Origin of the sequence: Arthrobacter crystallopoietes (assembly GCF_017603825.1) — a bacterium.
Lineage (GTDB): Bacteria > Actinomycetota > Actinomycetes > Actinomycetales > Micrococcaceae > Crystallibacter > Crystallibacter crystallopoietes_B.
In genome coordinates this window covers 221,091-278,761 of sequence record NZ_CP072014.1, presented here as the reverse complement: position 1 = coordinate 278,761, position 57,671 = coordinate 221,091, and the positions used below count along the sequence as shown (strand labels likewise).

Below are 57,671 nucleotides of genomic sequence, written 5' to 3'. Positions count from 1 at the left end.
TCGAAGTCGGGCGAGTAGAAACCGGTGGTGCTGGCCAGCGGGCCGCCGGCCTTGGTCACCGTTCCGAAGTAGACACTGTTGATACCGGCCTCCACGTACACGCTGTGCAGGAAAGCCTTGCGCACCTTGATGTCGTCGAATGGGGCGCGCGTGGTGTTGAGCATCAGGTTGGTCGGATTGCCCGGCCGGTCCTGCAGCACCAGCTGCACCTTCTTGTCCGCCTCCGCCTCGGCGAAGTACACCGACGGCATCAGATCCAGCGCGTCCACCTGGCCTGCACGCAGCAGTCCGTACCGGGTGGAATCCTCCGGCACGATCAGCCACTCCAGGTTCTTGATGTGCGCCGGGCCCTCATGCTGGGCGAACGGCGGAGCCGAGTTGTAATCCTCGTTGCGCACCAGTGAGACCTTGGACTGCGGAATGTAGTCCACAATCTTGTACGGGCCGGTGCCCACCGGCGAAATGCAGTTCTCCGCCTGCGGCCGCTTGAGCGCGGTAGGGGACTCGATGCCGAGGAACGGCTGGGCCAGCACTTCCAGGAAGGCCGCGTACGGACGGTTCAGGCTGACGCGCGCCGTGGTTTCGTTAATGACCTCGGTGCTCTCATAGGGCTTGAGGTATCCGCCAGCCGTGCCGGACTGCGTGTCCGGATCCACCATGTGGTCCAGGTTCGCCTTGACCGCCTCGGCCGTGAACTTGGTGCCGTCAGTGAAGTAGACGTCGTCACGGACCGTGAACGTGTAGGTCAGCCCGTCCGCGGAGACCTCCCAGGACTCGGCAAGCCACGGATGGATCTTGCCGTCCTTGTCTTGCGAGACCAGTGAATCGAGGTAGTTGGCGGCGAGTGATGCCTGCGGCATGTCCCCGTTGACGTGGGGATCCAGGCAGGAGATGTCCTTGCCGGTGGCGAAAACAAAGGTATTGGCCTCATCGGGCTGGGCGCTCGCGGCGCCGCCGCAACCGGCAAGGGCCAGGACAACGACGGCGGCAAGGGCCGTGGGTGCCCAGGGGGTTTGGCGTAATGTCATGTTCTCGGGTTCTTCCGTCCGGCCCGTTAAACGGCTCGCCGGAAGCACCCGAGAATTCGGGGACTGCACTCACCGGCTAGTGTTCAACGAAGCTTGCGTCGCCTCGTGGCAGTTACCGTCCTTTGGGGACGTACCGAGGAATCTACCGGCGCGTCCGAGGGCAGGAAATATTTCTGAACCGCAGTGACTTTGCGCGTCAGCAGCATGACGTCACATGACTTCGCATGACGGAGCTGGCGAAAAATGCCGCAGAAAGAGGCCGTGGGGACAGGGGATCAGGCCAGGATGATGAGGAGGTCTGCTTGGTCCTGAGTGGCACGAACCAACTCGGCATTCGGCTCGTCCACGTCGCGTACCCAGGCTTCGGCGGTTTCCGGCGATTTACCAAAAGCGATGTGCCGTTCAACCAGTTGCCGGATACGGACTTGGTCTTCCTGCTCGACGTACCAGACCTCTGTGCACTGCTCGCGGACTTGCCGCCAGCCGGGCTCCTCCAGCAGAAGGTAGTTGCCCTCGGTGAGTACTGTGTGTGCCGAGGGAAAGACGGGAACGCGGCCTGCCAAGGGTTGCTCGAGAGTCCGCTCGAAACCAGGAGCGTAAACGGTGTTGCGCCGATCACGTCGAAGCCGCCGGAGCAGTTCGGCATAGCCGTACACGTCAAAGGTCTCCGGCGCGCCCTTACGAGCTAACAACCCCAGCCGTTGCAGCTCGGCGTCGGCGAGGTGGAAGCCATCCATCGGGACGTGCGCGAACCGCTGCTGTTCGGGATCGGGAGCCCCCGCGTTCAGCAGGGCCAGCAGGTTTTCCGTGAGGGTGCTCTTGCCCGCGCCCGGCTCACCGACGATGCCAATAATGGTCCGCCCGCGAGGGGGTGGCCGGTCCTCGGCCGCGGCTCGTTCCTCGCTTGCCGCGGCTACAAGCCGCTCGATCCGGTCGGCCAGTTCCTGCAGCCTCATTCGCCGGCCTCGGACGCCCCGTTGGGTTCCCGGTTTCGGCGCTTCACCGCATACCCCATATAAGAGAGGGCTGTGCTCCTGACCGGTCCGAAGTCCAGCCTGCGGCTGAGCTCGCCGTATGTGATGCGGCCGAGCCGGGTTTGGATTAGACCACGCAGCATGACCAGCGGGTTCGCGCGCGGCGCCAGACCGGACATGCCGGCAGGCTCCAATCCGTTACCAATTAATAGGGAGGCCAGTTCATTTGGTTTGATGAACTTGTCCCAAACGTGGAGCTCCGTGTCGATAATCCGGGTGAACTGCCACTCCTGCATGAGCTTGATGGCCAGGAGCCTGCTCGTAGCCGTCCGGTTGATCGTGTCGAACAAGTACACGCCTCCCGGTTTCATCACCCGAGCGGTCTCCGCCAGCACCTGCGGCAGATCGGCAACATGCTCGAGCACATCGCAACAGTAAACGACGTCGAATGCCCTGTCCTCCAGCGGCAGCTGTTCGCCGGCGCCAAGCTGGTATCGGATCCGAAGCCCGCTGGTTTCCGCATGCGTCCTGGCCGCTTCAATCGCGACGGCGGACGGGTCCACACCGACGACGTCGAACCCCAGCCGGGCGAATTCCTCGGCCAGCAGACCGGCGCCGCAACCAACATCGAGCGCTTTCACGCCTGCGCCGATCTGTTGGGCAACGGCAGACCCGTCGGGCGGGAAAGTGGCTTTGGCCAAGCTGCCGCCCTCATGGCCTAGCTCGCGCTGCAGGACTTCACGGCAGTAGGCCATCCGTGCGGGAGTAAGACTGCCGTGCAGCAGGTTGAGCGGGTTCTCTTCATCCCACCAGGAAGAACCCAGCCTGTTGTAAACGTCGTTGTCGATCGGCCCGCTGCTCCCCGCCATAGCAGGAGCATAGCGGTCTCTGTCCGTTGTCAGGCTGGATCTACGGGATCGACGGGCCTTTTCCTTAGCCCCGGCTCGGTGGCCAACCGGCATGCCGCTTCCATAGAAGCCCTCCTGATGCTGGCCAAGGATGGGCAGAGCCCGGGCGATCCAAGGCCCGGGCTCCCACCCGGTCTCCGGTTGAGGAAACGGTCCCCAATTAGTGCTGCTTGGGCACCTTGAAGAACGGCGAGATCACCACGCCGAGGGTGGCCAGGATTGCACCAATGATGAACGAGGTGTGGGCGCCCGAGAACAATGCATGAGCCAGGTCCGAGCCTGAACAGAAGGGAAAACGACGGCGGCAGGTGGGCTGCCGCCGTCGTCCTCCCATTAATAGGGTGATTAGTAGATCAGGCGAGAACGAAGCCTTCGTAGGCCCTTGCGGCTACCTCATCGCATTTAGCGCGGTAGGCGCCCACGCCGCCGACATAGGGCATAAAAACGCGGGGTTTGCCCGGGACATTGGCACCCAGGTACCAAGAGTTCGCCTGTGGAAAGAGCGTCATCTCCGCCACCGCATTCACGTGCTCCACCCACTCGTCCTCTGCCTCGGGAACCGGTTCTGAGGAGGTCAGTCCATTGCTGTCCAAGTAGGCTATGTGGTCTGAAATCCAGTCCACATGCTGCTCGATGGACGTGATCATATTGCTCAGGACCGACGGGCTGCCCGGACCGGTCACCGTGAACAGATTCGGGAACCCGGCGACGGACAGGCCGAGGTAGGCTCGAGGTCCGGCCTCCCACTTTTCCCGCAGCGAGACACCGTCACGGCCCCGGATGTCGATGCCGAGCAGGGCGCCCGTCATAGCGTCGAAACCGGTGGCAAAGACGATGGCATCCAACTTGTACTCCTTGTCAGCCGTACGCAGCCCGTCCGGGGTCAACTCCTGGATGGGAGACTTGCGCACATCGATCAAGGAGACGTTGTCCCGGTTATAGGTGTCGTAGTAATCCGTGTCCACGCAGATGCGCTTGGTCCCCACCGGATGGTCATACGGCTTGAGGATGCGCGCGGTTTCGGGATCTTGAACGATCTCATCGATTTTGGTACGGATGTACTCGGCCACCGTGTCGTTGGCTTCCTTGCTGATCGCTAGATCGGAGAAACACTGTCCTAACCGGAAACCGCCGAGCGTCCAATGCTCGTCGAACACCCGCTGACGGTCCTCCGGTGGAGCTTCCAAAGCGGAGTCAGGCCCGGGAGGGAAGGGCAGACCAGTGGGAGTGTGCTTGGCGTCCTCGCGGATCTTGCGGTAGTTCGCCTTGACATCCTGCCAGAGCTTCTGGTCCAGCGGTCCGTTGTTGGCAGGCACGCTGAAGTTCGGGGTGCGCTGGAAGACGTTCAGGTGCTCAGCCTGCCGCGCAATTTCTGGAATGGACTGGATCCCCGAAGATCCCGTACCAATCACACCAACACGTTTGCCTGAGAAATCGACACCTTCGTGCGGCCAGTCACCGGTGTGGTAGACCTTCCCGGTGTAGGTGTTTAGCCCGGAGAAGTCCGGAATTCGGCTGGTCGATAGGCAGCCGGTGGCCATAATGCAGAATCGCGCCGTCGTCTCTTCCGCGCCACGCGGCCCGGCGGACGATACGCGCCAGAGCCCGGCACCGTCGTCATAATTTGCTGATGTGACGGTGGTGTCCAGCTCAATGTCACGGCGCAGATCGTAGCGGTCTGCCACGTGGTTGAGGTAACGGAGCAATTCCGGCTGGGCCGGATAACGCTCCGTCCACTCCCAATCCTGTTCCAGCTCCGGGTCAAAGGAAAAGGAATAGTAGGGGCTTTCCACATCGCAGCGGGCGCCCGGGTAACGGTTCCAATACCAGGTTCCGCCTACACCGTCCCCTTTTTCGAAGACGACGGCGGAAAGGCCTTGTCCGCGCAGCTTGTGCAGCATGTACAGGCCAGCGAATCCTGCTCCAACAATGACGGCGTCTACTCCGCGTGGGGTGCTCATCAGGCCTCCACCGACGCAGTTGTTTCCGCGGCGCTGACGGAGATATCCTTCACGCGGTCTGCCACCAAATCCATGACGGCAGCGCTGGCCGGCAGCACATTGACCATGGAGAAGAAACCGTGCATTTGGCCTGGCCACCGGTGGAACTGGACGTCGACGCCGGCTTCCTGAAGACGCTGGGAGTAGGCCTCGCCCTCGTCGCACAGGACATCGTGGGCGGCCGTGACCACCAGTGCCGGGGGCAGGCCCTGCAGGCTTTCGGCCCGCAAGGGGGAGGCGTGGGGATGGGCACGATCCTCCGGAGTGGGGGCGTAGTGGTCCCAGAACCAGACCATGAATTCCTTGGTCAGCAGGGTCTGGTTTTCCGGCTCGTCGTAGGAGAGGCGGGTGAAGTCTGCGTCAGTGACTGGATAAATGAGCATCTGGCCAGCGATTCTGGGGCCGTTTTCGTCCCGCGCACGCAGCGCCATCACGGCAGAAAGGTTGCCGCCGGCACTGTCGCCGCCGACAAACAGCGGCGCGCCGGCGTTGGCTAGCTCTTCACGATGCTCATCGGCCCACTTCAAGGCAATCCAAGAATCTTCGACGGCGGCAGGGAACCGCTTTTCGGGAGCCTTGCGGTAATTCACCAGGACGACCGTGTTTCGGGTTTTCTCTGCCAGCTGGCGACCCAACGTCTCATAGCCGTCGATGTCGCCGACAACCCAGCCGCCACCATGGAGATAGACGAATACTCCAGTCGGGGCGGAATTGGGGACATGGACTCGGATGGCGAATTCTTCGCCGTCGTAACTGACCAACTGATGGTCCTCGGTCCGGTGCATTTCCGGACCTTCCCCGAACATCGCATTCATGGCCGCGGACGTGGCACGGGCTTCAGCCGGTTCCATTTCCCACATGGGTTTGGCTTCCGGTCCAGCAGCTTCTGCTGCTGCGGCGAGGAACTTTACGGTTGCTTCATCAAGCGCCATTTTCAATCTCTCTTCGTTGAGTGGATTGCTGGTCCTGCATTTTTAGTGGTGCAGGTCACAACACTATAGAATGCATTGTTCTTGAATGGGAAGAGGTTCCATGCGGATATTTCCTGAAAGGCCGCACGCGGTACAGTGAATGCGCGCCGTGCTTCTGCTCTGGCGTCAGGTAGCGGACAGGAGACCGGACGGAGGCAGGCAGGTGGACTTTGAATTGCCGCTCTCGCGGAAGGATGCCGTGGTTCAGCAGCTCCGCGACGAGATACTCTCTGGTGCTTTGGCCCCGCGGGCTGCGATCAAGGACGCAGAGCTGGCGGCCCGGTTGGGGGTCAGCGTCACGCCCGTGAGGGAAGCCATCACACAGCTAATCAGCGAGGGCTTCATTGAGGCTCTGCCGAACAAGCGGCGTCGCGTTGCCGCATTGACGCAGAAGCAGGCAATTGACCTGATGGATGTCTTGGGAGCCGTGTTTGTTGCAGGTCTCGAGCGTGCCGATGGCAAGCTCTCCGACGAGTGGCTCGAGGACTTCAAGCGTTCGGTGGCCGACTTCGGCGCAGCTCTGGGCTCGGGCGACATGCAAACTTCGGGACCAGCCTTCGGGCGGATTGTGAAGTTGGTTTTTGACGCTGCCGGTAACGACGAACTGCACGCCGTTATGGATCAGGTCATGCTGCGCTCCCTGCGGCGGATCCAGCTTTACCCCTCCCAACATTTGTTGCCGCTGTGGAGCGAGGCATTTTCCGATGTGGCCGATCTCTTGACGATCGGAAAGCATGCTGCGGCCGTCGACCGAATGCGCCGCTTCTTTGCAGAGCTTGTGGCTGCAATGCATCGCGATCGCAACGATGAGGAACTGGTCGGCCCGTAGCTGGGCACGCCTGGGAATGCCACGTCTCTGCGTCGGAATCGCAGCTCGCGAGATGGCTCGTTGCAGCTTTTGAAGGCATCCGTCCGAGATGGTGGTGCCTTTGCCGTTTCAAGCGGTCACCTGGACGTGGTGCTGGTGCCGCTTACGCTCAGCCTGTGGCGGGACGCGCTTCGAGAATCGACTTGATCCGGGCCAGATCCTTCCCGTTGGCCTTTCTCATCATCATCCCCATGAAGGGTGCGGCCAGCCGGGAGAAGCCTGTCGGTTCGCCGCTGTTGCGCAGCGTCATCCGCGTGTTGGCCCTGCCCACCTCGGTCCAGGTGTAAGTGGTCTGCATCGGGAAGGGGCCCTGGGCTGTGCGCATCACCAGTTTTTCGAGCGGGCGGAACTCGACGATCTCGTAAGTGTAGGAGAGGTGGCGGCCGAGGAAGGCGGCGTTGAAGGCGATGCGGGATCCAACCGAGAGCGGACGGGGCGTTTCCCAACGGGCCGAGGCTATGTTCTGGTACCACTCCGGGGCGTTGTCCGGATCAGCCGCATATTCGGCAACCGTCTTGCGCGGGGCAGCAATGACTATTTCGGTGGTGACGTCGACCATGCTTCAGACTCCCATATCGGGACCGGGCAGGCCACCTGACAACCGCCGGACACTATGGTTGAGGAGTCAGAACAACGAACGCGGCGTGCTCACGGGAGTGGCTGGGCGCATTGCAACGGACGGGAGGACTTGAGGAATTTGGCCACAGACGCACAGGAAATCCAGGTCTTCATCGAAAAGCTTGCCCGGTTGCCCGTCGGGGCGAGCAGCTGCAACTTCTTCGACCACTCCAAGCCGGAGAACGCCGTCCGCCGGCGCAACCTACAGCTGTACCTGCAGGACATGTTGGAACGCCGGCCCAAGGTCCTGCTGGTGGGGGAGGCCCCCGGCTACCGGGGCATGCGGTTGACCGGAGTTCCGTTCACCAACCGCGATATTCTGCAGAGCCGCAATGGCTACTTCGGGCTTTTCGGGCCGGACAAGGGCTATGTCATGCCCGCCGAGGCAACATCGGTTGCAGCAGAACCGACGGCAACGGTGATGTGGGACGTGCTCGCCGGCCTGGATTTCCTGCCGCTGCTCTGGAGCGCCTACCCGCTGCATTCGCACCAGCCCGGCCGGCCGTTGTCGAACCGCGCGCCGTCGGCCGCCGAAGCGTTGGCAGGGCGTCCGTTCTGGCAGGAGCTGGCGAAGCTGTTCGCGGTGGAGTCCGTGGTGGCGGTGGGAAACGTGGGCTTCCGCAGCGTCAGCGCCAGCGGCCTATCCGTTCCCAAAGTGCGCCATCCGGCCCACGGCGGCAAGGTAAAGTTCCGGGACGGACTGCAGGAACTTCTTGCCGCCGGGATGGATGGCGGACGGGCGGATCCAGCGCCTAGGGGTCGGGAGCCGCTTTCGCGGATCACGTATACATAAGCGATCCCGGGGTGGTGAGCACTTCGCCGGTTTCCAGCCAGGTCTTCAGCCCGGAGAGGATCATCGGCCAGCCGCCGTACAGCTGATCGTTGGCGCCCTCGCGCAGCTGGTCGTGCGTGACGGTCAGCCGGCAGGAGTCTGCCACCTGCTCGATTTCCCACGTGATCCGGGAGGTCCCTTCGGCTTCGACGTCTTCGCCCCAGAGTGCGCGCATGCTCTGCACGAGACGGCGCGGCGGGTCAATCTCCAGGATTTCTCCTTCGCTCAGCGGTCCGTCGGCCTTCGGGTTTGTCATCCGGTAGGTCGAGCCAACCTGCCAGTCGGTTTCGATCCGGTTGCCGAAGATGTACTTGCTTCTGGTCTCGCTGTCCGTGATCGCTTCCCACAGCCGTGCCGGAGTGGTGCGGATGTAGATCTCGAAGATCTTTTCCATCGGAGTTTCCAATCGTGTCTTGAGCTCGCTGAGGCCAGCGGCCCACGGTTCTGCGTACTTGCCCACCCACCGGTCGTGGATGAGGCGGATCGGCACCGGATTCAGGAAATGGAGCTTTTCGCGGCCTCTGCGCCGCGTGACCAGCAGGCCTGCTTCTTCGAGCTGTTTCAGGTGCTTCATGACACCGAAGCGCGTGATGTCGAACTGCGCTTCAAGGGCGCTGAGTGTCTGCCCGTCCTCGCGGAAGAGTTCATCCAGCAGGGCTCTGCGGGTTGGATCTGCGAGGGCTTTAAATACCGCGTCCACGCGTTAATAATAGGTGACCTTTTGGTCACATGTCGAGAGCGTGCGCAGGATGCAGTCAGCGCGCACCTGCCCTCCGAAGCAGCGCAGCGACCTCCGTCTGGCCCAATGCCTGTGCATGCTGCAGTGCCGTCACCCCGTTGGCATCCGGAATGTTGAGGTCGGCTTCGGCGGCGATCACCTGCCGAACGGTGACCTGGTACGCCTCGCTGCCGGTGCCGAAAACCACGGCTTCGAGCAGGCACGTCCAGCCTGGAGTGTTCACATGGTCGATGTCGACCCCGGCGTCGATGAGGATCCGGACCGTCGAAGTGTGCGCGTGCTCGCAGGCCGGGATGAGTGCCGTTCCACCGAAGCGGTTGGTGCTGGACAGGTCCGCGCCGTGCTCCAGCGTCAGCTGCAGGATCTCGTCGAATCCCTCGGCTCCGGCGTACAGATAGGCGGAGTCGTCGATGTTGTCCTTCGCGTTCACGTCGGCACCGGCCTCGATGAGCGCGCGGGCGGCGTCGATGTTGTTCGCTTTGGTAGCCGTAACCAGCGGTGTGCGCCCTTCCGCGTTGCGGCGTTCCAGCTCCGCCCCGCGGTCCAGCAGCTTAGCAATCTGCCCGGCGTCGTTGTCGGCGGCGGCCCGCTGCAGTTGCTGGTTCAGGCGGTCCAATTCCTCGCCTTCGGGAGCCGGGGGAGAGGAGGGCGGGGACGCGCCGGGTGACGGCGAGACCTCCGTGGATGCGCCGGCCGGGCTGCTCGCAACAACGGACGGCGACGGCGGGGCACCGGACGTGCCATCGGTTTCCTGCTCGACGGCGCAGCCGGTGAGCAATGCGAGGCACAGCAGCGCGACGGCCGCGGCAGCAGGAGCGGTCGTATTGCAGGCGCGCATTGTGGACTCCCAGCTGTCGGGGCAGGCGGCGAAACGCCGGACCCGCCCAGTCTAAGTGGCGCAGCCGCGCCCCGGGGAGAGCCAGGCGCTACGCTGGGCAGCGTGAAGATCGTGATTCTGGATGACTACCAAGATGTGGCTCTGACCAGCGCCCCATGGGAACACCTCCCGCCGGATGCGAGTGTCGAGCGGTTCACCGACCACCTCGACAATCAGGACGCGCTCGCCGAAAGGTTGCGCGATGCCGACGTCGTTGTTGTCATGCGGGAACGGACGGCCATGACGGCGGAACTGCTGGAGCGGCTGCCGCGGCTGCGCCTGATCACCACCACAGGCATGGCCAACGCGTCGATCGATCTGGAGGCGGCCAAGCGGCTCGGCATTGCCGTCTGCGGCACCCGTCAATCCACCAATGCGACGGCCGAACTGGCCTGGGCGCTGATCATGGCCGTGGCCCGGGACATCCCGCAGAACGATCGCGACATCCGCACCGGCAAGTGGCAGGCCGGACTCGGGATCGACCTGGCCGGGGCCACCCTGGGCCTGCTGGGACTGGGCAAACTCGGCTCGCTGATGGCCCGCTACGCCGAAGTCTTCGGCATGAAGGTCATCGCGTGGAGCCCGCACCTGACCGAGGAACGGGCAGCCGAACACGGTGTCGAACTGGTGACCAAGTCGGAGCTGTTCCTCCGCGGCGACATTGTCAGCATCCATCTGCGGCTCTCGGACGCCGTGCGCGGGATTGTCGGCGGCGCCGAGCTGGAGCTGCTTGGCCCCGAGGGCCGGCTGGTGAACACCTCGCGCGGCCCGCTCGTGGACGAGGCGGCGCTGGTCCGTGCGCTTGGCGAGGGGCGGATTGCGGCGGCCGCGCTGGACGTGTTCGACGTGGAACCGCTGCCGGCGGACAGCCGGCTCAGGTCGGCGCCGAACCTGATCCTGAGTCCGCACATCGGCTTCGTGACCCAGCGCGCGCACCGGCTCGGCTACACCCAGATGCTCGACAACATCCTCACTTTCTCCAAGGGCGAGCCGAGCAACCTGCTGACTTAGACGACGACGACGGCGGCGGTGGGTCCGCCGTCGTTGCTTGGAGTGGTCGGAGCAATGTGCCGGGTTTGCTAAACCAGCGGGCTCCGCTTCAGCCGAGGTGCTCGACCAGTGAGTCGAACGCTTCGTCCCAGCCGTCGTAGACAAAGCCGTCGCCGGGCTTGCCTTCGATGCCGCGCAGATGGAACGTCATCTCGGTCCGATTGCCGTCAAGCTCCGCGAGGGTGACGGTGATGACGGGTACTTCAGTCCGATCGTCGCCCGGACTGCCCCAGGTGAAGACCAGTCGCTCGGGTTCGATGACTTCCAGGTACTCCCCGGCGGTCGGGTACTCGCTGTTGTCCGGGGCGACCATGTTGTACTCGTAGCTGCCGCCGACCCGCAGGTCTACGCGCACGGAATCGCGTGGCGTGCGGACGCCCCTCGGGTGCCACCAGTGGGCGGCTTCATCCGGGTCCGTCCACGCGCGCCAGATAACGTCGCGGGGAGCGTCAAAGACTCGGGTGATGGTGAACTGCTTTTCCTCGGTCGTGGTCTGGTCAACCATTGGATGACCTCTCCTTCAGGTCGCGGAGCCGCTCGTCGAGCAGATCGAAGCGCTCGTTCCAGAGACCGCGATGATGGTCGATCCAGGCCGATGCGTCGTCGAGGGGTTCGGTGCGCAGGGAACAGGTGCGCCACTGGGCGCTTGTGGTGCGTTCGATGAGTCCTGCGTTCTGCAGTACACGCAGATGCTGCGAGATCGCAGGCCGGCTCATGGCGAAGGGCTCGGCAAGCTCTCCCACTGTGGTTGGCCCCTGCCGCAGACGGGTCAGAATGGCCCTCCTCGTGGGGTCTGCGAGTGCCGCGAATACAACACTCAGCTCGTCCGATGCCGCCACGTAAGCAACTCCTTAATTAATAAGTTCCTTAACTATAAATCGAGCCCTTGGCGTGGTCAAGAGATGGGGCCGGGCATCCGTAGCCGGGACAGCAGCCAGACCGTCCGGGGGAGGGAACATACGAGGGCCAAAGTCAGTGCCGGTACAAGCGCGGCACCGACGTCGGGAAACTGATAAATAATGACGGCCAAGTAGGTTTCGAAATGGGCCGGCGCGTAAACGAAAGCCAACCAGATGAGAAAGGTATCGAGGGCCATGGCCCCGACAGTCCAGAGGATAAGAATCCCTCGGCACCGGGTCGTGTTGCTGGTGGAGCCGGTGTGTTTCTGCGCCACAAAGCGGAGTACCAGCGCAAGACTCGCCAGTTCAGCGAACAGCAGGACCAGGGCAGCAGCCCAACCGTACTGCTGCAGCCACTCCTCCTGTGCGGCGATCGGTTCAGACGGTTGGCCATGGAGGATCCGCAGGACATTGCTGTCGAGTGCCTGGAGACGTGACGGTGCCGATGTATCGTTGCCGTTGATCAGCAGGGCGACACCGAGTCCGGAGGACGGGACCATTGCCTGATAGGTGTGTGTATTTCCCCATTCGCCCTGATGCTCCAAGAGCAAGGGGAGATCCCGGTCCGCGGCGGTCGGTGCGCCGGAGTGTGTGGATTCCTCCAAGGGGCGGGCAAACCAAGCCATTGCGTATCTTTTGGAACCGTCCACGCGGACCTGCGGTGTCAGCAGCGTTTGCACACTTTCCGGCCGGAGGATGCGGCGGTCAAGATAGCGTCCGCCCTCGAGCAGGGCGACCAGTTCGTGGCCGAGATCCTGTGCGGACGAGTACAGGGTGGTCGAGGGCATCCCCGTGGTTGCTGCAGGCACATCCGTCTGCCGCCACCAGGTGCCGAACCACAACGAATACCCCGCGGCCAGGTTGTCCGCGCGGGCAGCCTCCCGCGTGGTGTGGCTGTCGGCCATGTCGAGCGGTGCGAACACCTGCTCCTGCATATAGTCCCCGAACGGCTGGCCGGAAACCGTCTGCACCAGCAGGCCGAGAATGTTGTAGTTGGCATTGGAATAGGTGAACCGCGCTCCGGGCTCGTTGACCAGCCTGGCATCTGCCAGGTCACGCACCCCTTGTTCGAGGGCGTCCGGATCCTGTGCATCCGAGGCTCCGAAAGCCGATCCGTCAGCCGTTGACAGCCCGCTGGTCTGATGCAGCAAATGCCGGACGGTGATGGCCGCCGCGCGCTTGTCACTCATGCTGAACCATGGCAGATACGTCCGCGCAGGTTCGTCCAGCTCCAGCAGTCCGGCCTCCACTTGCTGCATCACGGCGATGGCGGTCAGGGATTTGCTGGTCGAGGCCAGGAGTACCGGCGTCTGTGGGGTCATTGGTCGCCCGGAATCATCGGCGCTGCCGAACGCAGCCTGGTGTACGGCTTGGCCGTCTTTGATGATGGCGAGGGAGACTGACGGAATCCCCATGGCGTCGATCTGTTCCTGCAAATAGGCGTCTACCGCCGCAAAGGCGTGGTCCGCCGAACCGCGGTCCCGCCCAGGGATTGCCGGTTCCGTTTCCCCTGTCCCGAAGGCCGCCTCGATGGCGACATTGGTTGCAGGGCGGATTCCGAAGGCTGCCAAACACACTCCAAAGGCGAGGACACAAACGACAGCACAGGCGAGGGTGAAGGCGGCCGGCAACTGAAATGGCGTCCGCCCCCTCCGTTCGCGGATGTTGCCCATGCCCGCTCCTGCGGTTTGGAATGCGGTCCATTCAACGTAGAGCCTGGAACGTCAAAGCACAATGAACGGCGGCGGACGTCCAGCATCCAAGCCGGCCGTCCGCCGTCGTTGTTGGCAGTGCTTGTTCAGGGTTTGGCGGACTTACGGGAGCGGCATGACTCCCGCGTAGTCCGTCTGGTAGCCGTTGACCGGCTGGTGCGGAATGTCTTCCCAGCGTTCGGCGTCGGCCTGCTGCACTTCGCCCGTGGCCAGGCCCAGCAGCAGTTCCTTCATCGCCAGCACGTTCTGTCGGACGGACTTGCCGCGCGCCTTCTGGCCGAGGCTGCCGTCGGACGTGTTGCCGGAGGTCTCGAAGAACACCACCGGGTTGGAGTGGCCCTGCGGGTTGAGGTTCTGGTAATTGAGACCGAGCATCATGGCCGAAACCACGCCGCCCTTGATGTCGATTTCCAGGCCATCGCCCACCTGGTAGCGGTCCATGTTGATGGAGCCGTACTTGGTCAGCTGGTCGTAGACATAGACGTGCATCTGGCGGGTCAGTACGTCGTAGGCGCCGTTCTCTATCCCAGGCAGCGTGGGCCCGCCGGGAGCCAGCGAGATGCCCAGCGAAAGCGTGACATCGTCGCCGGTTCCCCACTCCTTCTTCAGGCCCTGGTGGTGGATGTCGATCCCGAAGTCCGGCTTGACCGTGGCCCAGTACTCATAGAACGCCAGCGACTCGTCGGCCACAAAACCATCCGCCGTCCAGTCCCGGTTCAAGTCGATCCGCTGCTGCTTGCCGTCCGCGCTTAGCTCAGGCGCGTCCGTCTCCTGATCCCAGAGGACCGTGTGGCGGATGTTCGCCTCCGACCCGTCCGGGTTGTACATCGGGATGAAATGGAAGGTGAACTTCTCGCGCAGCAGGGAGTAGTCTGCGGAACCGTTGCTGCCCAGGTCCTTGAGCAGCGTCAGGATGGAGTCCGTGCCGTAGGGCTCGTTGCCGTGGATCCGACCCTGCACCCACACATGTTTCTCGCCGCTGCCGACCGTGGCCACATACAGGTCGCGGCCCTGCTCCGACGTGCTGACCTGCATGCCGGCTTCTTCCAGCGTGAAGGCATCCATGTCGTAGCGGCTGGTCTGCTCAAGCTTCTGCAGCTCGGCCACCACGTCCGAGTAGGTGAGGATGCTCGAAATGTTGGTCTGCCCCTCGGGTGAGGGGAAGTTCGCGTCGGCCGCCGCCGGGGCCAGCGAACCGAAGGGGAGTACGACGGCGATGGATGCGGCGGCTGCGAGAGCGCGGTACCGCTTGGGCCGGGAGCCCGTCTGGGGCTGGGGGTAGTGCGTCACTGCATGTCCTCCAAAGGTTAGGCGAATGATCGCGCCGCCGGTTGGGGCCGGACACCGCGAGGCCATTGGTTGGGAAAAACCAATGGCCACATCCGAACCTAATCGACCGCCCGCAGATCCACCAGAGCCGACGTCTGTCAGCAGACGTTCTGCACGAAAAAAGCCGTTGCCGTGGGCAAATGTCTCACAGTCGGGCTCGCTGCCAGGCGCCGGCCGGAGTGAGCGCCAGCGCGTTGTCTTCCACATAGGTAAGGGCGAGCCGGACCGCACCCGTCGCGACGATCGCGTCGCCCAGCTCGGAGACGGCGACGCGCGGCGGGGTTCCGGTCAGCCGCGGAAGTTCCGCGCTGATGGTCGGCAGCAGGGCGGTGGCCGAGGCGGATACGGCGCCGCCGATGACCACCATTTCCGGGTTCAGGAAGGTGCCGAGCAGGGAGATGACTCGCGCCATACGGCGGCCGATGCGTTCGAGGATCTCCTGTGCGACGGGGTCATCTTTGGCCGCTGCCTCGAATACAAACCTTGCGGAGACACGCGTCGTGTGCGGGCCCACCAGGTCCCGGATCAGCGTGGGCTTGCCCTCGGCCAGTGCGGCGGTGCCCCAGTGCCGGGCGAGGCGGGCGATGCCGTCCTGGCTGCCGACGCCGTCGACCAGTTCCAGCGTGCCTACTTCGCCCGCCCCGCCGTTGCTGCCGTGGAGCAGCCGGCCCGACTCGATCAGTCCGGTACCGAGGCGTTCACCCGCCAACATAACGGCAAGATCATCGACTCCGGCGCCGACGCCGCGCCAGTGCTCGCCCAGGGCGGCCAGGTTCGCATCGTTCTCCAGCAGGACCGGCCAGCCGTGCTCTTGCCACAGCTCCGTCTGCAGGCCGATGTCAAAATGCTCACTCAGCTGCAGGCCCTTGGTGATGTTGCCGTGACGGTCCACTGCAGTGGACAGCCCGATCCCGACGGCGAGCACGGCCGAGTGCGGCAGGCCGGCTTCCGTTAGGGCGCGATCGGTGGTCCGGGCAATGGTGGCACGCCGTTCGGACTCATTGGCCGTCTTGCTGAAGCGCTCCGCCGCCCGGCCGAGCATCTGCCCGGTGAGCCCGGCGACCATGACGGTGACGGTGGCCATGCCGACATCAAGCCCCAGGACGCACCCTGCGGAAGCGTTGAACTCGAACCGGCGTGCGGGGCGGCCCTTCTGTGTGCCTGAGCTGCGGTCACCCTCCAGCTCGCGCACCCAGCCACGGCGGATCAGGTCGTCGCAGACCGCGATCACGGTGGCCCTGGTCAGCCCGGTTGCTTCGATCAGATCCGTTCCCGTCATCGCCCCGGCGTCGCGCATAACCTCCAGAACGGCCTTCAGATTGGTCCGCCGCAAGGCCTGCGGAGTGCTGGCTGTCTTGTCCACGAAAGTTCCTCTTGACGTCGGGCCGGTTGTTCAAGACAATAGTAATGGAGTTTAAATTTAGATACTAAATAAATGGCGCTCGCCGCGCTTGAAGGAGACCTCCCATGACCACTCGAATTGGAATCAACGGTTTTGGACGCATCGGCCGCAATTTCTTCCGCGCCGCTTTGCAGCAGGGCAAGCTGGGCGCCGACCTCGAGATCGTAGCGGTCAATGACCTCACCAGCCCCGAGACGCTGGCCCACCTGCTCAAGTACGACTCGGTCACCGGCCGGCTCGCTGCCGAGGTCCGCGTGGAGGACGGCAATCTGGTGGTGGACGGCAAAACCGTAAAGGTGCTGGCTGAGCGTGATCCGGGCAATCTGCCCTGGCGCGAACTGGGCGTGGACATCGTGGTTGAATCCACCGGCTTTTTCACCAATGCCGCGGATGCCGAGAAGCACCTGGTTGCGGGCGCCCGAAAGGTCTTGATCTCCGCCCCGGCCACCGGCGAGGACCTCACCGTGGTCATGGGCGTCAATGACGGGTTGTACGACGACGCCGCGCACAACATCATCTCCAACGCTTCCTGCACCACCAACTGCCTGGGTCCGCTGGCCAAGGTGCTGAACGACAACTTCGGCATCGAGCACGGCCTGATGACCACCATCCACGCCTACACCGCGGACCAGAACCTGCAGGACGGCCCGCACAAGGACCTGCGCCGGGCCCGCGCCGCCGCGCTGAACATGGTGCCCACCTCTACCGGTGCCGCCAAGGCCATCGGCCTGGTGCTGCCGGAGCTGAAGGGCAAGCTGGACGGCTTTGCCATCCGCGTCCCGGTCCCCACCGGTTCCGCCACGGACTTGACCGTCACCGTCAGCCGCGAGGTCACTGCCGAGGAAGTCAACGCCGCCTACCAGGCCGCCGCGGCCGAAGAGCAGTGGGCCGGGATCCTGTCCTACACGGATGAGCCGATCGTCTCCTCGGACATCGTCACCGATCCCGCCTCGACCATCTTCGACTCCGGTCTGACCAAGGTCATCGGTAACCAGGTCAAGGTTGTCGCGTGGTACGACAATGAGTGGGCCTACTCCAACCGCCTCGTCGACCTGACCTCGCTGGTGGCATCAAAGCTCTCCTAACCAATATTTCCGAACAACGACGGCGGGTGCCCGGCTCACAACGAGCCGGGCACCCGCCGTCGTAATCAGCCGATAATGGTGTTGAAGTTCTTGACAACAGTGGCGCCGGCAGCGCGACCCATGGTGGCGTCCTGGATGTCGTTACGCTGCTTGAGCAAACCTTGCGCCCATATAGGTACCACCCCGCCTGCCGACGGGGTCCAGCGCAAAAACGAGCAGGCCGTTCGCCGACTTCTGGCCATACTCGCTGCCCTTATGTCCGTGGGCTGGCGGCAAGCGCCGCTGACGGTGCAGCTGCGTCCCGTGATAACAAGCCATCGGAGGCGGGACTCGGCTCCAGCCGCCAAAACTAAAGTGCACAAAACCTAGATAATCGATTCTTGACACGATAATGTGGAAGGAATCAATGGCGAGGCCGACTTTTGGGCGGCTGAAGGGAGAAGGCTATGTCCTGGGGACTTATCAGCGAGATGGGGCACGTGGCCATCCAGACCACGGACCTGCAAGGTTCCATCTTTGACGCCACCCAACTGCTCGGGCTGCGGGTAACCGAAAAGACCGACAGCGAGGTTTACCTTGCTGCTGCAAGCGTGCACCACGAGCTCGTGTACGTCGAATCCGATGTTAATGGTATCCATAGCCTCGGCTTGGTCGCCCGTGATGGCGATGCCCTCCGCACTATCCGCCAGCGCGTCCGGGACGAAGGCCTTCCGGTCATCAGCGAGAAGCCGGTCAGTGCTGGCGTCCAGGATGGTTTCACCTTTGTCGGTCCTGAAGGCTGGATCTTCGAAATTTACACCGACATGCAGCCGGATGTGCCTGCCCAGCTGTCTTTCGGGCCGGACCGTTACGGACACATCAACTTCCACCCCAAAGACGTGACAGGAATGATGAAGTTCCTGCACCGGGTGCTCGACTTCCGACTGTCCGATGTCATTGGTGACGACTTCGCCTACTTCATGCGGTGCAATCCGGACCACCATGGCATTGCGCTGATCAAGGGCGAGGGCACTTTCCACCATCATGCCTGGCAGACCCAGTCGATAGCGGATCTTGGCAAGCTCGGCGACCGCCTGCACCAAGTTGGGCGCGAGCTCATCTGGGGGCCGGTCCGTCATGGGGCTGGCCACAATATCGCTGCCTACTATGTAGAGACCTCAGGTGCAGTCGTCGAACTCTATACGGATCTGGAGCAGATTTACGACGACGCCCGCCCGCCGGTGGTTTGGGGTGCGGACGAGAACTGGTACAACATGTGGAGCTCATTCCGCCCCCAGGAGTTCCGCACGTTCGGTATTCCCACCGTGACCAACCGTGCGGCGAAAGTCAGCTGATTACGCATCACTACCCGGGCAGTGCCGTGCTGCACGGATAGAATACGGGCCACAAGGAACTTCACAGCGGAAGGCAGGGCATGGCGGAAGCCGGGATGCAAGTAGTCGACCAGATCCGCAGTGCCATTCTTGGCGGACAGTGGCCTCCGGGGGAGCGGCTTCCGCCCGCCGCTATGGCAGCGCAATTCGGGACAAGTTCCACTGTGGTCAGGGAGGCGCTGACCAAGCTGAACGGCGATGGGCTGGTGGCCTTCGAGCGCAACCGCGGATTCTTCGTTCGCAGGCTTGACCTGCAGGAGCTGCGCGATATAACCGAGCTGCGCTGCGTCTCCGAGGCGTTGGCTGCCCGATTGGCTGTTGAGCGGGGGGACCTGCAGTGGGAGTCCGAGTTGATCGCGGCCCACCACCAGCTCTCCCGCACGCCTCGGCGTCTTCCGGACGCACCGGAGAGCATTAATGCTGAGTGGACTGCCATGCACCGCGCCTTCCACGCGAAGCTCCTGGAGCCCTGCGCCAGCGTGCACATGCTGCGGCTGGCAGACAACCTTGCAGATTCCACCGAGCTTTACCGCCGCTGGGCGGCAACGTCCGACGCCGCCGTGCACCGTGATGTTGAGCGCGAACATGCCGACATTCTTGAGGCGGCGCTCGGCAGGGAGGCGGGTCGGCTGGGGACTTTGTTGCGCGCCCACTACGAAACCACGGTAGATGTCGTGTTGGAGGCGGGACTGGTGCACGGCGAAGCCGCAGTTCGATAAACCGTAAAGCTATTGTCGGTGCAAAAATATATTTTCCGTTGACAAATCTACTTTCCTCCTCCTACGCTAGTGACGGCGGCCACGCAGTGGCAGCCGCGGCAGGGCCGCACGGGATGGCAATCCGCCACAGCGAAAGGAACACCTTTGAACTACGCATCGTTTACTGCGGCAGACGGCACCGAGACCTGGGGCATCATCGAAGATGGCCGGGCCTACGACTTGGGGCCCAGCGGATCGAATCTCGCTCCGACGTTGCGTGCCGCGATCGAACAGGGGCTGTTCGGCGGTCTCGGTGATAAGTTCCGTGCGGCTCCAGCCCGGGACGAGGAAGATATCACGTTTCTGCCCGCGATCACCAACCCCGGAAAAATCATCTGCATCGGTGTGAATTACCGCAGCCACCAAAACGAGACAGGCAAGGCCGCGCACCAGAAGGAGCAGAAAGCTCCGACCATCTTCACCCGCTTCGCCGATTCCCAGATGGGGCACCTGCAGGCCGCCCAGATGCCGGCAACCACCAACGAATTCGACTACGAAGGCGAGATGGCACTGGTGGTCGGCAAAGAAGGCTTCCACGTTTCCGAAGAGGACGCCATGGACCTTGTAGCTGGCTATGCCGCCTACAACGATTTCAGTGTTCGTGACTGGCAGTTGGCCACCACCCAGTGGACTCCCGGCAAAAACTTCCCCGGGACCGGCGGATTCGGGCCATACCTTGTACCCGCTCCGGATCTCGGCGACGTCAAGGAGCTGACGCTTGAAACGCGGGTCAACGGCGAGATCCGGCAGAAGGCTTCCGTCGCCGACCTGTATTTCTCGATTCCGCAGCTGATCAGCTACGTCACCGGCTTTACCAAACTTTCCCCGGGCGATGTCATCGTTACGGGCACCCCGGGCGGCGTCGGCCGCTTCATGACGCCGCCCGGCCTTCTGTCCGCGGGTGATGTCGTGGAGGTAGAGGTCACCGGCCTCGGCGTACTGCGCAACACCGTCGAACTAGCCTCCTAGGCTTCGGCGCATCTCGCTGACCTGTGGAACGGAAAGGACATCTTGATGGAAAATCTTCTGGAAACTGATGTGTTGGTTATCGGAGCCGGACCTATTGGTTTGACTGCGGCGAACCTGCTGGCCGATCAGGGCGTACGCGTCATGGTTGTTGAGCGCAACAGCGGTACCAGCGATGAGCCCCGGGCCATCAGCGTCACCGATGAAACGCTGCGCGTGATGCAGCAGATCGGCATCATGGACGGGCTCGCCCCGGAAATGTTGATGGATACGGGGGCCCGCTATTTCGGCCGTAAGGGCCAGTTGCTGGCGGAAGTGCGCCCGGCGAGTCCCCGATTGGGTCAGCCTGGCAAGTCCCAGTTTGATCAGCCGGTGATGGAATCGCTGCTGCTAGAGGCTGCTCGTGAGCGGGAACTGGTCGACATCCGCTTCAACACGGAGGCCTTCCGGATTGATGATAGCCGCGACGGCACCGAAACCGTACTGATCGACGACGGTGGCAAGTGGAAAGTCCGAGCTAAGTGGATCATCGCATGCGACGGCGGGCGTAGTCCGGTCCGTTCCCAGCTCGGCCTTCCGATGGAAGGATCCACCCAGGTCCAGAAGTGGATTGTCGCGGACATTGTCAACAGCCCGGGTGAACCGGAACGGTTTGCCGAGTTCCATTGCAACGGCAGGCGGCCCGCCGTCGTCGTTCCCGGCGTCAAAGGGCGACGCCGTTACGAGTTCATGCTGCTGCCGGGGGATGACGCACAAGCGGTCACCCAGCCGGAATCGATCATCAAGCTGATAGCGCCGTTCCAGGAGATCGTTGCCGAGGACATCCGGCGCGCTGCAGTGTACGTCGCGCACCAGCGGGTCGTCTTGAATTACCGGGTGGGACATGTCCTGCTGGCCGGAGACGCCGCGCACATGATGCCGCCCTTCGCCGGACAAGCGCTGAACGCCGGCGTTCGCGACGTCGCCAACCTGGCGTGGAAGGTCGCCGCGAACGTGCATGGCACCGGGACCGACAAGCTTGTGGATACGTACGCGGCTGAGCGTCGTCCGCACGCCGTTGATATGGTGCGCCTGTCAGAACGGATCGGCAAAGTTGTCATGAACGTCAACCCCGCCCTGACGGCGATTCGGGACACGCTCATCACGGCGCTCGGCATTGTTCCTGCGGCGAAGAACTGGTTGACCGGGATGAGATTCCTCAAGCAGCCCCATTTTATGGACGGATGTGTGGTTGCTCCTGCGGCAGAGGTACCCAAGGAAGCTTCTGCGCTTGTCGGACGCTCGCTCTCGCAGCCTGACGTGCTGCTGGCTACCGGGGATACTGTTCCCTTGGATACAGTGCTCGGTTCCGGGTGGGCTAGCCTGCGGTTCCTTCCGGGTGGAAGCGTCCGGATTCAGCAGCACAGCGCGGGAAATAACGACGGCGGGGCGGAACCGATTGCGATCAGCGACGTTTCCGGCGCGTTCGCACCTCTTGTCGGCACCGACGTTGTCCTGATTGTCCGGCCGGACCGTTACGTCGCGGCCGCGACGACGGCCGCAGGAGAACAAGGCGCCATGCAGGCGCTGAGTGAATACATGCCCGAGCTGGCTTCGCTGGCCGTGCAGAGACCGGTCTCGTCTGCCGCGCAACCTGCCCCGGCCACACCCGTTATCTAGAGCTCCTCCCAGTCCGGCGGGGCAACCTGCGCCGCGACTTTTCCGCAAGAAGATTGTCCTCCATGGGCACTTGCCATCCAACGGTCTGAGGGTTGGATGCCAGGTGCCCATGGCCGTTATAGACGGCGTTCCTGGATGCGGCCAGATGAACTCGGTCCCCAGAAGTTCCAACAATGCAACCTAATACCGGAGGGGTGCCATGCACACCGATTCAGCTTCCCCACAGCAGGGAATGAGCGTCGTCACGTTGGGAACAGCTGGAGGGCCCATATGGACGTCTTCAGTCAGTGAGAACCATCGGAGCGGCATAGCCACCGCTGTTGTCGTCGGCGGAAACGTTTACTTGGTGGACTGCGGCTCCGGCGTCGGCCAGCGGATGGTTGACGCAGGGTTACGTTTCACGGATCTTCGCGGCATCTTCATAACCCACCTCCATTCCGATCACACGATCGACCTGAATTCACTGATGGTCATGGGTGGCCTGACGTTCCGGGGTTCTTCAGCCGGGCCGGTGCCTATCCTGGGCCCCGGTCAGCGCGGCTTTCTGCCACCCACCAGCCCGCACATTGCAGAAGAACTCGAAGCAGTGTTCCCCGACCAGCCGACTCCAGGGACGGCGCAGATGGTGGACCTGCTGTTGCGGGCCCATGCCACCGACCTCAACGACCGCCGCAGGGACACTCTGGCACCGGCCATGCCCGAGCTTTTCCTAGGCAGAGACATAACCATCCCGTGTCACGTCGGGTTCCATCCGAACGACAACAACCATCCAGACATGGAGCCATTCGAGATATTCGATGATGGCCATGTCCGGGTCTCGGCGATTTTGGTTCAGCATCGCCCGGTCGCCCCGGCCTTTGCGTTTCGGTTCGACTCCGAATACGGTTCGGTGGTCATCTCCGGTGACACGGCGGCGAGCGGCAATCTCGTGCGTCTGGCCAAGGGGGCCGATCTGCTTTTGCATGAAGCCATCGACCTCGACGAGATGCAACGCATCTATGGTCGGGCCGGCCAGGCTGACCGGAAGGCTTCCATGGAGCATCATCGCAAGGCGCATACACCGCCTGAGGAAGCGGGCGCCCTTGCTGCTGCCGCAGGGGTGCGGACACTGGCCTTGCACCACCTCGTCCCGGCTAACGCGTCGAAAGAGGTCTGGTTGCGTGCCGCGGAAACGTTTACAGGCGAACTCTTGATCCCGCAGGATCTTCAAGTCATCGATGTGCGTTCGGCTGAGGAAATGTCCCGTGCTGAGCTGACCGGTCGCGGCCTGTCATAACGGCCGGCGCAATCGTCTGAGTGCATGCTGCAGCTGGATGGACTTGGTGCGGACGTTTGCTGCCAGTGCCGGCATTGCTGTCTTCGCCTTTGTCGTCGTTTTTCTCGTACATGCTGATGCGGTTAAGATCTGACGGCTGGAGCGTTGAACACTGCGACTGAAATAAGGAAGCCGGGAAGCCATGGAGCGTGGCTTCCCGGCTCGGGCCTAGTCGATTTTGATGGCGACCGATTTGAGTTCGGTGAAGGCCTCAACGCCCTCCCTGCCGTTCTCGTGGCCCCATCCTGACTGCTTGGAGCCGCCGAAGGGCATGTTCGGATCCATGCCGCCGGAGGCGTTTACCCGAACGTTCCCTGCTTTGATTCCGCGGACAAATTTCATAGCCCGGGAGATATCCCTCGTCCAGATAGCAGAGGATAATCCGTAATCTGTATCGTTGGCGCGAGCGACAGTATCCGTGATCGAATCGGCGTCGTCGAAGGTCGCCACGGAGAGCACGGGACCGAATATCTCTTCGCGGACAACTCGCATCTTTGGTGCCGTGTTGCACAGCACCGTGGGCTGCAGGAAGAAGCCGGGGCCTTCAACTGCCGCGCCGCCTGTCGTGACTTCCGCGCCGTCCTCTATGCCGGATTCGATGTATTGGAGGACACGGTCGCGCTGTGCTTCTGAAATGATTGGCCCCAACTGGGTAGCCGGGTCTAGCCCGGGCCCGATTCTCATCGACTCGGCAATTCGGGTGATGCCGCCGATGACTTCATCCGCGACATCGCTGTGCACGTACAATCGTGATCCCGCGGCACAGACCTGGCCCGTGTTGGCGAAGATGCTCATGGCAGCTCCTGGTATCGCCTTATCCAGATCAGCATCCGGGTAGATCACGACGGGTGATTTGCCGCCTAGTTCCAAGGACAGCCGTTTGAGATTGCCAGCAGAAGAGCAGAGCAGGCGTTTACCGACGGCGGTGGAGCCAGTGAACGAGACCTTGTCTACGTCCGGATGATCCACCAGGCGCTGCCCAGCGACGTGACCGAGCCCTTGAATAATGTTTACGACGCCCGGAGGAAATCCCACTTCCTGGATCAGCTCGCCTAAACGCACTGCAGTCAGGGGAGTAAGTTCCGCGGGCTTGAGGACGACCGTGCAGCCAGCTGCAAGGGCGGGCGCCAGTTTTGAGACCGCGATGGCTAGTGGCACGTTCCAAGGGACGATGAGGCCTGCCACGCCTAAGGCCTGTCGAAGGGTGAAAGCCTGCCAATCGCCCGGTAAGGAGATATCGCGGGTTTCACCGTTCAGTTTCGTTGCCCAGCCGGCGTTGTAACGCAAAGTGCTTACCGCCGCAGTAACTTCGAAGTCCCTGGCCACGGCAAGCGGCTTGCCGCAATTGAGGGTCTCAAGCCGCGCAAGCTCATCCTTGGCGTCTTCAAGCGCGTCCGCCAGGCGGTAAATCAGCAGGGCTCTTTCGGCCGGAGCCATTCTGGACCAAGGGCCATTATCGAATGCGTTACGGGCAGCGGCGACGGCGCGGTCGACGTCAGACTCATCCGCCGAAGCCGAAGTGATCAGTTGCCGGCCTGTCGAGGGGTTCAGGAGGGTGAGCGGCTGGCCACGTCCTTCCACCCACTCACCGTCAATGAGTAAACGCAGGGGCCGATTGAGAAGGGTGGGAGCAGTGATCCTAACAGCGTCAGCGATGGTCATGTTTGAGTCCTCATGGATGGATCCGGCACTTATTTATCGGAGATAGATTATGTGACTATTGCCACATAACCTCGCACAGACTATATTTCATTATGAAGAATACATTCAAGGCTTCAAGATGTAGAGAACTCGAAATGTTCTGTCACCACCAATCCGTGTACCCACTCAATGAGGAGCACTCCATGCGTCCTGTGAACCGTTCCACTTTTTCCCGTCTTGCTTCTGTTACCGCTCTGGCCGGTCTTTCCACCGTGGCTCTTACTGCTTGCGGGGGAGGCAGCGAGGCATCTGCCGGAGGGGAAGCCCTGACCAAGGTCAAGGTTGCCGTGGCCCCGATCCATTTCGAACCTGCGCACGTGGCGGAAAGCCAAGGCTATTTCGAGGAGCAAGGCTTGGATGTCGAACTTGTGCCTGGTCAGGATCCCGCGGCGTTGCTGGCCATGGCTGTTTCCGGACAGGTGGACATTGCGATTGGTTCATGGATCAATGTGGCAACTTCAGCGTCCAAGGGGGTGCCCGTTTCCGTGGTCGGCGGCAATGGCATAGTCGACCCGGAGACGGACAATTCCGGCGTCCTGGTTGCCGAGGACTCGCCGATCAAGACATTGGCGGACCTCAAAGGTAAGACGATCGGCGTCGTTGGTGTAAAGACTGGTGGAGACATCCCGGTCCTCCAGGCGCTGGAAGATTCCGGCGTTGCTGTCGAGGATGTGAAGGAAGTTGCTGTGCCTTATGCAGGCATGGAGGCCGCTGTAGAGCAGAACACCGTGGACGCCGTGGTGCCAGCTGACTCCTTTTACCACCAGATGGTTGAATCCGGTTACCGAAGCATCTCGAATCCGGTGCGGGAGTTCCAGGCCAATATGCCGGTGACGGTCTGGACGTCGACCAACGAGTGGCTAGCCAGCAACGGCGAGACGGCAGGGAAGTTTGTAGCAGCCATGGAGGACGCCGCGGAGTTCTACAACGACGACGCCAACCTCGCGGCCGTTCAGGAAATTCATGCCCAGACAAACCAGATTGACGTGGCGGAAGCTCCCACTGCCTTTGTGCCTGTCTCTGTGCCGGTCAATATTAAGGAAGCTCAGTCCGGAATCGATGCGATGGAACACTTCGGACTTCTCACGGATCCCATCAGTGCTGAGGAGTTGCTGTGGGACGAAGCTCCCATCCGGGCCTCCGCGGACGCGAAATAGCGCTGGGTGATGTTTAGGAGGGCTAGGCGATGAAGCTTTCATCTACCGTTCCCATAAATGTGCAGCGCGTACTGGCCGTACTGCTGCTACTGGCAATGTGGCAGGTCGTAATCTGGTCGGGTTCCATGCCGTCGATGACGCCGGGAGTCCTCGACGTCGGTTCTGCTGTCCTATCGACGCTCATAGCGCCCGTTTTCTGGGCCGCGCTTGGTAAGACACTGCTTGCGGCACTGGCCGGATGGGCAATCGCTTCCGTCGTCGGAGTCGTACTTGGGCTGTTTATCGGGTCGATTCGATACTTGGATCGCTCCACTTCGATCTTGATCGACTTCGGCCGATCATTCCCGGTCCTGGCCCTGATGCCGGTGGTAATTATGCTGCTCGGCTCCAGCACACGTATGGAAATTGTCGTTGTCGGGCTGTCCTGCCTTTGGCCGGTCCTGGTGCAAACGATCTATGGAGCCCGCCGCCAAGAGGCAGCAGTCATCGACACTGTGAAGGTTTTCCGGATTCCGCGGAGCCTTTGGTTCCGTCGGGTACTGCTGCCGGGTGCGCTGCCATTTGTGGCGACGGGTGTCCGCATTTCTGCCGCCATTGCCATTTTGGTAGCTGTGGGTGTGGAGGTTATTAGTCAGGCGCCAGGCATCGGCCGCAACATCACTCTGGCGCAGCAGGCGCAGAACTGGGACGTCGCGTTTGCCTACCTGTTCTTTGCCGGACTCGTCGGCTGGGCGATTGCTTGGATGTTGCAGTCGGTTGAAGCACGACTTCTGAAGTGGAACAGGCAGGATCATGACTGACACAACTTTCGACCTGGGCAATGCGGCAATATCATCGGCGCCGCCCAAGGTCCGCCGTCGCACAGCCGGAGGCCCACGTCCCGCATGGCTCCAAGTCCTTGACTCGGTTTGGCTGATCGCCGTTGTCTTCGTCCTGTGGTGGGTTCTGTCCGCCCGGAGTTCCAATTTCTTCATCCCGTCCCTTCAGGAGATCCTGACCTCGCTCGGACGCGATCTGGGGAACGGAGTAATCCTTTCCGGTGCGGCTTACTCGCTCACGAACCTTGCCATCGGCTTGATTCTCGCGGTGGTCGTCGGCATTGTTCTGGGAGTCGCACTGGGCGAACTCGACCGTCTTCGCTTGATCTTTGATCCGATCATTAACTTCTTCCGATCGATTCCTCAAGCAGCCTTGGTTCCACTCATCATAGGCGCCTTCGGAGTCGGCCAGGGGCCAAAGATCTACACCATTGCCTTCGCCTGCATGTGGCCGGTATTGCTCAATACCATCGACGGCGTCCTTGGCATCGAGCCGACGATTCGCAAGTTCTCGCAGGTATACCGCATACCGAAGTGGCTCCACTTTCGGCGCGTAGTGCTCCCCGCTGCCCTACCGCAGATTGTCGCCGGTGTCCGCGTCGCACTTCCGATCGGCATCACCGTGATGGTCGTCAGCGAAATGTTTGCAGCCACCGAGGGGCTAGGCTTCTACATTCTGAATTCCTCGGCCACTTTCAAGGTGTCAGAGACGTGGGCTGGAGCGCTCTTGGTGGGCGTCATCGGATACATCCTGTCGGTCCTGTTTGTTGTCTTCGAGCGCAGGCTTCTGCGTTGGTACTTTGCCTCGGCGGCGAAATGAGCACCCCCACACCTATTACAAAGCAAGGAGTACACATGAGCGTCGATACGCGCGAGGCCGGAGTGCCGCGCACCGTAACTCAGCTGATGAAGGTCCGCGGCATGTCCATGAGCTATGGAACGGGCAGCACCGAAAACAAGATCCTGGAGAATCTTGACCTCGATGTGAACACAGGGGATTTTGTCTCAATTGTCGGCCCCTCGGGTGTCGGTAAGACAACTCTGTTGCGTTGTTTATCGGGACTGCTGCAACCGAAAGCAGGGACGATTTCAGTCGGTGGGCAGGAAATCCACGGCCCTCATCCGGATCTCGCAGTAGTGTTCCAGGACTACAGTCGATCTTTAATGCCGTGGATGACAACGAGGGAAAATGTCGCCTTCCCGCTACAGGGCAAGGGCCTGGGCAAGATTGAGCGCAATGTCGTGGCCGAACGGAATTTGCAGGCCGTCGGGCTGGAAGGCCAGGGGGATAAGTACCCTTGGGAGATGTCGGGCGGTATGCAGCAACGCGTCGCGATCGCACGTGCTCTCGCATACAACGCCAAGGTTCTGCTCATGGATGAACCGTTCGCTTCCGTCGACGCGCAAACGCGTTTCGATCTGGAAGACCTAGTCCTATCGCTCCAGCAGGAATTGGGCGTCACCATTATCCTGGTTACGCACGACATAGACGAGGCCTTGTACCTCGCTGACAAGGTCGTAGTAATAGCTGAGAAACCTGCGACTGTCGTGGACGAAATCGAGACAGGTTTCGGGGATCATCGCGACCAGGTGGAGACGAAGGCTGATCCGAGGTTCGCGGAGGCACGAGCACGAATCCTCCACCGTCTTCGCTCACGTTGAGATTAGGCTCAAGAACGCACGGTTAAGGAGTAAGCCTGACCCGCGCCAGATACCGTTCCGTTCTGGCCGCGGTTGGTTTGAGAAGTTGACTAGTTTTCGCGCTCGCGTCCTATGGGCGTGGGCGCCAGAACTCTTCTGTCTGAGCACGGCCGATGCGTGGTACTGGCACTGATCCAGCTTGAGGCCGTGTGCGGAGGAGCTGGGCTGCATGGAACAATTACAGCTTCAAGAGGCGTGATGACCGCCTGTACAGCCAGTGCTTTTCGCGCTCAGGGCGTGTAACACGAAGCGCACCGTGGACGGGGACCGCGACGGACCCGGAAGCGGAATATCGGGCATCCTGTTCCAGGAGGACCGCTCCCTTGGGTTCTCTGTTTCCACATCGATGTGGGGCCGGAACTCAGAGACGCTTATTTAGCGTTAGCTGGTTGAAAGTACGTTTCCGGAGGGGAGATCCTGTGGGTGACGCGGGAGGACAATAAAATAAGCACATCAACAAAGAGGGTGGCTCCGGGAAACGTACGTTCCCGGAGCCACCCTTTTGCGCTTAGAAACTTGTAATGACCGATCTGGCCACGGCTCCGCCTCGCAGCAACTCGTAGCCGTGGTCGATCTCGGCAAGCGAGATGCGCTGGGAGATGAGCTCGTCGAGTTTGAAACGGCCTTGCAAGTAAAGGTCGGCAAACATGGGGATGTCGACCTTAATGTTGGCGGAACCCATGGCGACGCCTCTGATGCCCTTCTGCCGGCCCATCAGGTCGCCGAATGGTGTCACGTTCAATGTCGCGCCGGGTTGATGGACACCAATCAAATACGCGGTTCCGCCGACGTCGAGCATCGCGATCGCATTCTCTGCTGTAGCTTTCAACCCGATGACCTCGAAGGCATGCGTCACGCCGCCGCGCGTTGTATCCAAGACTGCCTGGACGGAGTCCACTTCCGCGGCGTTGACGGTGTCGGTGGCTCCGAATTCCCTGGCAAGGTCAAGCTTGGCCGACTGGAGGTCGACGGCTATGATCCGCTGGGCTCCGGCCAAAGCAGCGCCTTGGATAACGTTGAGGCCGACCCCGCCGCAACCGATGACTGCAACGGTGTCCCCTGGCCGGAGACGCGCGGTATTGAGGGCGGCGCCAGCTCCCGTGACAACGCCGCACCCCAGCAGCGCCGCACGGTCGAAAGGAAGATCGTGAGGGACGCTGACGACAGTGTTTTCGTGGACGAGGACCTGCTCGGCAAATCCCCCCACGCCAATGAACTGGGTCAATGGGTCAGTTCCCCTGCTCAGCCGTGGTTGGGCCTCGCGGGGCCGCTGTGTGTGCTGCGGCACGCGGCATTGGTACGGCTTTCCTGTCAAGCAACCGCGGCATCGTCCACAGCTATGGACGGGAGAAGTGACAACGTGTTCACCCACGCGGAATCCTGTCACATCCGGCCCCACAGCTGTCACCACGCCGGCTACCTCGTGACCCAGAACAGCGGGAAGCGGGAATCCGACGTTGGCGGAGGCCACATGCAAGTCAGAGTGGCAGAGGCCGCTGGCCTTGACTTCAACGAGCACTTCATGACCCTGCGGACCTGCAATGGTGACGTCTTGAACCTCGAAGGGCGCTCCGACCGCTTCGATAACTGCAGCTTTCATCGATCCTCATTTCTAGTAAACCCTTGTGATGAACGATACACTTTAAAATATACTGGGCACGATAGTGCATTCATATTTGAATAATATTTTGGACATGAAGGTGTCCTGAACGGAGCAAAAGGTGAAGGCAGCAGTTATCAACCGGATTGACGGAACCTTCTACGTCGAAGAACTGGAGATTGACGAACCTCGTGGCGCGGAAGTACTCGTGGAGGTCAAAGCAGCAGGCCTGTGCCACTCCGACATGATTGTCGCTTCCGTTGACCGCGGACGCCCTCTGCCCATGGTCGTAGGTCATGAAATGGCGGGAATAGTGGTTGGACTTGGACCACAGGCGACAGATTTCCAAATCGGCGACCATGTCACCGCCTCCGAAATCAACTTCTGCGGTTGTTGCGAGGAGTGTATCGGCGGCGCGACCTACAGGTGCACCGATCCGGGATCCATCAACCGGACTCCGGAAGACGTGCCGAAACTTCGTCGTAACGGCGAAGCAGTGAACGCCTTTGGGGTGGCGGGTTTCGCCGAATATTCCCTTGTGCATCAGAACAAACTTGTCAGGGTCCCGGACCAGATTCCGTTTCCGCAAGCAGCCGTACCTGGATGTGCGACGACGACGGGTGTCGGTGCCGCCCTGAATTCTGCACAGGTGCAGCCAGGAGACACCGTGGCCGTTGTCGGGCTCGGAGGAATAGGACTCAATATCGTTTCCGGAGCGCAAATTGCCGGTGCAAAAACCATCATCGGGATCGATCTTCATCCAGCCAAACTGGAACTAGCCCGTAAGTTCGGAGCTACGCACGTCATTAATTCGGGTGAGGAAGACGCTGCGGCCAGGGTCAAGGAAATAACCGGCCGCGGTGTTCAGCATTCCTTCGAGGCGATTGGTCTGGGCCCGACCCAGAAGCTTGCTATCAACCTCACACGCGTGGGCGGAGGCGTCTATTTCATCGGTATCCCGCAAGGTGCTCCCCTCGACTTCAACGTGATGATGGACCTTCTCGTTGGCCAGCGGAAGCTTCAGGGTGTCTATATGGGCTCCTCGAACATTCGTCGGGACATCCCCTTCTATGCGGACCTCTACCTGCAAGGCCGCCTCAATCTTGACGATCTCATTGGCCAAGAGATATCCCTCGCCCAGATTAACGATGCCTACGGCGTGCAGGAGTCCGGCGCCATTGCCAGGAGCGTGATCAGTTTCTGACGGTGGCTTTTGGCATCTGAAGGGACTGGCTCGGGTATCCTCTGGACCGGTCCCTTCAGCTTTCTGCGCATTGGAGGCAGCAGCCGCAGAACTCTGCGGGACGAGATGCAAACGAATTGCACCCTGAAAGGCAGACTCAGATTCGAGTCTGCCTTTCAGAGTGCAATTCGATCAGGCTGCTGCTTCCTGATTTTGCCAGCTAGACCGCGCCGCCATGGCGCTCGATGACCTCCCGGGCCAGCGACTTGCCGAACTCCGTATGGTCCGAAAGCGCGGTCACAGCTGCTTCACCGTCACGGGCGGCAAGCGCTGCAGTCAGCTCCACGATGTGGCTGTGATCCATCTGGCGGCTCCACTCGTCACCCTCCAGCGCCTGCCGCCACACGGTGCCAATGCCGAGGCGGCGGAAGGCGTCGGACAGTTGGGCGGAGCCAGCAACGTTGACGAGGCGGTCATGGTACTGGACGTTGAGCTTGAGGAAATCGTCGAGACCGGCTTGTCCGTCCTGACGAGCGTTCCCGAGCTCGGCAGTCAGCCGTTCCAGCTCAGAGACGTCCTGGTCCGTCAGCCGTTCGAGATGGCTGGCGATGACGCCGGATTCGATAGTGGCACGACCATCGTAAACGCTCTCGATGAGCTCGCAGGTGATCGGGGTCGGGACGAAAGCGCCGTCCTCGGTGCGGGAAACCAGGGCCTCGGTGGTCAGCTTAACCAAGGCGTTTTGGACCTGGTCGGCCTCTGCCCGGATCTGGACGGCGATGTCGGCCGGGTTCAGGTTTTGGCCGAGTGGGGTCTTGCGCAGCAGAACCCAGTCGCGGACCGCGTTGTAGGCAGCAAGCTCCTTGACCGGCTCCAGCCGGCCCATCGTCCCGCGGTAGTAAGCGAGAGGCTGGCGTTCGCTGGCCGCGGCCTGCGTGACCAATCCGAGGAACACAGTATGCGTGCCGCCGGTAGCGGTTTCAGCTACCTTGCACACGATGGTCGCCAGTGCGCCGTCGAGCAGGGGCACCCCCTCATCACTAAGGGTATGGGCTACGCCGTCGAACTTATCTGCACCCTTGCGGCCGAACTTCATGGCGAGGTCGGCTTGGTCCTCGGCGAGGATGTTGATGCCGAATACGCCGGCGGTGGCAACGGCGTCATGGGTGGAGCTGGCGCCGTTGAGGCAGGCAAGCATCATCGGCGGCTCCATCGACAGCGATGAAACTGCGGAGGCTGTCGTGCCGTAGAGCTGACCGTCGACAACAGTCGTGATGACCGTGACGCCGCTGGCGAAGTGGCCCACAACGTTGCGGAACGCGATAGGATCCACAGCGGTTTCGGTAGGGGCGGTCTGTGTTGCAGTCATGGTTTCCTCCTCGGAAGGTCCGGGCGAAGCAGTAGAAGCAGAATCGGAGCTGCGCTCAGCTGGCATGCGGGGTAAAGAGATTGATCAGGGTAGAGAGGTCTTCCTGGTGCTCGAGTCCGAGTACCAGTTCGACGGCACGCTCTGCATCCGAGCGTGCTACAACGCCACCGAAGTCGACGTTGGCAAAGTACTTTTCCAGGATTTCCGCCTCGGAGAGCGGGGCGGTGTAGATGTCGCCGCGGGGGACGTCTACCCGCGAGTGCCGGCGGATGCCGCCGCTCGTGAAGAGCTCGACTTCTGCGGTCAGGTACTCGTGGGCGGAGAGCGAATCGACCAGTTCGATCTTGTCCAGCAGCGCCACCAGCTTGGGGTCGCGCATATGGTTCGCATTGAGGTGCTCGGGCCGCACGGTGCCATACATTAGCGCTGTCGCCGCGGTGAACCGAATACTGAAAGCGCCGGAAACTTCGGGACAGTCACCGATTTCGAACGGAGCGCCGACAAAGCCAGCCAGAGTCCGTGGGGTGACATGGATGCGGATCTTCTCCACTGCCTCCAGATTCAGCGGACCTTCGGCAGCCAGACGCACGCATGCATCCAGCGAAGGATGGCTGGCTCGGCAGGACGACCACGGCTTGATGACGCAGTCCCCATAGAACTCCTCGCCCAGCTTCTGCAGGATGAGTTCCGGCTTCGGGTCATTACAGTACATATCGAGGAAGCCATGACGGCCACCGATCGCGTCCATTGGGCCGGTGAACCCGAGCTGCGCGAGTTCGGCCGAAACGACGGAGTTTCGTGCCGCGAAGGCCATCGGCAGCTTGAACGCGAGCGTCTGGTCGAAAATGTTGGCCACGGTTCCGGCGAGTTGGTTCTCAACGATGCCCAGCGCGTTGCGCAGCTGAATCTCATCCAGACCCATCAGTCGGCCGGCAAGAGCAGCGCCGCCCAAGCCATTTACAGTGCCTGTGTTGTCCTGGCCGCTGTAAACATCGAAACCGCTGGCAACCGCCAATCTGGATGCGACATCATCGGCAAGGATCAGTGCCGTGAGAAGGTCGCGTCCGGAGGATCCCTGCTGCTCGCCGACCGCCAGCGCCACCGGAACCGTGGTGCCCGAGATGTGCGCTGGGACCTGCGTCCGGTCGGGGCCCTCCGCGCCAATGGCCTCGAAGTCATAGGAACGCATCATGACTGCGTTAGCCATGGCTGCGTTCTGGGCCGGAACCCGCATCCCATCTACTAGGACCGTTGATTCCGGCGCGCCGCCCCAACGCGCCGCCAATGCAAGGACTGCAGCGTTGCCTTGAGCGCCGTGGCCGGCGGCGATGTTTCCCAGCGAGTCGATTAGCCGGACTTTCGCCCGCTTGATTGTCTCGCCGTCGATCTCCTCGTACTGCATGGAGATGATGTGGCGGACCAGGGCTTCGGTGAGGGTGGATGTTCCCTCGGTCCCCGCAGCTCCGTGCGGGGAAGCGGCTGTGGTGGTCATGACGGCTTCCCTCCTATGCGCGCACGCCGGCGTACTCGCCGGGAATAACGACGTCGTTCTGTGCCTCGGGGGCCGGACCCACACCGGCTTCTTCGAACATGGCCTTGTACGCACCGGTCTCGCCTTTCGCCTGTGCCTTGCGGTGATCGAGGCTACGGGCGCGTGAGACCGAGCCGAGGTAGAAGCGTTCGTAGAGTTCGATGCGGCTGCCTAAGGCGGAGCCGGCGAAGTCCCACGCGGTGCGGAAGATGCGCGCGCGCTCTTCGGCAGAGATTCCGTTGGCACCCGGCAGGTACTTATGCAGCAGCGGGCCAAGACGAGGATCTTCAAAGGCTGCAGCAGTGGGCGTTGCCAGTAGATTGTGCGAGCCCATGGACTTGATGATGTCGTTGACGCGGGCCATCCAGATTGGCATAACCGTCCGCAGCGAGCTGATGTCGTCGTGGCAGAAGAACGCTCCGCCACCCCAATTCGATGCGTTCAATTCGGCCGAGTGGATGACCGAGCGAGCAATCCGCAGGTATGAATAGATTTCACCGAGCATCGAAGTGGTTTCGGGCTTGCCCTCGGTGCCGGTGACCTTGGCCATCTGGACACATAGGTCGTAGGCGAACTCCAGCTTCACAGACGCGCGGATGGCTGTCTGCTGCTGCGTGTTGCCCGTCGCCGTGCCTGCATTGAGGGAGTTATAGACGTCCAGGTTGCCGTCGATGAAGACACGGTGCCAGGGAACCAGCACGTCGTCGAAAATAATGACGGCGTCTTGCTCATCGAAGCGCGAGGAGAAGGGCTTGTCCGCAACATCCTGGTCCACACCGTAGTGATCGCGGCAGACAGCAACGACGCCGGTGGTCGCCACCGGGATAGCGAATGAGAGCGCGTACTCTTCGAAGCCCTTCTGGATGGGAGTTGCGGGGTAGACATAGAGTTCGTCCGCGATGGGGCCGAGGGTGGCCAGCATTTTGGCGCCTCTGACAACCAGACCTTCCTCTGTTCGCTTGACTACACGCAGAGTGAGTTCCTCGTTGATGCCCTGGAGCTCACCCACGCTCTTGTCGATGGCGGCATGCACAATTGTGTGCGTCAGGGCCAGATCGTTCTCGATGACTTTGCGGTGGTAGGCGGCCAGGCGCTCGTGGAAGACCGGGTCGCTGTGCTTGTCGAAGATGTCTTTACGTGAGACATGGCCGGCCAAGACCACATTGACGTAGTCAGGCGTGCGGCCAAGCATGCCGTTGGAGTAACGGGCCAGGCGGTCGAAGGCGCGGTGGCGGCGCGCAATATCTTCGGCGTTCTTCGGTAGCGAGAGGCTGACATTCATCAAAGCTCCGGTAGCGGCATCCTCCATCAGGCAGTCCTCAGCGTATTTGTGCTGGTAGTCAAAATAGGCCGCCATGCCCTCGATTGAGCCCTTGAAAGCAGAGTGCTCAAGGATGTTGATGCGCTCATTGCCCAGCCAGACTTCCCGGCCGTCGGCGAGGCCCTGCTTGTACTCGGTACCGGTGCGTGCCGTCACGTCATTCTCCTTGGTTCGTTCCCGCATAATCGGAAGAAAATATAATCTTGCTCTCATTTTATAAACATGGAAGGCGGGATTGCAATGGGATGGACGAATAAAAGTTGCCGGGCCTTCGCCTCGGGCCTTTCCCGGCTGCATGTCGCGTCGTCGACGACCTGTCCTTGTATGGGGCGGCTCAGCGTCGGAGGGATTGTCTAGTTTCATGTCCAAAAAATATTCTTTAGTAAAAAATGCCGAAAGGGTGGCATTTACGTGTGACGTCAGTCATCATGGTTTGAGTCACATTCCCACGGCAAAGAGGTACTAACGTGTCGCCTACCGCTGAAACTCCTGCCAGCGGCCGCTCCGGACCCGCTGCACCGGACGCCGACTCCCTGAATACCAAGGACCTGCGGCGTGTCCTGGGCTCGAGCCTTATGGGCAGCATCATCGAGTACTACGACTTCATCCTGTACGCGACAGCTGCCGCCTTGATCTTTGACAAGGTTTTCTTCAACAATCTCGATCCTGGCATGGCGCTGTTCGCGTCGTTCGGAACCCTCGCCGTCGGCTACATCGCCCGTCCGCTCGGCGGCATCGTCTTTGGACACTTCGGCGACATTATCGGCCGCAAGCGCATGTTGGTGCTGTCGATGCTCCTGATGGGCGGCGCCACGGTAGCCATCGGCCTACTGCCGACTACCGCCGAGATCGGCATGGCGGCCCCCTTGATCCTCGTGATTCTCCGCTTTATTCAGGGCATCTCCGTCGGGGGCGAATGGGGCGGTGCCACGCTGATGGCCTTGGAACACGCTCCCGCAGCCAAGCGCGGCTTTGCGGCCGCCTTCGCCAATGCGGGCGGTCCTGCCGGCGGTCTGCTGGCTACGTTTGTCGTCTCGGGTGTATCCGCAGCCACTGGTGAGCACTTTCTCGAATGGGGCTGGAGAATCCCGTTCCTCTTCTCCGCCGTGCTGATCTTCATTGGCCTGGTTATCCGCCTCAAGGTTGCTGAGACTCCCGTGTTCCAGCGTCTTGAGGAGGAAGCCGCGAAGGTGCAGCAGAAGAAGCGCTCTCCGCTCGCCCGTGTTCTGACCGGTCATCCCAGGATTGTGGTCGTGACTCTGATAGCTTCCCTCGGTTTCTATACCTGCCAGGGGATCCTGACCTCATGGGGAGTTTCCGTAGCCGTTGCTGAAGGTGTGGACCGTTCCACTGTCCTGAATCTGAAAGGCGTTGCTGCGGTCCTCACAATCATTACCTGTTTCTATACTGCCCGCTTGAGCGATCGCATTGGTCGTCGTACAGTGCTGACCATCGGTGGAGTGGCCGGCATTCTGTTTGCATATCCGGCATTGACGCTGATGCACAGCGGCTCGTCATGGCAGTTCGCCATCGCCGTTCTCGTCGGCAACGGTATTATCCAAGGCATCTTGGCTGGACCCATCGGAGCCTATATCTCCGAACAGTTCCCGCCGGAAGTCCGTTACACGGGCGCTTCCCTGGCATATCAGGGCGCTTCGACTCTTGGCGCCGGTTTTACCCCAATGGTTGCCACTGCGTTGGTTCTCGCTGGCGGCGGGGGCTTCCATCTTGTCGGCATCTTCTGGATCGCTATCCTGCTCATCGGTCTGGTCGCTGTGCGCATGAGCCGCGAGGGAGCCGACATCCAGCCCCGCAAGACCAAACAACTTCAGGACGCCTGAATCTGTTCCACACGCCGCCCCGGCTATCCATAAGGAGCCGGGGCGGTTCTGTGCGGTCCTCGTGCTGCCCAGTCGCTCGTCCACGACCATCAGGAGGTTTCAGCTATTACCGCTCGAAACTGGTCGATCCGGAAGGGATCGAAGTTCCCGTTGACGTAGTGGCCAGCTGGTCCAACCCTGGCCTGCGCACCCGCGGAACGCGGGAATACCGAAATCGGGTGGTGGTCGGCAGTTTGGTTGGAAATCCGCGACCACCAGGGGATCTCAACCTACGCTACGGACGTTAGCTCGCTCGTTGATCAGGGGATACCCAACTGCCTGCACGTCGATGTGGGGCAAGGAGTCCTCTGTATGGAAGCCCCGGCCATGACCTCGCGGCGCACTTTCGACCCGCGGACGGATTCGTTCGACGCGCATTTACGCTTTGTTCGACAACGGCCCGGTGGTGCTCGGCTGGCTGAGGGCCAGCCGCCGCTCCCTCGATCCCGGAGCCGCGACCGAGTTGCGTCCGGGTGAAAAGCTCGTGCGCACCGTTCAAGGACGCGATTTCGCTGGAGCGCATGACGAAACGGTGCCTCACATCCTCCACGAGGACCGGGCAATGAGGACGGCCGGACCCTCCACTAAGGGCGAGTGCACGGCATGCCTCACGGTGCCGCTGCAGTAACTGCGCCTGCGGGCTATTTCAAAATATTTGAAAATATACCGCTGAAACTGCCTATTTACCAGACAAACTACACCTGTGAGGATGGATACAAGCAGCGACTAGCCACCACTTTTCGAAAGGACTCCACCTGATGGATCCCAAGCCTGAGAACCACATGATTCTGACTACCTTCATGCTCCCCGCCGGCTATCACAAAGACAGCTGGCGTATGGAGGGCAGCCGCTCCGAGGAACTGGCCAACCTTGAGTTTGTGGCCGAACTGACGCAGATGGCCGAGGCCGCGAAGCTCGACGCCGTCTTCTTCGGGGACATCGTGCACGCCAACACAGTGATGCGCGGCGACATTAAGATGAACGGCTTCTACGAACCGATGACTGTGCTGGCCTCCCTGGCGGCGCGGACCAAGAACATCGGCCTGATCGGGACGGTCTCCACGTCCTTCAGCGAGCCCTACAACGTGGCACGCCAGATGTGCGGACTGGACCACATGTCCGGCGGCCGTGCCGGCTGGAACATCGTGACCTCATCCGACGGCTTCAAGAACTACGGAGTCAAGGAGGCGCCGGAGCCAGCCGAACGTTACCGCCGCGCCACCGAATTCGTCGACGTGGTTCAGCGGCTGTGGGACAGCTGGGAGGATGACGCCGTTACTAATGACCGCGAGGCAGGCTGGTACGTGGACACCGCGAAGATCCACCCGATCAACCACAAGGGTGAATTCTTCGAGGTCGAAGGTCCCATCAACATGCCGCGCTCGCCCCAGGGCCGTCCTGTCTTGGTCCAGGCCGGTTCCTCAGGCCCGGGCATGGAGCTCGGTTCCTCCGTTGCAGACGGCATCTATACGGCGCAGCCGCTGAAAAAACCGTCCATCGAGTTCTACGCCAAGTTCAAGAACATGGCCGCGGCCAAGGGGCGCGACCCGCAGCAGCTCAAGATCATTCCGGGCATCCTGCCCATCCTCGGCGACACTGAAAAGGAGGCCCTGGAACTGGCCGATGAGCTGGGCCGCAATGTGCACATGGAGAATGGCCGGAAGCAAGTGGGTGCCGACTTGCGCATGGATCTGTCCGAGCTGCCGCTGGACCGGACCATTCCGGCCGACTGGTTCTCCGACGGCCCGCGGTTTGGTTCCCGCTATCAGATTTACCGCCGCAAGAGCGTGGACCAGGGCATGACCCTGCGCGAGCTCATTGTGGACTTGGCCCGTTCTACCGGACACCAGTGGATGGCCGGCACTGCCTCCCAGGTGGCGGACCGCATGGTGGACTGGTTCGAGTCCAAGGCCTGCGACGGCTTCAACCTGAACTCGCCCTTCAACCCGGGAGGCTTCAAGCTGATCTGCGACAAACTGGTCCCGGAACTGCAGAACCGCGGCTACTTCCGCTCCGAGTACGAGGGCACCACCCTGCGCGACAACTTCGGGCTGCCCCGCCCGTCCTCCATCCGCCAGAGTGCGCTGGTCTGAGTAGCCGACGAATAACCAACAAATGCGTGCGACGCCGGCGGGAGCTCCCATCGACGTCGCACGTTTTCTTTAGCCGAACAGCTCCACGGCGACGTCGATCCAGGCCTGGGCCCGGGCGTTGAGTCGGGTGCTGCTCGGCCACGCGAGCGATACCGTTACCGGATCATGCGCGGACGCGCGGGTGGAGGCCAGCGGCTTGAGCATCACTTGCAGTTCTTCATACGGAGCCTCAAGACGCGGTTGCTGGAACAGGACGGCGACGCCGCGGCCGCTGGCAACCAAGGACCGCACCGTGGCGTAACTGCGTGAACGGTGGAGGATGTCGGGGGTAATGCCTGCAGCCCGGAACATGTCCAGGATCCGGTTGGAGATCGGGGCGGCATCAAAAAAGATCAGCGGATCCTGGGCGATGTCTTTCAGTGATACCTCGCCTGCACCATGCAATGGGTGCTTGGCCGAAACCAGTACGTACGGGTCTGCGGAGGCCAGCGGGGCAGTTTTCAACGCCGGGGAGACGTCCGCGTCGTAGAGGAAGGCCGCATCCAGGGACCCGTCAAGCAGGCGCTGCTGCAGGTCCTCGTGGTACCCCTCGACGAAATCGACATCTACATGCGGACACTGCTCAGCGAAGCCGGCCAGCATCGGCGGAATGATGGTGGGGCCGAGGGTCATGTAGCAGCCTACTGTCAACGGACCGCGGAGGTTCGGTCGGTCACCCTTGGAGAGGGACGCGATCTCGTCCGCAAGGTCAAGCAATTGCCGGGCCTGCTGGAATACCGCACGCCCGGTTGAGGTCAATGTCAGCCCTTTGGACTTGCGCTTGATGCATAACTCCGCGCCGACTATCCGCTCGAGTTCGGAGACAGACATGGAAATGGCTGAGGGTGCCATATGCAGACGGCGGGCCGCTTCCGTCATAGTTCCTGTTTCGGCGGCTACGACGAAATGCCAGATCTGGCGGAGAGTGATTGCGGGATGGCTTTCGAGTCTCATAAATCAATTCTATTGAAGGATAACCACTGAAAACGACGATTTACTTGAGTGGTGTTTATTGCGAAGATGAAAGAGTGGTCCGCTACAGGACGGAGCCGCCGGCCAGATGGCCGGCGCGTGCGTGGAAGGTGCAAGATGGATACCCGAGAGACATTCCTCGACAAGGCAGCCGCCATCATTGGTGTAGACAACGTGGTCCGCGTCGCCGGCGAAGCAGGCTACAAGGATCCGTACCCGTTGAACCCCGGCAGGGATAAATGGCCGGGTGTCCGGCCGGGATCCGTCGAGGAAGTCCAGGCCCTGGTGCGGCTGGCAAACCAGACGAGGGTAGCGCTGTGGACCTTCTCCAAGGGCAAGAACCTGGGCTACGGCGGACCCGAGCCTCGCGACCAGTCCACGGTGGCAATGGACTTGGGTCGGATGGATGCTATCCACGAAGTGGATGACAAGCTCTGCTATGCCGTCGTCGAACCCGGCGTAACTTTTTTCGACCTCTTCGACTACATCCAGGAGCGAGACCTCAAGGTCTGGACCTCCGTTCCTGCGCTCGGCTGGGGCTCCGTCATGGGCAACCTGCTGGACCGGGGCTACGGCATGACGCCGATGGGGGACCATGTTAAGGCCCTGTGCGGAATGGAAGTAGTGCTGCCTGACGGCGAGCTCGTCCGGACCGGTATGTGGGCCATGGAAGGAACGGACCTCGGGCCCATCTTCCAAGGCGGTTTCGGCCCCACCCTGGAAGGTCTTTTCACCCAGTCCAACCTGGGCATTGTCACTAAGATCGGTCTGTGGTTGATGCCTTGGCCCGACGTGTATGTCTCCGGTGATGTAACTGTCGAGCGCGAGGAAGACTTGCCGCAACTCATTGACATCCTGACCGAGCTGCGCCGCCAGGACATCACCCAGAACAACGCCCTTTGTGGAAATGTCGTCCGCGCGGCCACCATGCGTGGCGCCAAGCGGGACTTTTACGACGGCGAAGGCTCGATTCCCGATGAGCGGCTCGAAGAGATGCGCCAGGAATTCGGCATCGGGCAGTGGAACGCCCGCTTTGCTATCTACGGCGACAAAGGCATGGCCGAGCGGCGCTTGGAAATCATCAAGGAACGCTTCGCCGGCATGGAAGGTGTCGAAGTGAACGCCCGGTTCTACGAGGGATCCGAGGGGCAAGCCGTCGCCTACGAAGACATCGCCGAGATTGACCGGACACAAATGGCCGGCGTACCCACCCTGAAGCCACTGAGCACGGTTGGCTGGGCTGCAGAAAACGGCGGACACATCGACGCCGCCCCGATCATCCCCGCCCGCGGCCAGGAGGTCTACGACTTCTACCAGGAAGCCAAGCAGCTCTACCGCGAATACGGTTTCGACCTCTATATTGGCTACCACCTGTATCCGAGGCACATGGTCCACGTGACCATGATCTTCTTCGAGCTTGGCAACGACGAGATGCTGGCCCGTGCGCGGGAGCTCTACGAAAAGCTGTTGGACGCCGCCCGCCGCCGCGGTTACGCGCCGTACCGAAGCCACGTCGACTACATGGACCGCATTGCCGATGGCTTCGACTTCAACAACAATGCGGCCCGCCGGCTGCAGGAGAAGCTCAAGGACGCGCTGGATCCGAACGGAATTGTCTCGCCGGGCAAGCAGGGCATTTGGCCCGCCCGGCTGCGCTCGGGGGAATCTGCACAGCTTCCGGCTCTGATACCTGCCGAGGTATAGCAGCGGGTTGGAGGCCGCTGGCTGCTAGACAGTGGCTTCCAGCCCCACCTCGCCCGCCTCGCGGATGGCGGCCATCGTGGTTTCGTAGTGGCTGCGCAGCAGGGCCGCTGTCTTCGCGGCATCGCGATCCAGTGCCGCCGCGAGAATGTCGCGGTGCTCCTGGTCCAAATCGCGGCTCACATCGCGAGTGGCGATGCCCGCCCAGCGGCCGTAAAGCTGCGAGATGTCGGAGAGGGTGCTGGAGAGTTCGATCAGTACCGGGATTCCGCAGGCTTCCACCAGCTTGGCGTGGAAAGCCTGGTGTGCGTTGTTCCATTCCTCCGTGTGCAGGTCCGGATTCTCGGTCGAGCGGCGCGGTGTCCGCTCAAGGGTGTGGTGCGCCGCCATCAGTTCCGACTCCCACTGCAGCCCGCCTCGTTCGGTGGCGAGCTTGACCGCAAACTCTTCGTTGACGCAGCGCAGCTCAGTGATGTCCTGGATTTCGGCCAGTGAAATCGGCGGAACAAAGAAACCGCGGTTGGGGCGCAGCTGGACAAGGCGCTCGCCGACCAGCCGGGTCAGGGCCTCGCGGACCACGGTGCTGCTGGTCTGATAATGCTCCGAAAGAGCAGTCAGCTGCAGCTTGGCCCCCGGCGACCATCTTCCGGCCAAGATGTCGCTGCGGAGAGCATCTCTAATGTGCTTGCTGAGTGTTTCCGAATCGGTGCGCTTCGCCATAAGAAGATTCTATCAACACTTCAAATAATGTATTTTCGGTTGACTTATGCAATACCTAAACTAGACTGGACATATTCCCGCCGCTCGAGATCTGCATCACAAGCAGGACGTGCAGCCCTGATCGAAACACTCAAGGAGAGCCGCCGTGACCAACTCACTCACCGAGGTCCGCGAAAGCCTCGCCGTCGATGACCTGTATTGGCGAGAGAACTACGAAGCCATCACCGAGGACGATGCGTTCCTGCGCAGGATTGTCGAAACGAGCGACCTTCCTGCGCTGATGGTGGCTTTGGCCGCTGTGACCAGGGACTTCTCTCTGCTGAGTGAAGACCTGCGTCCGCCGCAGCCGCTTGCTGACATCATCGGCACTCCGCACGGAGGCATGAGCCCGGAGACTCAGTCGAAGGCACGCGAGCTTGCGTTCGAAGCGCTCAAGCAGGTCCGTGACCAGAACCTGACCAGCGTTGGGACGCTGACGGAGGAGCAGGCAGCGGACATCCTGAACTGGATCACCAATGAGGCCAATCCCGAATACCACCCGATGCTGATGCATGAAATGGCGCTGGTTGAAGGCAAGAGCGGCAAGCCGGACTGGAACTTTGCCGAGGTTGCCGGCGGGCGTGAATTTGAGGTCGCCGTCATTGGCTCCGGCGTGTCGGGCATGGCCGCCTCTTACCGGTTGAAGCAGGCCGGGATCCCGCACACTGTTTTCGAAAAGGGCCACACCGTCGGCGGCACCTGGTGGAAGAACACCTACCCAGGTGTTCGGCTGGACACCCCCAACTATGCCTACAGCTTCTCCTTCGCCCAGCGTGACGACTGGCCCCAGCAGTTCTCCCAGGGCCACGAGATCTACAAGTACACCTGCGAGGTTGCCGAGCGCGGCGGGCTGATGGATCACCTCCAGTTCAACACCGAAGTCACCAAGGCAGAGTACGACGCCGGGACCGGCCTTTGGAGCGTTGCTACCGTCCGCGACGGGGTGCCGGAGGTACGCCAATTCAACGCGGTGATTACCGCCGTCGGGCAGTTGGACCGGCCCAAGTATCCGGACGTTGCCGGGCGCGAGGACTTCGCGGGCATACAGATGCACTCGGCAGAGTGGGACAACAGTATTGACGTCACGGGCAAGCGCGTGGCCATCATCGGCACAGGGGCGAGCGCGTACCAGATTGTGCCCGCGATTGTGGACCAGGTTTCTTCGCTGACCGTTATCCAGCGCAGCTCGCCCTGGATGCTGCCCACCAAGGGCTATTACGACGACATGCCTGAATCGGTCCAGTGGCTGGTCCGGAAGCTCCCGCACTACGGGCAGTGGCTGCGTTTGTGGCAGCATTGGCTCGGTGTTGAGGGCCGCCAGCACACCACCGTGGCAGAGCCCGGCTGGGACAAGCCCGGCAGCGTCTCGGCCGTGAACGAGCGCGTCCGCCAGACCTTGACCGAGATGCTCGCCGAGCAGTACCACGACCGCCCGGACCTGCTGGCCAAGGTCACGCCGGACTACATTGTCGGTGGCAAGCGCATGCTGCGTGACAACGGAGTATGGGCGCAGTCCCTGAAGAAGCCGCAGACCGCGCTGGTCACTGAGGGCATGGAACGCATGGTGCCGGAAGGCATTATCACTAAGGACGGCGTGCTCCACGAAGTGGACATGATCATCTACGCCACCGGATTCCAGGCATCTGAGTTCCTTGAACCGCTGAAGTTCACCGGGCTCAACGGCGCCGATCTGCACGAATACTGGGGCGGGGACGCCAAGGCCTTTGCCGGCGTGACTGTGCCGAACTTCCCGAACCTGTTCATGGTGACAGGACCGAACACCGGCCACGTGGTCAACGGCAGCTTGTACTCCATGATTGAGTACGGCGTTGAGTACATCCTCGAGGCGCTGCGCCTGGTGCTGCAGGAGAACCTGAAGGCATTGGACCTCAAACAGGAAGTGTTGGATGAGTTCGTCGAAGAGATCGACGCCGCCAATGCCACCAAGGCCTGGGGCCACCCCAGCGTGCAGACCTGGTACAAGAACAAGTTCGGCCGCGTCTCGCAGATCTGGCCGTTCCCGGTAGTGGACTTCTGGAAGATCACCCGCGAAGTGCAGACCGACCATTACAACAAGCTGGCATGAGCGGCGCCACCGAACTGGCTGCCGGACCCGGCACGGGGCCCGGCACCAGCCCGATTGCGGTGCAGGCAGCCACCCCTGCTTCACCCCTGAAGCTGGCGGGGTTCGGGGCGGATGTCTCCGACGGCGTCGTCCGTGTCCTTGGCGTGCACTACGGGGCGCGGCTGGATCCGGCGGACCGTTTCAGCGCCCTGGGTGTTCCGTCGTCGCTGCGGGTACAGTCTGCGCCGACAGTCTTCCCACAGACGCCCGGCTCGCTGGACTGGCTGTTGGGGCCCGCCTTGATGGAAATGCCGCAGAGTGAAGATGCCTTCCAAATCAACATCTGGGCTCCGGAGGGGGCACAAGATGCACCTGTGCTGGTCTACTTACCCGGCGGCGCCTTCATCAGCGGTGCCGGCACCGTCCGTTGGTACGACGGCGAACGCCTGGCCCGCGAGGGCGGTTGCATGGTTGTCACGGTCAATTACCGGTTGGGCGCTCTGGCCTTTGCCGCTGGCCGTGATGGCGCGAGGAATCTTCCGGTGGGGGATATCCTGCAGGCGCTCCGGTGGGTCCGCCGCAACATTGCGGATTTCGGGGGTGATCCCGAAGACATCACCCTGGCCGGGCAATCCGCCGGAGCTTTCTACGCCTACCTGCTGAGCCAACTGCACGAGGCCGAAGGGCTGTTCAACCGGACAGCGCTGCTCAGCCTAGCCTGGCAGCCGCCGCTCACCTCTGCCGAGTATGCCGAGCGCTGCACATTATTCGGCCAGTCACTGGGAGAGGCCGGATCCGAGGTGCAGGACACCGGTCTGGAAACTGTTCCGGTCGACGCGCTGTTGCAGGCGCAGGGTGCGGTATCCAAAGCGTATGCGGGGCGAGGACTGGGGTTCATGCCCGCCGCCGGCGACGAGGTTCCCGCTGACCTGTTCGACTTCGCGGCGGCCGTCCGGCGCATGCACGTTTCGTCACTGTTGCTCAGTACTACGCAGGACGAGGCGGCGGCGTTCCTCAAGCCACTTCCGGTGGCGGCCGTGGGGCGCGAGCAGCTCACCGGCTTCGTGGCGGCCCACTTCAAGGACGTGGCTGCGACGCTTGGGTGGCTCGACCAGGCGCTGCCTGGGGAGACGGACCACGCCAAGCTGGTGGAGGCCATGACCCTGCACCAGTTCCGGCTCACCGCCGTCGAGCTCGCTGAGCACGCTACCGCGGCCGGCATCGCAACTACCGTTGCTCGGTTCGACGTCGGCAGCCCCCTCGAAGGAGCCCGCAGTGCGCATTGTTTTGACGTGCCCTTCGTCTTCGGCAACAGACACCAATGGCACGATGCGCCCATGCTTAACGGCGTGGCCGACGAGGTGTTCGAGTCGGCCGGGGGAGAGCTCCGTTCGTTGCTGCTGGGTTTTGTCAGCGAAGGCTCAGCCCGCACTGCGGACGGGTCAGCAGTGGCTGCCTTCGATCCAGCTGACCCGAAACTGCACCGGATCGGGGCAGGCGGCACAGGAACTATAGAACCGGAGCGCGGGCTTAACCCGCGACGGTGAATTTGGTGAAGACCGTAGCTACCGCCCTGTCGGAAGGAACGACGCCGGCGACCACCGGCGTCGTTCGTGCAGTTATTGAATCAGTGGAGGCGGAGCGACTCAGCCATATGGTTGCAGGAAATCTCGAAGGCGTCGCCGGGCTCTGTGATGAACGGCTGGACTACGTGCATTCGACTGGCCGCCGGGACACCTTGGTATCGCTGCTGGAGATGCTCGGATCCGGGGCAGTCAGCTATGACAGTATCCTGCACAACTTCTCCCGGGTGGAGAACCTGGGCCAGGCGGTTTGGGTCACGGGAACGATGCGAGTCAGTTTGGTCAAGGGTGGGCAAACCAGGCAGCTGCAGACACTGACCACCACCCTATGGATTCGTCATGACAACAGTTATCGTCTGCTGTCCTTCCACGCCACCGCGGCCCCTGGCTTGAACTAGCAGCCAGCTCCGCATTCCACCCTTGCTTCCCGTGCCTCCGTGCGTCCTCTGCATCGCTTGCAGAGGAGGCCGGAAGCACGGTTGTTTAACGACAGTCTTGATCTTGGGCCAGAAGAATCCCTTGGCCGTCAATGCTGCTCAAGGGCTGACCGGAGCAAGTCTTAATCTCCTATTCGTCTTGCAGTATGAGTCAGAACCCATAATATGGGTTCAGATGTTGTGCTTCCCATCACAACGAGACTTGTACGCAGCCTTCAGTGCAGAAGGCTCGACTGAATGGATTCTTTCCCATGTCAGATATGGCTATCTTGATCAACACTGCGGTGGCTGTGCTTGCCACCGTGGTGCTGATTGTCAGGTTCAAGGTCAACCCCGTCATCTCCCTGATCATCGGCTCCGTTTACCTGGGGCTCTCGGCCGGCCTCGGCGTAACCAAGACGGTGGAGACGATTACCGGCGGCTTCGGCGAGATTATGGTCGAGGTCGGCCTGCTCATTGCCTTCGGCGTGTTGATGGGTTCGATCCTGAACGAGACCGGGGCAATCCGGCGTCTGGTAGAGCACCTGCTGCACGTCTTCGGGCCCAATCGGCTGCCTTACACGATGGGACTTGCCATCGGCACCGCGCTGCAGTCCATCTTTCTGGACGTACTGCTGGTAATTTCCGCGCCGCTGGCCCGCAAGCTGGCGCCGAGGATCGGCAAGCTGGGCACGGCGCGGATGGCCACGGCCATGGCGATCGCGCTCGAATGCGGCATCGTCTTCATGGTCCCGGGTGTCGCGGCGCTGGCCCTTGCCGGCCTGCTAAGCGTGCCGCTGGGCAAGATGATGATCTTCGGCCTGATCCTGATCGTCCCCACCATCATCATCTCGATCGCCATCATGACCTTCCTGTTCCGCAAGGGCTTCTGGAACGAAGAGAAGGACGAGGACCACATCTACCTCGAGGACGACGACGATAACTCCGCCGCCGGAACTGAAACGGCTGAGGCTGGCACAGATACCGGCAGCACCCGGAAGGGTGCGGGCGTCCCGAGCCGCTCCAATGGCAACGGCTCCAGCGCGGCACCAGTCCCTGCGGGCGCTTCCGTCGCCGTGGCCGAGTCGGACAGGGAACGTGAAGCCCCGCTGCTGGTGCTCTTCGCTCCGCTGTTGGTCTCGCTGCTGCTTATCGGCGCCGGCGCGATCCTGGAAATCCTGAAGATCGAGATGGCGTGGCTGCAGTTGCTCGGCGAGCCGGTCATTGCCCTGCTGATAGGCCTGATTGGCACCGGCATCATGGGCCGGTACACGGTGGGCCAGAAGCGTGTGGAAACGGCCATCGCCACGGGCTTCAAGGAAAGCGGGCAGATCCTCATCCTGACCGGTGTCGGCGGTTCGCTGGCCGCCACGGTCGGCGCCGCCGGACTGGGCGACATCCTCGGCGGCTTCTTCTCCGCCAGCACGGTGGCTCCGCTGCTCGTGGTCTGGGGCATTGCCGCCCTGTTCCACATCGCCGTCGGCTCCGTGACCCTCTCGGCGATCACCGCAGCGGGCCTGCTGGCCCCGATCGCCCCGGCCATCGGCATCGACCCCGTCCTGATCGCGCTGGCCGCGGGCGCCGGCTCGCTGTTCATGGTGCACGTCACCAGCAATACCTTCTGGCTGCTGCAGTCGCTGCTCGGCCAAAGCGTTCGGGGGGCACTGAAATCGGTGACGGTCGGTGTGTCGGTGGCGTCCGTCGTCGCAATTCTGCTGATTCTGCCGATGAGCCTGCTCTTCTAGCCCGGATCCCGGCCACCAGACGTACTGCACTATTGAGGAAAGAGCTATGACACAGACACCCATCGCCCCGCTGGACGGCGTGCGCGTTCTTGAACTCGGCAACTACATTGCTGCCCCCACCGCCGGACGGCTGCTGGCCGATTTCGGCGCCGAGGTGATCAAGGTGGAGCGCCCGGGCACCGGCGATGAGCTGCGCAACTGGCGCCTGCACAAGGGCGACACTTCCATGCTGTACCGGACCATCAACCGCAACAAGAAGTCGGTGGTGCTGGATCTGCGCACGGACGCGGGCCGCAAGGCGGTGTTGGAGCTGGCGGCCAAGTCTGACATCCTGCTGGAAAACTTCCGGCCGGGCACCCTCGAGAAGTGGGGGCTGGGGCCCGAGGTGCTCAACGAGGCCAACCCCGAACTGATCATCACGCGTGTCTCCGCCTTCGGCCAGACCGGTCCGTTGTCCGAACGCCCCGGGTTCGCCGCGGTGGCCGAGGCCTACAGCGGCTTCCGCAACCTGGTGGGGGATCCGGACCGTGCCCCCGTGCGCGTGGGTGTCTCGATCGGCGATTCGATCGCCGGACTGTACGCTGCCTTCGGCTCCATAATGGGCCTTTTTCAGCGCGAAGCACGACGGCGGAGCTCAGGTTCCGCTGTTGCGTTGCCGGAGCGGATTATCGACGTTGCGTTGAACGAGGCGATGTTCTCGATGATGGAATCGCTCGTACCGGACTACGAGGCTTACGGCGTGCGGCGCGAACGCACCGGCGGCCGGATGGAAGGCATTGCGCCCTCCAACGCCTACGTCTGCGCCGACGGAGCCAGCATCGTGGTGGCCGGCAACGGTGATGGCATCTTCCTGCGCTATATGGAAACCATCGGCCGCCCGGACCTGGGCTCGGATCCCGGGCTGCAGTCCAACGCCCTGCGCTGGGCGCGGCGCGAGGAACTGGATGCGGCGATCGGCGAATGGGCCGCCACGCTCCCGGCGGCGGACGCCCTCGCTGCGCTGGACGCCGCCGGGGTTCCGGCCGGCCCCATCTACACTGCGGCGGATATCGTCGCCGATGACCAGTACGCGGCACGGAACATGATCCAGAAATTCGACGTGTCCACGGGCGAGGAACTGCTTTCCGATGTTGGCTTCCCGGGAATCGTGCCGGTGATCGGCGGGCAGTCGCTGCCTATCCGCAACCTTGGCCCGGATCTAGGCGAGCATACGGACGAAGTCCTCGGCGGACTGCTGGGCATGGACACGGAACAAATCAATGCGGCCTCGAGCCGCGAGGAGGCAGTGCAGGCATGAGTTTCACCTTGGAACCCCACGCGGAACTGCGGGACGTCACACTGCGCGACGGGTTGCAGCTGACCGGCAAGATGCTCTCCACCGAACGCAAGGTCGAGACCGTCCGCGAACTGCTGCGACTGGGCGTGCCGTCCATCGAACTGGGCTCCATGGCACGGGCGGATCTGGTGCCGACAATGGCCAACACGCTTGAAGTGGTGCAGGCCCTGACGGCGGAGGAGCTTCAAAAGTGCTGGATCTGGGTGGCGACGCCGGGACATGTAGCCAAGGCCGCCGCGGCGGGAGCACGGAACTTCCAGTACTGCCTCTCGGCCTCGGACTCCCATAACCAGGCGAACATCGGCCGCAGCACTTACGCCAGCCTGGCCGCGCTGCCCGAAGCGGTGGCACATGCCCTGGCCGTAGACGGGCAGATCCAGCTGTGCATCGCCACCTCCTTCACCTGCCCGTTCGAGGGGATCGTCCCCGAGGAACGCGTACTGGCCATAGCCAACGACCCGAGGGCGGAAGGCACTTGCGACGTCGTTATTTGCGACACCCTGGGCCAGGCGGTCCCGGCGCAGGTAGCCAGCCTGATCTCCCGGGTCCGCGAGGAGTCGCCGGCACGGCGGATCGTTTACCACGGCCACGACACCTGGGGACTCGGCGTCGCCAACACCCTGGCTGCCATCGCGGCCGGCGCAACGCTGGTGGATGGGGCCTTAGGCGGACTGGGCGGCTGCCCTTTTGCACCGGGTGCCAGCGGAAACACCTCCAGCGAGGACATTCTTTTCGCCACCCGGCCCGAGTGGCTCAGCCCGGCCACCTTTGGCGGGCTGGTCGACCTGTCCGAAAAACTGCTGGCGGAATTGGGTGAGCCCAACCGGTCCAAATCTGCCCAGGGCGCCCGGTCCAAGGCAGAGGCCTTTGAATGGGTTATCGCCTCGGACCGCGAACCCGCGTGCGTCAAGGGCCTCTGAATGGGCGCCCGGTTCCTCGTCACCATGCCGATTCCCGCGCCCGGTCTGGAGTTGCTTGGGGCAGCCGGGCAGGTCACCGTTTTACCCGAGCCTCCGGACTACGAAACGCTCGGAGAGCTGTGCGCCTCCGGCGATTACGACGTCGTGCTGACGCAACTGCGGGATCACGTGGACGCGCCGCTGATGTCCCGCGCCCGGGTCCGCGGCGTCTCCAACTACGCGGTGGGCTACAACAATATTGATGTGGACGCAGCCACGGCCAACGGCATCATGGTGGGCAATACGCCCGGAGTGCTCACGGACGCGACGGCGGACATCGCGCTGCTGCTGATCCTGGGGACTGCGCGCCGGGTAGTGGAGGCGGACCGGCTGGTCCGCGAGGGGAAGTTCCATGGCTGGGAGCCCGAGCTGATGCTCGGCCACGATGTGTCCGGCCGCGTGCTGGGGCTGGCAGGTTTCGGCCGGATTGCCCGTGCCACAGCCCGGCGCGCGCTGGGCTTCGGCATGGAAGTGATCTTCGCGCCCCGGCCGCCGGGGGACCGGCCTGTCAGCGACGAGGAGCTGGGAGAATTCGCCGGCAAAGCCCGGCAGGTACCGTGGTCCGAGTTGGTGGAGCACAGCGACTTCCTCTCCGTCCACGTTCCGCTGAATGAGCAGACCCGGCATCTGGTGGGTGCGGAGGTGCTGGAACGGATGAAGCCGGACGCCATCCTGATCAACACTGCCCGCGGACCGATTGTGAATGAAGCGGCACTCGTGGAAGCGCTGCGGAACGGCACGATCGCCGGCGCCGGGCTGGACGTCTTCGAGGACGAACCCCGGCTGGCCGCAGGTCTGGCCGAGCTGCCCAACACGGTCCTGCTGCCGCATGTCGGCAGTGCCACGGTCCCCGTGCGCAGCGAAATGTCCAGGCTCAGCGCACTTAATGCAGTGGCTATGGCGGAAGGCAACATCCCGCCGCATGCAGTCAACCCTCAGGCGTGGGCATGGGCATTGTGATCGCGCCGGACAGCTTCTAAGGGACTTGTAACCCGCGCCGGACTGACAGCCGTGGAAACTCTGCAGTCAGGCCTTCGGCTCGCCGGGGAAGCGACCGCCGATGAGCCGCGTCATGCGTTCGGCGGTCTGCAGGAGTGTTTCGACCCAGTCCTCGCAGACCTGCCGGGGCATGCGCATGGTCGGGCCGCTGATGGTCACCGCACCTACCAGGCCCGCCGCGGAGTCGAATACCGGGGCAGACAAACCGGATGCCCCGGTCTCACGCTCATCGGTCGTGATGGCAAAACCGTCGGTCCGAGTCTGCTTTACGACCGTCTCGAGGTCTTCGGAGCTGGTGATCGTGGACTCGGTGAGTGGCGGCAGCGGGTTCTTGACCAGCTCGGCCAGCAACTCCGGATCCCACGCCAGCAGCACGCGCCCGGCCGATCCAGCATGCAGAGGCAGGATCTTTCCCAAGTGCATCTCCCGCCGGAGTGCGTGCCGCGTTTCCGCCAGAGCGACGCAGACGCGGTAGTGCTGCTCGGCACGGAAGAAGCAGGCCGTCTCGCCCGTGGTGTCGCGCAGGTCCTTCAGCAGCGGGCTGATGACGTCGAGAACAGCTTTGCCGCGCGTCGCCGGCGCCGCCCAGTATGCCATTTTGAGGCCGATCCGGTAGGCATCGTCCTCGCGGTCAAGGAAGCCCTGGGACGTCAGGTTCGTGACCAGCCGCTGCACGGTGGACGTCGGCATGCCTGTGGCCTCACGGATATCGGCCAGCGTCAGCACCGGGCGGGTCAGCGAGAACGCATCGAGAATCGCGGTGATTTTCCCCAGCACCAGCAGCGGATTGTTGGTCGACTTAGCTGGTAATTTTTCAGCGGGTTCGCCTGACATAAGACTTACGCTAGACGCTGGCCTGAGGGCAGTCCAATAGTGCTTATTTCGAGTCGCCGGAAGGCATGGCCAACACCGCTGCCAGGAAATCCAGGACGATCGGGCTGGCGACCTCCCGGTACTCTTCGAAGTACGCGTGGCGTCCACCGGGAATGATCCGTACCTGGGCGTTGGGGATCCGGCCGGCCAGGAGATCGGCATTGGCTGGCGGAACCATCAGGTCATCGCTGCCGTGCAGGATCAGCGTGGGAACCGCGATGGCGCCCAGTTTGTCCCACGCGTCGTGACCGTTGCTCGCCCGCCGGTGTCCCAACCGTGCCTGGGGAGTACTTGCCTCGCCCAAGGTGGCATAGGGACTTGCGTACTCCGCCGTCCATTTCGGTGAATACATCAGGTTGGTCAGGGTTGCTTCCTTGGTCGCGGGATCTGCGATTCGGGAGCTGATCTCGTTGGACATTCGGATAATGTTCGGTCCGCCAGTGGAGGAGCAGCCGATGACGAGGCAGTTGACGCGGGAAGGGTGGCGCAGCGCGAGTTGCTGCGCCCCCTTCCCTCCCATAGACGTGCCATAGACAGCGCTCGATTCGATCCCCAGATGGTCGAGCAGTGCTGTGGCATCGTCGGCGAACCTGTCAAGGGAATAGCCGGACACGGGCGCATCGCTTCCCCCTGTACCCAGATAATCGAAGCGGATGACCAAGTGGTCGGACTCAAAATCGGCGACGATCGGATCCCACCAACCCATCCCGTTTCCCTGACCGCTCAGCAGCAGGAGAGGTGCGCCTTGGCCGCTGGTTTGATAGGTGATGGCAAGGCCATCTGCACAGGTGAACTTTGGCATGACCAGCACATTAGTACGCGGCTAGGCCTTGTCCCTATTGTTGCTGGCTGGATCCTTGGTGTCCGAGGGGAGCCGGAAAGTCGGATTGGCCGCGACACCCTCGGACCCATTACCGACGGCGGCGCCCGGGTGAGTCTTATGAATCGCCCAGGTTCCGCTGTTGGCTAGGGTTAGGGCGTGACTAACTACTTCCTGCGCAAGCCGTGGCGCGGCCGGATCGGGGCCTTGCTGGGCATCCTGATCATGGCGCTGAGCCTGCGCGCCGCCGTCTCCGTGGTGCCGCCGTTGCTTGGCTCGGTCAGCCCTGAGCTTGGTTTCGATGCCGCCACCATTGGTCTGCTGGCGATGTTGCCGCCGCTGATCTTCGCCGCCGGCGGCCTGGGCACGCCCATCCTGATCAGGCGGCTGGGACTGGAGAAGGTCCTCACGCTCGCAGTGCTGCTGGCCGTTGCCGGGCAGGTGGGGCGCGCGTTCATGGGTGAGGTATGGCCGTTCCTGGGGCTCTCCGCCGTCGTCATGGCGGGCTACGGTATCGGCAACGTGGTGCTGCCGCCTCTGGTGAAGAAGTACTTCCCGGACAGAATGGGCGTGGTCACGGCCGGCTATGTCACGCTGCTCGCGGTTGGGACTGCCGCCAGTCCGCAGCTGGCCGTGCCCGTGGCGGACCTCGCGGGTTGGCGGGTATCCATCGGCGTCTGGGCTTCGATCAGCGCGCTGGTGCTTGTGCCGTGGGCAGCCCAGCTGCTGCACGACCGGCGGGCAAAACGAGAGAAGAACGACGGCGCGGCCGCAGCCGCCCACACAAATCCCGTGGCGCCGTCGACGTCGGATTCGCTGCCTGCCTCAACGTCCGCTTCGAGCTCGGTCAAGATGCCGCCGGCCAAGCCCACCCCGGAGCATCTGAATCCCTGGCGCTCGCCGGTGGCTTGGGGCCTGGCTATCTTCCTGGCTGGCAATTCTGCCCAGACCTACGTCTACTTCACCTGGTTGCCGCCATACCTCACCATGCAGAACGTGGACGCGGCGGTAGCGGGATCGGCCCTGGCCTACTTCGCGATCCTCGGCCTGCCGGTCAGCCTGCTGGTGCCGCTGATCGTGCCCCGCATGCGCCACCCGATCATCGCCATCAGCATCTTCGCGGCGTGCTGGGCCGGCGGACACCTGGGCCTGTTCCTCGCGCCGATGGACGGCACCTGGTGGTGGATCACCCTCGCCGGACTGGGCCAGGGCACTTTCGCCACCGCATTGCTGATGATGAACCTGCGCTCTCGGACCACGCATGGCGCCTCTGTTCTTGCAGGCTTCAGCCAGGGCATCGGCTACGCCGGTGCCGGCATCGCCCCGCTGCTGTTCGGTGTTGTCCGAGAGGCTACCGGCAACTGGAACGCTTCCTTCGCCATGCTCGGCGTCTGCCTGCTGGTCATGATGACGGGAGCCGTCATGATCAACCGCCCGCGGTACATCGAGGATGTCGCGAAGCCTGCCGAAACTCCCGTACCGGCCACGGACCCTGCCCGCTAGGAGCCGGCGCGGTACCTTTTAATACAAATCAGGCAACCGGGAAGGAGCTCCTGTGTCTTGTTGCGGCAGTCCATCGCGGCCAGCCTTGGATGACTTTGTGCACGACGCCGGTTCCGCCGCAGCGGAGGTAGGCATCGAGAGTGCCGAACGGCCAGAGAATCCGGAGCGCGGCGATGTGCTGCTGCCTGCGGGCAGCTTCCGGATGGGGGACCACTTTGGCGAGGGTTACCCCACCGACGGCGAAACTCCCTTTCACGACGTGGCGCTGGACGCTTTCCGGATCGATGCGACTGCCGTGACCAATGCGGAATTCGCCAGGTTTGTCCAGGCCACAGGCTACCGAACGGAATCGGAGCGCTTCGGCACCTCCGCTGTGTTCCATCTCCAGGTTCAAGCCACACCGGAGGACGTGCTGGGCGACGTGGAAGGGGCACACTGGTGGCTGAACGTCCGCGGGGCGGATTGGGCACATCCCACCGGTCCGCTCTCCAGCTGGGAGGACTTGCCGGACCATCCTGTGGTGCAGGTGTCGTGGAACGACGCTGACGCCTACTGCAAGTGGGCCGGCCGGAGGCTGCCCACCGAAGCCGAGTGGGAGTACGCCGCACGCGGCGGACTGGAGGGGAAGCGCTATGCCTGGGGGAATGAGCTGGTTGGGCCGGCCGGAGAACACTTCTGCAATATCTGGCAGGGCGAGTTCCCGCGCGTCAACTCGCTTGAGGACGGTTACCTTGGCACGGCTCCGGTGCAAAGTTTCCCGCCTAACGGCTTCGGCTTGTACGAGGTCAGCGGCAACGTCTGGGAGTGGTGCAGCGACTGGTTCCTCCCGAAGTATTACCGCAATGCACCGGCGGCGAATCCGCAGGGCCCGACCATCGGACGCGGCCGGGTCATGCGCGGCGGGTCGTTCCTCTGCCACGACTCGTACTGCAACCGCTACCGGGTGGCCGCCCGCAGCTCCAACAGCCCCGATTCAGCCAGTAGCAACTGCGGTTTCCGGACGGCAGGCTAACCCGCGCCTCAAGGAGGCATAACCGCCAGTCGCCGCGTCAGGATAGCCAGTGGCCTTGGGCCGGACCTACTCTTTTCCGGTTTTCCGGGAGTAAGTGAAAGATCCGGTCACGCCCTCCGCAAGCATTTCTACCAGCGCTGTAGAGCGTTCTGTGTCCGGGTCCGCCAGATGTTGCATGCTGATGCCATCAATGCCGGAAATAAACAACCGGGCTGACAGCTCCAGATTGGCCGGAACCTCCTCGCCCGCGTCGACTGCCGCATTTTCGAACAGCTCGCAGGTGGATTTAATCCAGCCCTCATACATCGACCGGTTCATGGCAAGCGCCCGGGGTTCTTCCTCGGCGTCGACCCGGAAACGGCGCAGCAAAAGCTCGAAAGTTGTCACCTGCTCGTGCGGCTCGGCGAGCATGCGTTCCCAGACACGTCGGGCATGTGCCCGCACCACCGCTGTGAGACCCGCGCCTGAAACCGCTACCGGCGGAAGTGACTGGGCGTAGTCGCGGCTGAGGTAGTAGTAGACCTCTTGCAGCAGCTCGTCCTTGCTCCTGAAGCAGTAGTGCAGAGAGGCCAGCGGAGCCTCCGCTTCCGCCGCGATCCGGCGGGTTGTCGCTGCCGCCAGTCCGTCATGGGCGATGACTTTCGCCGCTGACCGGACAAACTGCAACCGTCGCTCCGCAGTGGGTACTCGGGCCAATGCATTCACCTCCAGTTAGGTAGAACCATCCTAGGCGGGAACCGCCCAGGTCTTGTTTTTGGGGCGTTCAGGCACCCACCTGAACGAAGCTATCAACAACTTTAGAAAAAAGGTGGTCAAATGACCAAGTCATGCGACATACTATTCCAGACGGTAATGCACATCACATAAGGAGTGCCGAATGGAGCAGCGGGCAGCAGCCGCAGACATGGTGGTCATCAATGCAACTGTGCCGGGAAGAGCGCTTCCCAACGGTTCCTCCGATGCTGCCAACGTGGCCGTTTCCGGTGGTCGAATCCATGCGATCGGTGGGCAAGACGTGCTGGGGATGATCGGCCCGCGTACGCGGATAATTGACGCCGACGGCGGCGCACTGCTCCCGGGCATCAACGATGCGCACCTGCACTTCATCGCCTCCTCCATGGTGCGCTTTGGGTATGTACGTGTCGGCAGCGATGCGGCGGCCCGGTGGGAGG

At 62.3% G+C, this 57,671-nt stretch carries 50 protein-coding genes (2 of these 50 cut by a window edge); 27 read left to right on the top strand and 23 right to left on the bottom strand.

Annotated elements, in window-relative coordinates:
* The 5 genes from J5251_RS01410 to J5251_RS01390 form a co-directional block, all read right to left on the bottom strand.
* Positions 1-1,028 carry the 5' portion of an ABC transporter substrate-binding protein gene (locus J5251_RS01410; protein ID WP_208574994.1) on the bottom strand. The gene continues 607 nt to the left of window position 1, outside the view, so the window shows 1,028 of its 1,635 coding nt (coding positions 1-1,028); its start codon is at positions 1,026-1,028; its stop codon lies off the left edge, out of view.
* Positions 1,029-1,303: 275 nt separating this feature from the next.
* The gene (locus J5251_RS01405) at positions 1,304-1,984 is read right to left on the bottom strand and encodes a nucleoside/nucleotide kinase family protein (RefSeq protein ID WP_208574993.1); all 681 of its coding nucleotides are present in this window, start codon (positions 1,982-1,984) and stop codon (positions 1,304-1,306) included.
* Positions 1,981-2,871 (bottom strand): bifunctional 2-polyprenyl-6-hydroxyphenol methylase/3-demethylubiquinol 3-O-methyltransferase UbiG, encoded by an 891-nt coding sequence (gene ubiG, locus J5251_RS01400; protein ID WP_208574992.1) that lies wholly within the window; start codon positions 2,869-2,871, stop codon positions 1,981-1,983. Before ubiG ends, J5251_RS01405 begins: the two co-directional genes overlap by 4 nt.
* A 392-nt stretch (positions 2,872-3,263) precedes the next feature.
* A complete protein-coding gene (locus tag J5251_RS01395; RefSeq protein ID WP_208574991.1) occupies positions 3,264-4,871 on the bottom strand; it encodes a flavin-containing monooxygenase in 1,608 nt (535 codons plus the stop codon).
* Complete coding sequence (locus J5251_RS01390; RefSeq protein WP_244250752.1) at positions 4,871-5,842, bottom strand: alpha/beta hydrolase; 972 nt, start codon at positions 5,840-5,842, stop codon at positions 4,871-4,873. Before J5251_RS01390 ends, J5251_RS01395 begins: the two co-directional genes overlap by 1 nt.
* A gap of 202 nt (positions 5,843-6,044) precedes the next feature.
* Here J5251_RS01390 and J5251_RS01385 point away from each other — a divergent pair, with 202 nt between their 5' ends.
* Positions 6,045-6,710, top strand: coding sequence for a GntR family transcriptional regulator (locus J5251_RS01385; protein ID WP_171059286.1), 666 nt, complete (start codon positions 6,045-6,047; stop codon positions 6,708-6,710).
* Between the two features lie 148 nt (positions 6,711-6,858).
* Here J5251_RS01385 and J5251_RS01380 read toward each other — a convergent pair whose 3' ends face one another.
* The gene (locus J5251_RS01380) at positions 6,859-7,308 is read right to left on the bottom strand and encodes an SRPBCC family protein (protein WP_139004291.1); all 450 of its coding nucleotides are present in this window, start codon (positions 7,306-7,308) and stop codon (positions 6,859-6,861) included.
* A gap of 138 nt (positions 7,309-7,446) precedes the next feature.
* Between J5251_RS01380 and J5251_RS01375 the strand changes: the two genes are divergently transcribed.
* Positions 7,447-8,160 (top strand): uracil-DNA glycosylase, encoded by a 714-nt coding sequence (locus J5251_RS01375; RefSeq protein ID WP_240792970.1) that lies wholly within the window; start codon positions 7,447-7,449, stop codon positions 8,158-8,160.
* On the opposite strand, the gene J5251_RS01370 is transcribed toward J5251_RS01375, so the two are convergent.
* Together J5251_RS01370 and J5251_RS01365 are read right to left on the bottom strand one after the other, a co-directional pair.
* Positions 8,147-8,899 (bottom strand): ArsR/SmtB family transcription factor, encoded by a 753-nt coding sequence (locus tag J5251_RS01370; protein WP_139004293.1) that lies wholly within the window; start codon positions 8,897-8,899, stop codon positions 8,147-8,149. The two genes, J5251_RS01375 and J5251_RS01370, sit on opposite strands and share 14 nt — an antisense overlap.
* 55 nt (positions 8,900-8,954) lie before the next feature.
* Positions 8,955-9,776: an ankyrin repeat domain-containing protein gene (locus J5251_RS01365; protein WP_208574990.1), complete on the bottom strand. Its 822-nt coding sequence runs from the start codon at positions 9,774-9,776 to the stop codon at positions 8,955-8,957.
* Between the two features lie 102 nt (positions 9,777-9,878).
* Between J5251_RS01365 and J5251_RS01360 the strand changes: the two genes are divergently transcribed.
* Positions 9,879-10,826 carry a D-2-hydroxyacid dehydrogenase family protein gene (locus tag J5251_RS01360; RefSeq protein ID WP_208574989.1) on the top strand — a complete coding sequence of 316 codons (948 nt, stop codon included), beginning with the start codon at positions 9,879-9,881 and terminating at the stop codon, positions 10,824-10,826.
* A gap of 88 nt (positions 10,827-10,914) precedes the next feature.
* Here J5251_RS01360 and J5251_RS01355 read toward each other — a convergent pair whose 3' ends face one another.
* The 5 genes from J5251_RS01355 to J5251_RS01335 form a co-directional block, all read right to left on the bottom strand.
* A complete protein-coding gene (locus J5251_RS01355; RefSeq protein WP_139004296.1) occupies positions 10,915-11,370 on the bottom strand; it encodes an SRPBCC family protein in 456 nt (151 codons plus the stop codon).
* Positions 11,363-11,704 (bottom strand): ArsR/SmtB family transcription factor, encoded by a 342-nt coding sequence (locus tag J5251_RS01350; RefSeq protein ID WP_139004297.1) that lies wholly within the window; start codon positions 11,702-11,704, stop codon positions 11,363-11,365. Before J5251_RS01350 ends, J5251_RS01355 begins: the two co-directional genes overlap by 8 nt.
* A gap of 56 nt (positions 11,705-11,760) precedes the next feature.
* A complete protein-coding gene (locus J5251_RS01345) occupies positions 11,761-13,341 on the bottom strand; it encodes a serine hydrolase domain-containing protein (RefSeq protein ID WP_348272977.1) in 1,581 nt (526 codons plus the stop codon).
* Between the two features lie 237 nt (positions 13,342-13,578).
* Positions 13,579-14,766 (bottom strand): M14 family zinc carboxypeptidase, encoded by a 1,188-nt coding sequence (locus J5251_RS01340; RefSeq protein WP_244250751.1) that lies wholly within the window; start codon positions 14,764-14,766, stop codon positions 13,579-13,581.
* 184 nt (positions 14,767-14,950) lie between these two features.
* Positions 14,951-16,168, bottom strand: coding sequence for an ROK family protein (locus J5251_RS01335; RefSeq protein WP_244250749.1), 1,218 nt, complete (start codon positions 16,166-16,168; stop codon positions 14,951-14,953).
* A 104-nt stretch (positions 16,169-16,272) separates the two neighbouring features.
* Here J5251_RS01335 and gap point away from each other — a divergent pair, with 104 nt between their 5' ends.
* The 6 genes from gap to J5251_RS01305 all read left to right on the top strand — a co-directional run bounded on the left by gap (position 16,273) and on the right by J5251_RS01305 (position 23,324).
* Positions 16,273-17,292 carry a type I glyceraldehyde-3-phosphate dehydrogenase gene (gene gap / locus J5251_RS01330; protein WP_208574987.1) on the top strand — a complete coding sequence of 340 codons (1,020 nt, stop codon included), beginning with the start codon at positions 16,273-16,275 and terminating at the stop codon, positions 17,290-17,292.
* A 446-nt stretch (positions 17,293-17,738) separates the two neighbouring features.
* The gene (locus J5251_RS01325) at positions 17,739-18,626 is read left to right on the top strand and encodes a VOC family protein (RefSeq protein WP_208574986.1); all 888 of its coding nucleotides are present in this window, start codon (positions 17,739-17,741) and stop codon (positions 18,624-18,626) included.
* A gap of 80 nt (positions 18,627-18,706) precedes the next feature.
* On the top strand, positions 18,707-19,384 hold the full coding sequence (locus J5251_RS01320; RefSeq protein ID WP_208574985.1) for a GntR family transcriptional regulator: 678 nt from the start codon (positions 18,707-18,709) through the stop codon (positions 19,382-19,384).
* Between the two features lie 144 nt (positions 19,385-19,528).
* Positions 19,529-20,392: a fumarylacetoacetate hydrolase family protein gene (locus J5251_RS01315; protein ID WP_208574984.1), complete on the top strand. Its 864-nt coding sequence runs from the start codon at positions 19,529-19,531 to the stop codon at positions 20,390-20,392.
* Between the two features lie 45 nt (positions 20,393-20,437).
* A complete protein-coding gene (locus tag J5251_RS01310) occupies positions 20,438-22,048 on the top strand; it encodes an FAD-dependent monooxygenase (protein ID WP_208574983.1) in 1,611 nt (536 codons plus the stop codon).
* A gap of 199 nt (positions 22,049-22,247) precedes the next feature.
* Entirely contained in the window at positions 22,248-23,324 is a 1,077-nt protein-coding gene (locus J5251_RS01305; protein WP_139004305.1) for an MBL fold metallo-hydrolase, read from the top strand.
* 207 nt (positions 23,325-23,531) lie between these two features.
* On the opposite strand, the gene J5251_RS01300 is transcribed toward J5251_RS01305, so the two are convergent.
* The gene (locus J5251_RS01300; RefSeq protein WP_208574982.1) at positions 23,532-25,025 is read right to left on the bottom strand and encodes an aldehyde dehydrogenase family protein; all 1,494 of its coding nucleotides are present in this window, start codon (positions 25,023-25,025) and stop codon (positions 23,532-23,534) included.
* Positions 25,026-25,207: 182 nt separating this feature from the next.
* Between J5251_RS01300 and J5251_RS01295 the strand changes: the two genes are divergently transcribed.
* Genes J5251_RS01295 through J5251_RS01280 form a run of 4 tightly spaced genes read left to right on the top strand, consistent with a single transcriptional unit; the run spans position 25,208 to position 28,701 of the window.
* Positions 25,208-26,221: an ABC transporter substrate-binding protein gene (locus tag J5251_RS01295; RefSeq protein ID WP_171059287.1), complete on the top strand. Its 1,014-nt coding sequence runs from the start codon at positions 25,208-25,210 to the stop codon at positions 26,219-26,221.
* 29 nt (positions 26,222-26,250) lie between these two features.
* Entirely contained in the window at positions 26,251-27,021 is a 771-nt protein-coding gene (locus J5251_RS01290; protein ID WP_139004308.1) for an ABC transporter permease, read from the top strand.
* The gene (locus J5251_RS01285; protein WP_139004309.1) at positions 27,014-27,859 is read left to right on the top strand and encodes an ABC transporter permease; all 846 of its coding nucleotides are present in this window, start codon (positions 27,014-27,016) and stop codon (positions 27,857-27,859) included. Before J5251_RS01290 ends, J5251_RS01285 begins: the two co-directional genes overlap by 8 nt.
* 35 nt (positions 27,860-27,894) lie before the next feature.
* Positions 27,895-28,701 (top strand): ABC transporter ATP-binding protein, encoded by an 807-nt coding sequence (locus tag J5251_RS01280; RefSeq protein WP_139004310.1) that lies wholly within the window; start codon positions 27,895-27,897, stop codon positions 28,699-28,701.
* Between the two features lie 547 nt (positions 28,702-29,248).
* Here the strand turns inward: J5251_RS01280 and J5251_RS01275 are convergent.
* Positions 29,249-30,340 carry a Zn-dependent alcohol dehydrogenase gene (locus J5251_RS01275; RefSeq protein ID WP_139004311.1) on the bottom strand — a complete coding sequence of 364 codons (1,092 nt, stop codon included), beginning with the start codon at positions 30,338-30,340 and terminating at the stop codon, positions 29,249-29,251.
* A gap of 121 nt (positions 30,341-30,461) precedes the next feature.
* Between J5251_RS01275 and J5251_RS01270 the strand changes: the two genes are divergently transcribed.
* A complete protein-coding gene (locus tag J5251_RS01270) occupies positions 30,462-31,544 on the top strand; it encodes a zinc-binding dehydrogenase (protein WP_208574981.1) in 1,083 nt (360 codons plus the stop codon).
* Between the two features lie 199 nt (positions 31,545-31,743).
* On the opposite strand, the gene J5251_RS01265 is transcribed toward J5251_RS01270, so the two are convergent.
* Genes J5251_RS01265 through J5251_RS01255 form a run of 3 tightly spaced genes read right to left on the bottom strand, consistent with a single transcriptional unit; the run spans position 31,744 to position 35,900 of the window.
* Positions 31,744-32,892 carry a flavin reductase gene (locus J5251_RS01265; RefSeq protein WP_139004313.1) on the bottom strand — a complete coding sequence of 383 codons (1,149 nt, stop codon included), beginning with the start codon at positions 32,890-32,892 and terminating at the stop codon, positions 31,744-31,746.
* Positions 32,893-32,947: 55 nt separating this feature from the next.
* Positions 32,948-34,384 (bottom strand): MmgE/PrpD family protein, encoded by a 1,437-nt coding sequence (locus J5251_RS01260; protein WP_139004314.1) that lies wholly within the window; start codon positions 34,382-34,384, stop codon positions 32,948-32,950.
* Between the two features lie 13 nt (positions 34,385-34,397).
* A complete protein-coding gene (locus J5251_RS01255; RefSeq protein WP_139004315.1) occupies positions 34,398-35,900 on the bottom strand; it encodes a 4-hydroxyphenylacetate 3-hydroxylase N-terminal domain-containing protein in 1,503 nt (500 codons plus the stop codon).
* Positions 35,901-36,211: 311 nt separating this feature from the next.
* On the opposite strand from J5251_RS01255, the gene J5251_RS01250 reads away from it, so the two are divergent.
* Both J5251_RS01250 and J5251_RS01245 read left to right on the top strand, forming a co-directional pair.
* The gene (locus J5251_RS01250; RefSeq protein WP_240792972.1) at positions 36,212-37,585 is read left to right on the top strand and encodes an MFS transporter; all 1,374 of its coding nucleotides are present in this window, start codon (positions 36,212-36,214) and stop codon (positions 37,583-37,585) included.
* 797 nt (positions 37,586-38,382) lie between these two features.
* Complete coding sequence (locus J5251_RS01245; RefSeq protein WP_139004316.1) at positions 38,383-39,717, top strand: LLM class flavin-dependent oxidoreductase; 1,335 nt, start codon at positions 38,383-38,385, stop codon at positions 39,715-39,717.
* A gap of 69 nt (positions 39,718-39,786) precedes the next feature.
* Here J5251_RS01245 and J5251_RS01240 read toward each other — a convergent pair whose 3' ends face one another.
* The gene (locus tag J5251_RS01240; RefSeq protein WP_139004317.1) at positions 39,787-40,710 is read right to left on the bottom strand and encodes a LysR family transcriptional regulator; all 924 of its coding nucleotides are present in this window, start codon (positions 40,708-40,710) and stop codon (positions 39,787-39,789) included.
* 135 nt (positions 40,711-40,845) lie between these two features.
* On the opposite strand from J5251_RS01240, the gene J5251_RS01235 reads away from it, so the two are divergent.
* A complete protein-coding gene (locus J5251_RS01235; RefSeq protein WP_171059289.1) occupies positions 40,846-42,432 on the top strand; it encodes an FAD-binding oxidoreductase in 1,587 nt (528 codons plus the stop codon).
* A gap of 24 nt (positions 42,433-42,456) precedes the next feature.
* On the opposite strand, the gene J5251_RS01230 is transcribed toward J5251_RS01235, so the two are convergent.
* Positions 42,457-43,149 carry a GntR family transcriptional regulator gene (locus tag J5251_RS01230; RefSeq protein WP_139004319.1) on the bottom strand — a complete coding sequence of 231 codons (693 nt, stop codon included), beginning with the start codon at positions 43,147-43,149 and terminating at the stop codon, positions 42,457-42,459.
* 145 nt (positions 43,150-43,294) lie between these two features.
* On the opposite strand from J5251_RS01230, the gene J5251_RS01225 reads away from it, so the two are divergent.
* The 7 genes from J5251_RS01225 (at position 43,295) to J5251_RS01195 (ending at position 52,252) form a co-directional block, all read left to right on the top strand.
* Entirely contained in the window at positions 43,295-45,274 is a 1,980-nt protein-coding gene (locus J5251_RS01225; RefSeq protein WP_139004320.1) for a flavin-containing monooxygenase, read from the top strand.
* Positions 45,271-46,800 (top strand): carboxylesterase family protein, encoded by a 1,530-nt coding sequence (locus J5251_RS01220; RefSeq protein WP_139004321.1) that lies wholly within the window; start codon positions 45,271-45,273, stop codon positions 46,798-46,800. Before J5251_RS01225 ends, J5251_RS01220 begins: the two co-directional genes overlap by 4 nt.
* Positions 46,801-46,805: 5 nt before the next feature.
* Positions 46,806-47,234 (top strand): nuclear transport factor 2 family protein, encoded by a 429-nt coding sequence (locus J5251_RS01215; protein WP_139004322.1) that lies wholly within the window; start codon positions 46,806-46,808, stop codon positions 47,232-47,234.
* Positions 47,235-47,524: 290 nt separating this feature from the next.
* Positions 47,525-48,997, top strand: coding sequence for a GntP family permease (locus tag J5251_RS01210; RefSeq protein ID WP_139004323.1), 1,473 nt, complete (start codon positions 47,525-47,527; stop codon positions 48,995-48,997).
* A 46-nt stretch (positions 48,998-49,043) separates the two neighbouring features.
* Positions 49,044-50,294 (top strand): CaiB/BaiF CoA transferase family protein, encoded by a 1,251-nt coding sequence (locus J5251_RS01205; protein WP_208574980.1) that lies wholly within the window; start codon positions 49,044-49,046, stop codon positions 50,292-50,294.
* On the top strand, positions 50,291-51,253 hold the full coding sequence (locus J5251_RS01200; protein WP_139004325.1) for a hydroxymethylglutaryl-CoA lyase: 963 nt from the start codon (positions 50,291-50,293) through the stop codon (positions 51,251-51,253). Before J5251_RS01205 ends, J5251_RS01200 begins: the two co-directional genes overlap by 4 nt.
* Complete coding sequence (locus J5251_RS01195) at positions 51,254-52,252, top strand: 2-hydroxyacid dehydrogenase (RefSeq protein ID WP_139004326.1); 999 nt, start codon at positions 51,254-51,256, stop codon at positions 52,250-52,252. It begins immediately after the preceding gene.
* A gap of 66 nt (positions 52,253-52,318) precedes the next feature.
* On the opposite strand, the gene J5251_RS01190 is transcribed toward J5251_RS01195, so the two are convergent.
* Positions 52,319-53,125 carry an IclR family transcriptional regulator gene (locus J5251_RS01190; RefSeq protein WP_139004327.1) on the bottom strand — a complete coding sequence of 269 codons (807 nt, stop codon included), beginning with the start codon at positions 53,123-53,125 and terminating at the stop codon, positions 52,319-52,321.
* Positions 53,126-53,168: 43 nt separating this feature from the next.
* Positions 53,169-53,966, bottom strand: a complete 798-nt coding sequence (locus J5251_RS01185; protein ID WP_208574979.1) for an alpha/beta fold hydrolase — start codon at positions 53,964-53,966, stop codon at positions 53,169-53,171.
* Positions 53,967-54,143: 177 nt separating this feature from the next.
* Here J5251_RS01185 and J5251_RS01180 point away from each other — a divergent pair, with 177 nt between their 5' ends.
* Both J5251_RS01180 and J5251_RS01175 read left to right on the top strand, forming a co-directional pair.
* Positions 54,144-55,487: an MFS transporter gene (locus tag J5251_RS01180; protein ID WP_240792973.1), complete on the top strand. Its 1,344-nt coding sequence runs from the start codon at positions 54,144-54,146 to the stop codon at positions 55,485-55,487.
* A gap of 133 nt (positions 55,488-55,620) precedes the next feature.
* On the top strand, positions 55,621-56,499 hold the full coding sequence (locus tag J5251_RS01175) for a formylglycine-generating enzyme family protein (protein ID WP_240792994.1): 879 nt from the start codon (positions 55,621-55,623) through the stop codon (positions 56,497-56,499).
* A gap of 66 nt (positions 56,500-56,565) precedes the next feature.
* Here J5251_RS01175 and J5251_RS01170 read toward each other — a convergent pair whose 3' ends face one another.
* Positions 56,566-57,195 carry a TetR/AcrR family transcriptional regulator gene (locus tag J5251_RS01170; RefSeq protein WP_139004330.1) on the bottom strand — a complete coding sequence of 210 codons (630 nt, stop codon included), beginning with the start codon at positions 57,193-57,195 and terminating at the stop codon, positions 56,566-56,568.
* 181 nt (positions 57,196-57,376) lie between these two features.
* Between J5251_RS01170 and J5251_RS01165 the strand changes: the two genes are divergently transcribed.
* On the top strand, positions 57,377-57,671 hold the beginning of the coding sequence (locus tag J5251_RS01165) for an amidohydrolase (protein ID WP_139004331.1). The gene runs 1,427 nt beyond the window's last position; only the first 295 of its 1,722 coding nucleotides appear in the window; its start codon is at positions 57,377-57,379; its stop codon lies beyond the right edge, outside the window.

Bases quoted from the DNA above. Each gene is read 5' to 3' on its own strand.
- J5251_RS01275 (WP_139004311.1), bottom strand. From the start codon at position 30,340: ATGAAAGCTGCAGTTATCGAAGCGGTCGGAGCGCCCTTCGAGGTTCAA.
- J5251_RS01355 (WP_139004296.1), bottom strand. From the start codon at position 11,370: ATGGTTGACCAGACCACGACCGAGGAAAAGCAGTTCACCATCACCCGA.
- J5251_RS01230 (WP_139004319.1), bottom strand. From the start codon at position 43,149: ATGGCGAAGCGCACCGATTCGGAAACACTCAGCAAGCACATTAGAGAT.
- J5251_RS01300 (WP_208574982.1), bottom strand. From the start codon at position 25,025: ATGACCATCGCTGACGCTGTTAGGATCACTGCTCCCACCCTTCTCAAT.
- J5251_RS01285 (WP_139004309.1), top strand. From the start codon at position 27,014: ATGACTGACACAACTTTCGACCTGGGCAATGCGGCAATATCATCGGCG.
- J5251_RS01325 (WP_208574986.1), top strand. From the start codon at position 17,739: ATGTCCTGGGGACTTATCAGCGAGATGGGGCACGTGGCCATCCAGACC.
- J5251_RS01240 (WP_139004317.1), bottom strand. From the start codon at position 40,710: ATGAGACTCGAAAGCCATCCCGCAATCACTCTCCGCCAGATCTGGCAT.
- J5251_RS01190 (WP_139004327.1), bottom strand. From the start codon at position 53,125: ATGTCAGGCGAACCCGCTGAAAAATTACCAGCTAAGTCGACCAACAAT.
- J5251_RS01260 (WP_139004314.1), bottom strand. From the start codon at position 34,384: ATGACCACCACAGCCGCTTCCCCGCACGGAGCTGCGGGGACCGAGGGA.
- J5251_RS01320 (WP_208574985.1), top strand. From the start codon at position 18,707: ATGGCGGAAGCCGGGATGCAAGTAGTCGACCAGATCCGCAGTGCCATT.
- J5251_RS01290 (WP_139004308.1), top strand. From the start codon at position 26,251: ATGAAGCTTTCATCTACCGTTCCCATAAATGTGCAGCGCGTACTGGCC.
- J5251_RS01245 (WP_139004316.1), top strand. From the start codon at position 38,383: ATGGATCCCAAGCCTGAGAACCACATGATTCTGACTACCTTCATGCTC.
- J5251_RS01210 (WP_139004323.1), top strand. From the start codon at position 47,525: ATGTCAGATATGGCTATCTTGATCAACACTGCGGTGGCTGTGCTTGCC.
- J5251_RS01265 (WP_139004313.1), bottom strand. From the start codon at position 32,892: ATGACTGCAACACAGACCGCCCCTACCGAAACCGCTGTGGATCCTATC.
- gap (WP_208574987.1), top strand. From the start codon at position 16,273: ATGACCACTCGAATTGGAATCAACGGTTTTGGACGCATCGGCCGCAAT.
- J5251_RS01305 (WP_139004305.1), top strand. From the start codon at position 22,248: ATGCACACCGATTCAGCTTCCCCACAGCAGGGAATGAGCGTCGTCACG.
- J5251_RS01200 (WP_139004325.1), top strand. From the start codon at position 50,291: ATGAGTTTCACCTTGGAACCCCACGCGGAACTGCGGGACGTCACACTG.
- J5251_RS01380 (WP_139004291.1), bottom strand. From the start codon at position 7,308: ATGGTCGACGTCACCACCGAAATAGTCATTGCTGCCCCGCGCAAGACG.
- J5251_RS01310 (WP_208574983.1), top strand. From the start codon at position 20,438: ATGGAAAATCTTCTGGAAACTGATGTGTTGGTTATCGGAGCCGGACCT.
- J5251_RS01405 (WP_208574993.1), bottom strand. From the start codon at position 1,984: ATGAGGCTGCAGGAACTGGCCGACCGGATCGAGCGGCTTGTAGCCGCG.
- J5251_RS01235 (WP_171059289.1), top strand. From the start codon at position 40,846: ATGGATACCCGAGAGACATTCCTCGACAAGGCAGCCGCCATCATTGGT.
- J5251_RS01220 (WP_139004321.1), top strand. From the start codon at position 45,271: ATGAGCGGCGCCACCGAACTGGCTGCCGGACCCGGCACGGGGCCCGGC.
- J5251_RS01295 (WP_171059287.1), top strand. From the start codon at position 25,208: ATGCGTCCTGTGAACCGTTCCACTTTTTCCCGTCTTGCTTCTGTTACC.
- ubiG (WP_208574992.1), bottom strand. From the start codon at position 2,871: ATGGCGGGGAGCAGCGGGCCGATCGACAACGACGTTTACAACAGGCTG.
- J5251_RS01195 (WP_139004326.1), top strand. From the start codon at position 51,254: ATGGGCGCCCGGTTCCTCGTCACCATGCCGATTCCCGCGCCCGGTCTG.
- J5251_RS01205 (WP_208574980.1), top strand. From the start codon at position 49,044: ATGACACAGACACCCATCGCCCCGCTGGACGGCGTGCGCGTTCTTGAA.
- J5251_RS01280 (WP_139004310.1), top strand. From the start codon at position 27,895: ATGAGCGTCGATACGCGCGAGGCCGGAGTGCCGCGCACCGTAACTCAG.
- J5251_RS01365 (WP_208574990.1), bottom strand. From the start codon at position 9,776: ATGCGCGCCTGCAATACGACCGCTCCTGCTGCCGCGGCCGTCGCGCTG.
- J5251_RS01185 (WP_208574979.1), bottom strand. From the start codon at position 53,966: ATGCCAAAGTTCACCTGTGCAGATGGCCTTGCCATCACCTATCAAACC.
- J5251_RS01390 (WP_244250752.1), bottom strand. From the start codon at position 5,842: ATGGCGCTTGATGAAGCAACCGTAAAGTTCCTCGCCGCAGCAGCAGAA.
- J5251_RS01395 (WP_208574991.1), bottom strand. From the start codon at position 4,871: ATGAGCACCCCACGCGGAGTAGACGCCGTCATTGTTGGAGCAGGATTC.